Below are 48,676 nucleotides of genomic sequence, written 5' to 3'. Positions count from 1 at the left end.
GAAGGAGTTGCGCTGGCGCGGGGTGGAGCAGCCCGGTAGCTCGTCAGGCTCATAACCTGAAGGCCGCAGGTTCAAATCCTGCCCCCGCAACCAAATCTTTAAATGGCAACGATCCGACCATAATTCCTGCGCGCAAACGTCAAGGCGTTAAGAAGATGCGTTTGCCCAACTTGGCGAGTTCAAGGTGTCGATCTCTCCGGAATCGATCTTCGCCATCAGAAGCACCGGTCGGCGCTTGGCTTCTGAGGGCAACGGGTACGAAACGATGCCTATTGTAAACGTGTATGTCACCCGCGAACGAACTGTGGCACTGCACCGGACCGCCAGTCGGTTACGGCGGAAGAGAAGGCCCGCATCATTGCGGGCGTCAGCCAGGTGCTGCTCGAGGTCCTCAACACGTCGCTGACCTACAGGGTGATCGAGGAAGTGGACCTCGATAACTGGGGATGGGGCGGCTGCCGACCGCGGAATATCGGAAGTTCGCCGCCGCCAAGGCACCTAGTCCGTTGGGGCGGCGCGCAGTTGATCATGTCATTCCGGAAGATCGGCCCCTGCTTGCTCGGCAAGCATGTATGCGGCGTACCAATCGGGCCAGTCATGGTCATGCTTGCCCCCGTTTCGCTTCTCATGCTCGCCATGGGCAGCCGCAGCGCGCCGAAGGGCTGCTGCCAGATCGCTGCCGGAGGCTAACGTCGCGCCGTTGGCCTCTATCCGACCCGGTAGCCTCGTCGTAATCTCCTGGAGGAGCCATCCGTTGCCGTCCGGGTCGCTAAAGGATGCGAACGATCCATAGCTGGCGCGCGAAGGGTGTGGGCCGGGCAGCCGTCCATCGGTGTTTTTGTGGTGAAAGACGCCACCGACGTCGTGGAAGACGTTGCTCATTTCAGCACCATGTGAGGCCAGTGCCGCGTGAGCCATCTCAATGTCTGATACGACAAGATGCAGCCCCTGAGCGGAGCCCGGCGCCGCGGATGTGACGTTCGATCCGAAGATCACCGAGCAGGGCGATCCCGGCGGCGTGACTTGAACGACGCGGAAGCCGTCCTTGCCGGGCACGTCGGCGTCGAGACGCCATCCAAGTCCGGTATAGAATGCCTTGGCGCGGTCGACGTCCGAAACTGGGATCACGACGACCTCCAGTTTCATGTCGACATTCTTCACTGTCTTTGTCGCACTCGTGCTACGCTCCTGAATATTCATCTTGTCATCCCTCGGTAAAATTGCTGCGGGGAACTTCCCGCGACGAGGCACACGATGCGCTCGCCTCGGGGGGATCGTCCATTATCCAATGGTGTCGCCAGAAGGGCAGTTTGGTGGCTCGGGTAGCTGCCTCGGTTGGATATGGTTCCGAGGCGGCGTTTAGCACCGCTTTCACGCGCGTCATGGGCGTATCGCCTCGACGTGGAAGGTCGGCTTGATCCCGGCGAGCAATCGGTGCGCGCTTCCTAATCATGTTCGCCCTGCTTTGTGCGCGGTCATTTGAGGTGTCCCTACTACCAGCCAAGGCCTGTACGAACACACGCTACATCTATTTGTCTGCCAAGGTTCCCGTGTAGTGACCAAGTCTGGCCTCGATATCAGGATTGGTCTGCAGACCCATATCCATCAGCTTGCCGATGTTCTTTTGTGCGACCGGGCGCTGTACGGACGTGATGAACGCGTCCCACCCGGCGCCGATCTCGGGGTCGGACGGCAGGCTTGCATAATCGACGAGACGTTTGGTGTCGGCAATCGCCTGGCGGTCGAAGCCGGAGATGCGAGTGGCAAGCGCGTCTACGAAGGGGTCAAGCCTGTCGTCGGGGAACGACCGGTTGACGTAACCGTACTCCTCGGCGAGATCGCCACTAATGTCGTCGGAGCCGAGCAGAACCTCAAGCGCTCGGCCCCGGCCCATAAGACGGGGAAGCCGGGCCATAGGACCACCACCGGGTACGAAGCCTGCGCCGACCTCCCATTGGGAAAGGATTGCCTTCTCTCGGCTCGCAAAGCGCATGTCGCTCGCCAGCGCAAGTTCGCTACCGACTCCCGTTGCGCGTCCGCGGATCAGTGCGATGGAAACCACCGGCGCCTTGCTGATGCGAACCAACATGTCCGGAAGCGGATGAAGTCCCGTCGTCCCTGACGGCAGGCTGGTGGATTCGGAAAGTGGGGGCGTGAAGTTGTAGTGGGTCAGGAAAAAGCCCGGCACCGCACTGTCGAAGACAACGACGCGCAGGTCGGGATCCGACTCGATCTCGGCGACGACCTTCTCCATCTGCGGAATGGTCTCCGGCCCGAAGATGTTGAACGGCGGGTTGTCGAAAGTCACCCGCCAGTACGCCGGGGTTCTTTTGTCGACCTTGATCTGCGTATGCTCGCTTGCAGGCTGAGCTTGCTCGCCCGCCGGACGGGTGGTTTTTTCGGCGACCGCCTGGCCGGAAAGCGCGAGAGCGGGCAGCATCAGAAGGGCGGTGGCCGTCAGAAATTTCAACGAGACAATGACGACGTTGTTCGGATTCGTTGGCTTGATCTTCATGAGTTACTCCATCGTTCAGATTGAAAGAGAAAGGTTTAGCGCTCGATCTCGAAAACGAGTTCGACTTCGACCGGCATGCCGAGCGGTATGCTGGCGACGCCGAGGACGATACGTGGCGGGACCCGATCCGCACCGAACACATCGAGCAGCAGTTCCGAGGCGCCGTCGGCGACCTTCGGATGTTCACGGAAATCTCCCGGCGTACCGATGTAGACGCCGAGCTTGGCGATGCGACGAATGCGATCCAGCGATCCGAGCTGCGCCTTGGCAGCGGCAAGGCCGCTGAGGCAGGCCGTCCGCGCCGCGTCATAACCTTCGAGGACAGACAATTCCTCGCCGACGCGCCCATAATAAGCCGGATCATGTCCGACCACTGGCAACATGCCGCTGAGGAACAAAAGGGTGTCGCACTGGACAGCTTCTACGTAGGCGCCGAAAGGGGTGGGCGGAGGAGGCAAGGCAATTGCCAATTCCTCCAGTCGCGCTTCTGGGCCGCGGGCTACCATTTGCCGAGATGTGCGCCGTTGTCGACGTGCAGCACCTCCCCGGTGATATTTGCGGACTCCGTCAGATAGACGACGCCGTCGACGATCTCCTGCACCGCGGTGATCGTTCCCATCGGCGACAGCGATTTCAAGAAGTCCTTCGGGTTGGACGCGTGCAGCGGCGTGTCGACGACGCCTGGCGACACCGCGTTGACGCGAATGTTGTCGGCGGCGAATTCCAGCGCGAGGCTTTTGGTGATCGCGTTGAGTCCACCTTTCGTGATCATCGGCAACGACGCCTTCACGCCCGCGATCGGGTGATCCGTAAGGGACGACGTAATGGTGACGATGCTTCCGCCAGACTTCTGGCGAAGCATCTGTCTGATCGCATGATTGGTGAAAAGGATGAAGCCTTCCACGTTGGTCGCGGAGAGCTGCCGGAAATCGTCAACTGTGTATTCCAGGAAGGGCTTTGTGAAGAAGATTCCCGCATTATTGATCAGGGCGTCGATAGATCCGAACCGCTCGACTGCCCGCTGTGCGACCCGTTCGGCGGTGTCTGGATCGCTGACGTCGCCGTCAACGAGTTCCAAGCGTTCAGCACGGTCGAAGAGTGCGGTCTCCCTAATGCGTCTCGAGGTTCCGACGACATTGTAGCCCTTGTCGAGGAAGGTCTTCACGATACCGGCACCGATCCCCTGCGAGGCGCCGGTTACCACGACGGTCTTTTGCACACTCATACATGCCTCCATTTTGACGCAAAAGCCGTTCGCCCCACCTCGAGGGCAGGTCGGCCTGTTTGGTAATTGATGTGTGGTGCCGGCCACGCCGGGACCCAAGGGGCTTACGCCCTGCGTTCTCCACAACCATCGCGCCGATTTCCTCGAGGCGCTATTGTACCAAGGTGTCCCCGATACTTTGGGATCGATGGTGCGCGTAGACACCAAGGTGCAATGGACCGCAACGAGCACCAGAGCTATGAGGGTCGGGCCAAGAATTGACGTGGAGTCCGACATGACGCGCTGGCCTGATCGCCGAATTCTCGACTTGCTCGGGATTGAAATCCCTATCATTCAAGCGCCCATGGCTGGCTCGACCACGAATGAGATGGTGGTCGCGGCTGCGCAAGCAGGGGGCCTGGGGTCACTGCCGAGCGCGCTGCTGAGCGTTGATCAGCTAAAGGGGGCCTTGACGAGTATCCGGAACTCGACGAAGGCGCCTTTGAACGTGAACTTCTTTGCGCATCACACGCCGCCCTTCGATCCAGCCGCGCAGATGCGATGGAGGGCGCTACTCGCGCCATACTACGTCGAGAGCGGCCTCGACCCGGCAGCACCGGTGGCGGGAGCTGGACGTGCGCCCTTCGACTCCGCTTTTTGCGAGGTGGTGGAGGAGTTCAAGCCGGGGATCGTGAGCTTTCACTTCGGGTTGCCGGAGAAGTCGTTGGTGCGGCGAGTGAAGGCGACCGGCGCGAAGATCATCTCTTCGGCCACAACTGTCTCCGAGGCCGTTTGGTTAGAAGAAAACGGCGTCGACGCTGTCGTAGCAATGGGTTTTGAAGCCGGTGGCCATCGCGGAAACTTCCTGACGCATGACATGTTCACGCAGGTTGGAACGATGGCGCTGGTTCCGCAGGTTGTTGACGCCGTGAACATCCCTGTCATCGCGGCAGGAGGCATTGCTGACGGGCGAGGCGTAGCGGCCGCCTTGATGCTCGGTGCCTCCGCGGTTCAGATCGGAACCGCGTACCTCTTTTGCCCCGAAGCAAAGATCCCTGCCGTCCATGCGCAAGCGCTCGGTGATGCGCGCGACGACAACACCGCGATCACCAACGTCTTCACCGGCAGGCCCGCCAGAAGCGTGGTCAATCGCATAATGCACGAGCTCGGGCCGCTCTCCGAAAGCGTCCCACCGTTTCCAACCGCAGCAGCCGCTCTCGTCGCACTCAAGGTGAAAGCGGAGGAGGCGGCCAGGAGCGACTTCACGAATCTTTGGTCAGGGCAGGCGGCGAAGCTCGCACCGAGGCTGTCCGCCGGCGATCTGACGCGGCGCTTGTACCAGGATGCTCTCAAAGTCATCGAAGGACGGACGCAAGCCTGAGCCTGGGAGTGTGTCGGATCGCGCTTTTGATAAGCAAGCCACGATCGAAATAGCACGCAGAAGGTTGGTCAGGTTTCTATTTCCCAACGGCCGCCTTTGAAGAAACGAAAGGATTGGCGATGGAACGGCGTCTCATTGAAATCAGTGGAGGCGAAACGAAGGCCAGTGACGGTAGTCCTCTCGACGCTCTGATAGAGTTTTATAGAGCCTTCAACAGCTGCGATATGGCCGGGCTGGCGTCGGTCTGGTTCGACGGGGAGGCTCCAAGCATGGACAATCCCATCGGCGGCATCCGCCGAGGGTGGCCTTCGATCTCCGAAGGCTACTCCAGGCTTTTCGAGGGCCAGGCTGAGGTCCACGTCACCTTTCACGACTTCACGAGCCAGGGCGGAGCTGATTGGCATCTCTTCGTCGGTCGCGAGCGAGGCCAATGCAAGACACCGCGCGAGACGATCGACGTCGCCTTTCGGACGACGCGGTGGTTTGTCCGAAAGGACGTCGCCTGGCGGCTGCTTCACCATCACGGATCGATCGAAGACCCAAAGATGCTTGCCGATTACCAACGGCTAATCTTTGGCGAACGCAAATGACCAAGGGGGCAGAGCTGGCGGTTATCGGCGCTGTCCGCCAGCCTGATATGCCCAATATCACTCGCATGATCGATTCCATACGATCGGCGCCCCACGCTCCAACGCAGAGAACGCCGTCTCCAGGCGCAGTGGAGACGGCCTTGGCGGATCGTGGGAGGGGGATCCGCGAGCTCCAAACGGCGGGAGGAACACTGGAGCGCTGGTTGCGAAAGCTTATTTCTCGGTGTCTCATCGGAGCCGGTGCAAATGGCGCCCCGGCTTGACCCGCGTTTAGTGTAACGGTGCAGCGGCAAGTTCGAGTTTGGCAGCCATGTTTACGAGCTCTGGCAACGATCGTGCCCGCATCTTCCTCATCACCTGCCCGCGGTGGGCCTTGATCGTGATTTCGCTGAGGCTCAGTTCATAGGCGACCTGCTTGTTGAGTAGCCCAGCCACCACGAACTGCATAACCTGGCGCTCGCGCACCGAGAGCGACCGATAACGCCGGTCGAGTTCATTGACCTTGATGGTTGATGCAATGGCGGCCTGTATCTCTTCGACAAGAGCAACCGTGTTCACCGGCTTCGACATAATTGTAAAATTGAACCGAGATGCCGTCATGGTCATGCCGTGATGGTCGTGGCTCGTTAGTAGAATTACCGGGCAATGCATCGCGTAAAAGCAGATGATCCGGGTGAGAGTTTGGACATCCAGATCGGGCAGATCAGCATCGAGGACGATGCACCCGAAGCTCGATACGCGCCGGGCGGAGAGAAATTCATCCGCTGATCCGAAAATTTCAGGTCGCCAGCCGCGCGACCGCAACGGCTCGGGCAAGATCTCGCCGATCTCATCATTGTTGCTCACGACGGATACGGACGGCGCGTCGGATGCTGATGTCTTGTTACTTTGGGATGTCTGAAGCAGACCGCCATTGTACATGCCATTCTCCTCCGGTTCAAAGAGAAATTCTCGTGGAAGTAGTGCCTGTGCCTGCAATGCGCTGCGAGCGCGAACCTCGCCAGTAAGAATGGCTATTGTCTAAACCGATACCGCCTGTGAAGCGACTTAAGTGGCTTGAGAGAATCTGAAATATCCTGAAGTATCCGGTGCGGCGCCTCCGCCGTCACAAATCGCCGCGGCGGTTACAGATGCCGCTATGCTATCTGGCATTGGCAAGAGAGATCGGATCGCTTTGGGACAGATCGAACGGGGCCTTTTCGAATTCTGTGGTTGGGAGATGGATCTCGCAAAGCGGGAACTCCGGGCTCTCGGCGCACCCGTTCCGATCGGAAGCCGCGCATTCGACATCCTCGAGGTCCTTGTAGTGGCCGCCGGAGACGCCGTGTCAAAGGACGATCTGATGCGCCGCGTGTGGCCTGGGATCGTTGTTGAGGAAAATACACTCCAGGTCCACATATCGGCCATTCGAAAGGCTTTGGGAAAAGACCGGAATCTGCTTAAGACGATCTCAGGCCGTGGATATCGACTTCTTGGCAACTGGAAATCTGGCGCGCCATCGTTCAACGAAACGGCGCCGTCCGTTAGAACTCCTTCAGCCGACGCCCGCTACGTTTCCAAGATCCCGGCGTCGATATCTGATCTTATCGGTCGTGAGAGTGCCGTGGCTGAGCTTCTTACGCTCGCATCTGCTTATCGGGTCGTGACGCTGACAGGCCCCGGTGGGATCGGCAAGACGGTACTTGCATCCGAAATCGCCCGTAGTCTTTTGCCCAGCGTCGAAGGAGACGCCTTCTTCATCGAGCTCGTTTCGCTTCAGGACCCCAACCTTGTTCCGACAACTCTGGCTCAAACTCTCGACCTGCAACTTCAAGGTGATGAGATCTCGGCCGAGATCGTCGCGCGGTGCATTGGCGGGCGAACCATGCTGCTCGTTGTCGACAACTGCGAACACGTCATCGATGCTGCCGCAATGATGATCGAGGCACTCGTCCGCACGTGCCCAAATGTGACGGTCCTTGCGACAAGTCGAGAATTGCTGAGAATCGAGGGAGAGTTCGCTTATCGCGTCCCGCCGTTGGAGGTGCCAGCCAGGGAGGAGGCGACCGGCACTCTCGAACACAGTGCCATCCAGCTATTTGTGGCACGCGCTCGAGCGCTGCAGTGGGATTTCGCGGCCGACACGGAGAAGCTCTTGGCTATTGCCGGGATTTGCCGGCATCTCGACGGCATACCGCTGGCGATCGAATTTGCAGCGGCCCGCGCTGCGACGTTGGGAATACAGCAGATCGCCGGCCGGCTGGATGATCGTTTCGTACTGCTAACTGGCGGGCGCCGGACGGCATTGCCTCGTCATCAGACGCTCCGCGCTACCCTGGACTGGAGCTATCAACTTCTGCCGGACACCGAGCGGGAGTTGCTTTGTGGCCTGGCGACTTTTCCCGGCGGCTTTACTTTGGACGCGGCGGTAGCCGTCAGCGGCGACGGGGAAGCGGAAACGGCGCTGGCGATATCGAATCTTGTCTCAAAATCGTTGATCGCATTCGACGGTTTCGACGCTGCTCCGCGCTGGCGCCTTCTTGAGACTGTGCGGGTCTACTCGCTGGAAAAGCTCGGAGTTCGGGACGAATTTCGGCGAACAATGTGTCGAGTTGCAAAGTACTTCCTCAAGCTGTTCAAACCTTTTTCGGAGGAGCGCTCCCTTCAGACAGCACTCGACAATATTGGTCGCTACCGAAAGGAGACCGACAACGTACGTGCGGCCTTGAGATGGGCGTTCTCGGACAGCGGCAATGGCGTGCTCGGCGCGAAGCTTGCCGCCGCGTCAAGCGACTTTTGGACGGCAATATCGCTGGTCTCCGAAGCCGGCGACTGGGCTGAGCGCGCGCTGGAGAACATCGGAGAAGAAAGCGGCTCGCGCACCGAGATGGTCTTGCGATGTGCTCTAGGGTACGCACTCATCTACACTCAGGGAATGAACGAGCGCGGAAAGGAAGTGCTCACCGGCGCGCTGGCACTTGCCAGAGATCTGAACGACTACGACTATCGCCAGCGCCTAACCTGCGCCCTATGGCTCTTCTCCGCCCGCTCGGCGGAATTGAGCGACGCTCTAACCTATGCGCGCGAATATGAGGGGGCAGTTGACGAGCAGGACGTGCGTGGACGCGCAACGGCCGCATGGCTTGTCGGCATTCCCCAAACCTATCACGCGCTCCATCAGGAAGCTGGTGAGAGGCTGGAATGGGCGGCCACACACTATCCGCTGGAGAATCGCCGGACAGACTTGCTGCGATTGGAAGCGGACGTACGAACATCGTCCTTGGCTCACAACACAGTGAACCTGATCGCAGGTGGCCGACTGGACGCCGCAATTCTTACGGCAGAGGTCGCCATACAGGAGGCACGAGAGACACGGCAGCCATTCGTCCTATGCGTCGCGCTCGCATGGTCGGCTTCCTTCGTTTCGTTGACGCTTAACGATCTGGACCGCGCGCAGGAATGGGGTGAGGAGCTTTTGGTGGAGGCATCCAAGCATGGTCTTCAACCCTTCCATGCCGCCGGCTTGTGCATCAAGGGCAGTCTCGCCTATCGATTGGGTAGCCCGGCCGCTGGTATCGAGGCTCTTCGAACCGGACTCGCGGAACTGCGTAATGGGGCCTACCTGTTGTTTTATCCGTTCTACCTTTGTGAGTTAGCGGCTGCGCTACAGTCGATGGGGCGTTTCAACGAGGCCTTGAACGAGGTCGGCAACGCTTTGCTTTTCTCAGAAGAGAAAGGCTACCGTTGGATGGTGCCCGAAATTCTGAGGCGGAAAGCAGAAGTTCTTAGGGCGCAAGGCTTAAGCGAGACGTCCCTGATCGAAGGTCTCTTTCAGCAGGCGATGGCGGAAGCATCGAAGCAGGGAGCACTATATTGGGAATTGAGCGCGGGCGTCAGCCTTGGTGCCTTCCGCGAGGCAAGCGTTCCGACTGTTCTCCTTCCCATCTATCGGCGATTCACTGAAGGCTTCAGCAGCCCCAGGCTCCTCGAGGCGAAGGCATTGATCGAGGCATCAACGGCGTGAAGCTGCGATGGAACCAACCGACGTCGCCTATTGTCTCGTACGACGCACGAGTAGCGTTGATATTTTTGGGCAGCCGATATGACGGTTGTATTAGGCGGCGGGCGCCACCGGCTCCATGGACGTTAGCGCAGCGACAATCTGCTCAGTGGTTACGATCGCGCTCGCATAGTTCGGCATATTGATCACCAGCGCCGCGTGCATCATCTCGTCGGAGTAGTCGGCCACGGCGTCCTTCGCGACTGTCACGTCGTATCCAAGCTCTGCCGCGAAACGCACGGTCGCCTCGATGCAGGTGTGTGCGATCAGTCCGATGACAATGAGTTTGTGAATGCCCTGCCTCTTGAGCTGAAGGTCGAGATCGGTATTTGCAAAGCCGCTGGAGCACCAATGCTCCGAGGCGACAATCTCGCCGGACGCCGGTACAAACTCGGCCTTGAACTCGCCGCCCCAGGTGCCGTATTCGAAACTCCTACGGTTCCACGCCAGTCTTTGAATGGGCGCGATGTACTTCCAGTTCTCGTAGTCACCTTCGCGGTACCTGTGGTGCATGGCAAAGAAGACGGGAATCTTGACCTGTCGTGCCGTATTGAGGACTTGCTCCATGTGCGACACGCAATTGTTGGTTTCGGCGACTTCCTTGATGCGTGGCCAGATCTTGCCGCCTTCAGAGATGAAGTCGTTGTATGGGTCGACCACCAGAAGGCCGGTGGTAGCGCGCTCGTAGGACAGATGCATGATTATCGGCTCCTTTGAGCTTCAGGCTGCTTTCGAGGGCTGTTGGCTGCGAAGCGCGTGGCGTTCGATGCTGGCTGCGAACAGCGGCGTCTCGCCCTTGTTGTGGGCGATCGACATCGGCTGGCGCTGTGTGCGGAAGATTTCGAAAGGGATGCCCTGCCGATCGAGGGATGCGAGCATTTCCTGGGTCGCAAAGGACTGCACCCGGTTGGTGAATTCGCAGCGATTCTTGTCGATTGCCTTGACGCTTAGTTCCCAGGTCACGTGAATGGTTACGCGGCCCGTCGGCGTGAACACATCTGAGTCGGAATCAAGGATCAGATGATCCTTTTCGCCGAGCGTTTCGACGTAGTGCTGCACCATCAGGCTGCCGCCGATCGTTTCGACGTTGATCGACATGCGCGTTCCGTCCGGAGCGGTCGTGAAGCCGGCAGCGATATGGGCGGGCGAGCAGCCCTGGTATTCCTTTTCGGACAGCGTGAAGCACCACGTCGGGATGTCGATCTTCTCGATCGGTGCGTTGATGATGGCCGTGAAGCTGGAATCGACGATCTGGTTGTCTGACATTGTCTTTCTCCTTCATCCATTGGATGGGAATGGTGAATGAGCTGCGGCATCGGAGAACGCCGCAGCCGCCGTCAGATCGATTTGCGGAGCGGTTTGAAGGCGGCGCGCAGATCGCCCGTGAGAAGCATCGGCTGCTCCCAGGCTGCGAAGTGGCCACCCTTGGGAGGCCGGTTGTAGAAGATGAGCTTCGGGTATGCCTTCTCGGCCCAGCTCTGGGGAGCCTGGTAAATCTCGTCCGGGAAGGCACTGACGGCGACCGGTATCTTGGTGCCGCGCGGATCGAAGAAACCACCCGAAGGAAAGTGCGCGTTATCCCAGTAGAGGCGGGCGGAAGAGATCGCCGTGTTGGTCAGCCAGTAGAGCGTGATGTTGTCAAGGATATCGTCCTTTGTCAGGCCTTCCGTTTTGCCGTCGAAGACGCGAGCGATCATGTCATAGCTGCGGATGTCATGGTCGAGCATCCATGAGGCAAGCCCGATCGGTGAGTCGACGATGCCGTAAAGCGTCTGCGGCCGGTTGTTCATCTCGATGGCGTAACCAAGACCATTTTTGTAGAAATCGTCGAGCTGATCCCATGCTCGTTTTTCATCAGGCGAAAGGCCGGTGGGCTGGCTGCCGGCGGATAGTGCCTTGGATATGTCGGCGGGAACGGTTGCCGCCATGTTGGTATGGATGCCGAGCAATCCCGGAGGTTCCTGCACAGCCATCAGTTCGGTAATCGCATTGCCCCAGTCGCCGCCCTGCGCGACGTACTTTGCGTAGCCGAGGCGTTGCATCAGCACGGCCCAGGCCTTGGCGATGCGAGGAGGGTTCCATCCGGGCTCCGTCGGCTTGCCGGAGAAGCCGTAGCCGGGAAGCGATGGGATGACGACATGGAAGGCGTCTTCGGCACTGCCGCCGTGCGCGGTCGGATCGGTCAGGGGCTCGATGATTTTGAGCTGTTCGATGATGGAACCGGGCCATCCATGGGTGACAAGGATCGGCAGGGCGTTTGTGTGCTTAGATTTCACATGGATGAAGTGAATGTCCAACCCGTCGATCTTCGTGGTGAACTGTGGGTAGGAGTTCAGTTTCGTTTCGATTTTGCGCCAGTCGTAGTGCTTGGCCCAGTGATCGGCGAGCTTCTTGATGGTAGCGAGCTGGACGCCCTGCGAGTGATCCTTGACCGTTTCCCGGTCAGGCCACCTGGTCGCCGCGACCCGCCGGGCAAGGTCGGATAGCTCCGCATCCTTAGCCGAGAATCGGAATGGTTTGATCGCGTTTGGATCGCCGCTCGCGGCAAACGCTTCTGGAAGCACGCCCAATGCACTGATTGATGCTGCTACTGCAAGAAGTGTACGACGCGAAACCGCTGGCTGGTTCTGGGACATGAGAGCCTCCTGGTGTTAGCTTGCTGCCGAGTAACAAGTCACCAAAGAGGAAATACAGCCATTGCACTAAGGTATCGGCGAGACCTTCGTATAGTGGAATCGAGAGCACGTTCGGGACGCTCGCATTCAACTCGGTCTCCTATGGTTCAGGTCGATCCAGGCAACCTGAGAACATCATCAGTCCGATCTGGCCATTGGCCAATGGATCGCGATACCGTCTCACCAACACAGAGGAGGAGGTTCAACTGACTAAGGTCGTGCCCTTCCTGGTTGAGGACGAACTTAAACGGCTCGGCCGACTTTTCGAGAAGAAAGACAACTGGCAACCCTTTGCCATCACCGACGGTCGGCTCATCACCGGCCGTCCACAATGTGGCCGATGAACCGACGTTGAAGAAGCGTTATTTGGGTTTCTTTAGGCTGAAATAGACGTGAGGCACAGAGCGGCAGGAGAGTAAGATACCTCATCTTGGTGGTATCTTACGGTATTTTACCTTCGCAAGTACCCGTTGTTGAGCGAATATCGACTTCGCGATCATGTGGAATTGGCTGACCGGGAGAACCGGACTCGTGGCACGTGGGTAGCATGCTGAGTGGGTGCCACCGTGATTTGACCTGGCCGCCAGCGCAGCCCCATCGGCACACGCACGGGAGCTGCGGATAGCAGAGCAGCGAGACCGCAGTCGGACCCAAATATGGAGATCGGGATGCCAGTCAAGAGCGCACATATCGATCAATTCCTATTGATACATCAGGCGCGCGCCGACAACTGGCGTGCTGTGACCAGCCTAGCGGACGCGTGGGCAGCAAAGCGCGGCGACAGGGCAGTGTTGGAGGCAGCACTGGCGAACCTTGCCGCGGCAGAGGAGTACCACGCCTATCCCGGAGAGCGGTTGCTGACGGCGCTGCGCGAGCGCATTGCCACCGACGACGCGGGCGGGACCGCACGACTGGCGCGACGTATCTCCAACGGACTGCTGACGCACGCCTATCGCGGCCGTGCAGGCGAGTGGGACGCCCATGAAGAGATGTCCCCTGATGAAGTGGCGGACATCATGCCGCCTGCCACGGGCGAGGCGGGCGGACATCGGCCCTATTTCGAAGTGCTGTTCGTCAACAGCCAGCCGGCCGAGCGGTGGCCGGCTTTCGCCAAGGAAATCCGCCGGCTGCGTCGTCGGGAAGATGCTTTCGTCTACGAACCCGTCATCGTTGGTTCCTTCGAGGACGCCGTCTGTGCTGCGGTGCTGAACCCGGACATCGTTTCCGTCGTCCTGGCAGAAGGGTTCCCCTACCGTTCGCGGCACGATGTGTCAGTGCTTCGCTCGGTTCTGGATCCGCTCGGGGAAACCGACAGTCCCGACGCATCGGCGCTGCGCCTTGCCCGCGCGCTGAGGCGCATTCGTCCGGAACTCGACGTCTATCTGCTCTCCGACCGCGATGTCGAGTCAATCGCCGGCGATCCGGCAGCCGATGCCGTCCGCCGCATTTTCTATGCGGTCGAGGAACTGCTCGAATTGCACCTGGCGGTTCTGGAAGGCGTGCAGGCGCGCTTTGAAACGCCGTTCTTCGACAATCTGAAGAAATACGCACGCCGACCAATCGGTACGTTCCATGCATTGCCGATCGCGCGCGGCAAGTCGGTCTTCAAGTCCGACTGGATTCGCGACATGGGCGAATTTTACGGCCTCAACCTGTTCCTGGCGGAAAGCAGCGCCACCACAGGGGGCCTCGATAGCCTTCTGGAGCCGACGGGCAACATCAAGCGTTCGCAGGAGATGGCCGCGCGCGCCTTTGGCGCCGATCACGTGTTTTTCGTTACCAATGGTACGTCGACGTCCAACAAGATGGCCGTCCAGGCGCTGCTTGCGCCCGGCGACATCGCCGTGGTCGATCGCAACTGCCACAAGTCGCATCACTACGGAATGGTTCTCACTGGGGCGCAGCCCTACTACGTCGAAGCCTTTCCGATGACGGAATACTCGATGTATGGCGCCGTGCCGCTCGCTACGATCAAGCAGGCGTTGCTGGCGCTTCGCGCAGAGGGGCGGCTCGATCGGCTGAAGCTGCTTGACCTCACCAACTGCACCTTCGACGGGCATATGTACAACGTCAGGCGGGTGATGGAGGAGTGCCTTGCCATCAAGCCTGACCTCATTTTCCTGTGGGACGAGGCCTGGTCAGGGTTTGCCCGCTTCTCGCCATTCCTGCGTCCGCGCACGGCGATGGGCGCTGCAGCCGATATCGAGGAATGGCTGCGCGATCCCGCATCCGTCACGGCCTACGAAAAGCAGCACGCCGAGCTTGGCGACAGCCCGTCGGACGAGATGTTGCTTGCCACGCGACTGATCCCCGACCCGCGCCTCGTGCGTCTTCGGGTTTACCAGACCAACTCGACGCACAAGTCGATGTCGGCTATCCGCCAGGGGTCCATGCTGCTGGTCAAGGACGTCGATTTTCATACGGTCGAGGCCCAGTTCCATGAGGCGGTCTTCACGCACGCGTCGACGAGCCCGAACCAGCAGCTCATCGCCAGTCTCGATGTCGCCCGCCGACAGATGGAGCTCGAAGGGTACGGGCTGGTGATGAATGCGATCGAGATCGCGCTCAAGATCCGGCAGGCGGTGAACGAACACCCGTTGATTTCGAAATACTTCCGCGTCCTCGGTGCTGACCAAATGATCCCGGAGGCCTACCGGCAGTCCGGTTTCAAGGACTATCTTGCACCGGGTTCCAACTGGGCGACGGCCGTCAAGGCAATGCGAGAGGACGAGTTCTACCTCGATCCGACGCGCATGACGCTGGTTTGCGGCACCGCCGGCTTCGACGGAACGCAGTTCAAGGGGCTGTTGGCAAACCAGTACAGTATCCAGCTGAACAAGACCTCGCGTAACAGCGTGTTGCTGCAGTCGAACATCAACAATACGCGCAGTGATGTCGCCCACCTCATCCGGGTCCTTGTCGAGATTTGCCACGGGATAGAGAAGCGGCTGGCAGATGGTGGCGAAGCCGAGCGCGCCGCTTTCGAGGCGCGCGTCAAGTCGCTGATGACGGATGTGCCGGGCCTTCCGAATTTCAGCCATTTCCACGAGCTGTACCGCAGCGATGCGGGTCGCACGACGCCCGAAGGTGACATGCGAAGCGCGTTCTTCAACGCCTACGATGCATCGCTGTGCGAATACGTGCCGCTGAACGGTGCCGAATGCGATCGAAGACTGCGCGAGGGCCCGGAAATGGTCTCGGCCAATTTTGTCATTCCTTACCCGCCTGGATTTCCGATCATGGTGCCTGGCCAGGTGCTGACGCAGGAGACGATCGATTTCATGCGCAAGCTCGATGTGAAGGAGATCCATGGCTACGAAAAGGCGAGGGGACTGAAGCTGGTCAAGCCTGATGCGGTAGCCGCCAAGGCGAAACGCTGACCCGCGGCGGCGGCGTCTTTGTCAGCCAATTGGCGCCACCGCGGCCGGCGCACGGTGAACGTAGGTTGCCGGCGGCGCTGTAACTCGGACGCCGCCCAAGGCATCATTCGGGGGAATGGTCATGGCGTGGATCGAGCAAATTCTGGTCAGGTATCCTGAGCTTGCCGTGTTTCTTGCAATCAGCCTCGGATACCTGATCGGCGGGGTGAAAATCGGCGGGTTCAGTCTCGGTCCCGTCACCGGCTCCCTTTTTGCCGGCATCATTATCGGGCAGATCGCCGAGGTGCCGATCGCCGGAATGGCGAAATCCTTCCTGTTTCTCCTCTTCCTTTTCGGCATCGGCTATTCCGTCGGCCCGCAATTTCTACAGGCCCTCAAGCGGGACGGGATGAAGCCCGTGCTGCTTGCCGTTGTCGTCTGCGTGACCGGTCTGCTGACTGCCATAGTCGTCGCGACCATGCTGGGTCTCGACCCGGGCTTTGCCGCGGGGCTGGTATCGGGCGCACTTACGGAAAGCCCAGCGATGGGAACGGCAACCGAGGCGATCAATGCGTTGCCCTTGCCGGACGCAGATCGCGCCCGCTTCGTCGCTCACGTCGCTGTCGCCGACGCAGTCTGCTATGTCTTCGGTGCGGTGGGCGTCATCCTGTTCTGCAGTCTCGTCGGTCCGAAACTCTTGGGCGTGGATTTGCGCGCCGAAGCGCTCAAACTGGAGCGTGAGCTTGGGATGACGCGCACGGTGCCGGGCGTCGCTTCGGCCTGGCGAAGGTTTGAAGTTCGCGCGTATCGCATTGCCGAGGGTGCGCCGATTGTAGGCTTGTCGATGACGGCTGCAGAGGAGTCCTTTCCCTATCACCGGCTGTTCGTTCAGCGGTTGCGAAGACGAGGCGCGATCGTGGAAGACCCTTCGAAAATCGTCTTCGAAGCCGGTGACATCGTCGCCGTCTCAGGATCTCGCGAGGCGCTGATCAACGTGCTCGGACCGCGGGCGGAGGAGGTCGAGGATAGCGACCTGCTCGATATCCCGGTCTCGGTGGCCGACGTCCTGGTGACATCCCGGACCTTCGCCAACAAGACGATCGAGCATCTCTCGAAAGAGAGTTGGGCACGAAGTCTCTATCTGCGCGGCATCACGCGCGGTGGCCACGAAATTCCCTTGGCTCCGGGCGTTGCGGTCCAAAGGGGCGATATCCTCCGTTTGGTAGGCCCGGACAATGTCGTGTCGCAGGCGGCCAAGCAGATTGGCGTCATCGTCGCGCCGACAACGACCACCGACTTCTTTGTGCTCGGTCTGGCAATCTTCCTTGGTGGTCTGGTCGGCATTATCGTCACCGTTCCGATCGGTGACATGAAGATTTCCCTGAGCACCAGCGTGGGAACTCTGCTCGCCGGCTTGCTGGTCGGCCATCTGCGCACGCAGTTTCCGCTTTTCGGTCGGATACCGGACGCCGCCGTGTCCCTCATGACAGCGCTTGGTCTGGCGGCCTTCGTCGCCATGACCGGTCTGCATGCCGGGCCTGTCTTCGTCTCGGCCATCGCCGAAGCCGGGATCGGCCTGTTGCTGGGCGGCATGGTCGTCACCATTGTTCCCTTGCTGGCTGGCCTTTACTTCGGGCGCTACGTGTTGCGGATGAATCCCATCCTGTTGCTCGGAGGGCTGGCTGGTGCGCAGACGATGACAGCGGGCATGGCGGCCGTCCAGGACAGGTCGGAAAGCAGCGTTGCCGTCCTTGGCTACACGCCGACCGTTCCGATCGGCCATATCCTGCTCACAACCTGGGGAACTGTGATTGTCGGTATCGTGGCCGGATAGGAGGCCTGCGATCAGACGACACGCTGCCCAGGATTGCTTCCGGCTCAAACGCCCGGAAGCTCAGAATCTCACCACGAGCTTATCGCGTTGTCTGGATCGATGTTGCGCCGGTGGCCGGGGATGCCCTGTCGCTTGCCGCGAGATGCTAATCAAGTAGGTCGGGCGGTACCCTCCCGCCGTTTTCAGACAGCCTCTTCATCAGTGTCTTGTGCAGGAAGGTGTTCATCTTCGCGCTGTCGTTTGGGCCTCCGGCATAGCCAAGTTCCCTAGCCAGTTCCCTGCGCTCCTGTAGGCTTGCGTCCATCCCCACGGCCTTCATGAGGTCGACGATCGAATGGCGCCAATCGAGCTTCTGTCCCGAGTTTCTCACGGCTTCATCGAGTACGTCCTCAATATCCACTGCAGGAGTTGGGGCTGGCGGAGGTGCACCTGTCGCCGGATCGGTAATAATCGGCGGTCGCTCGGCAATCTGACCCGACTGCGGTGCGCCGGGTCTTGGCGGCGGAACGATATCGGCGGGTAAATCCGGTGATGGAGTCAAGGGAGAAGCAGGTCGGACAGGTGCCGCCGCCTGTGCGTCGCCCAAAATGGCGTTCCTAATGCGGTCAAAAATGCTCATCGCTTGCTTCCTCCATGGGATATTTGCGGTGAGACAACAACACCGGCGGAAGAATTCGGTTCCGTTGCTGGCGCACTAGAGGCGGTAGCGCGGGAGGCTCAGAGTTTTCGGCCCGGTGAAACACTGCGGTAAAAAGAGGGCCTCGGCTGGGTTCCGCAATAACTATCCGAGGCCTCCCACTACCCCTTGAGAAGCGAAGATGAAGTAGTGCAGATGCCAAGCGCGGGAAGGCGACAATTGGAAAAGCCAACACCAAGGCGCTGTCAGACGGCGGCCGTTCCGCTGCCCTCGAGAGGGCCAAAAAGCTGCCGCGGCGAAGACAAGCTGCGCGAGGCGAAGGAAAAGCACCATGTGCTGCCGAACCGCGTTCTTGAAAACCTCGTCAGCGCTTCGAGGACACGCGCAGCGAGATCGGGCTTGCCCCACAACGTGAAGCTCCACCAGGCAATCGCTTGTCGTGGTACGGGGCGTGCTCTACGGCTTTGAATTGTACCTTACGACGACGCAAACTCCTGGCTCTTTCGCCAGGCGATGACGTCGACTCGAAGGTCACATAGTGCTGGTAGACCATGCTCTTCAAAAGTTGTTCGGCGAGGCGTTATGCCCGGAGTTACCCACTGTTCCCAAGCGGCGTTCATCTCGGCAAAAGACCCGAGATCGCGAAGCCAGATGTTGGCTTGGATCAGTTCTGACTTGTCTGTACCCTCCATCGCGAGCAGGGCATCGATACGATCAAGGATCTCGGCAGCCTGTGCGCGTATGCTGCTTCCGGCGGCGAAATTGGCGGTCTGGCCGATGATATGGACTGTTTGAAGTGGCGACGCCTCGTCGACGGACGCGTGCTCGATAGCCATCGGCCGGTTTCCCTGTTTCAATTGGCGCGTCGGTTGCTGCCAAGGCCAAATTGCAGCCACCGCGCCAGTTGAACAGGCCGTTTTATTTTTCGCGGCTATAACGGAATGTTATGGGCGGTCCGTCATCGCGGTGTGTCGCGACACGAACTCGACAAGATAGCGGGCGCCCTCGGACGCCTCGGACTGAGCATAAAATCCAATCTCGATGCGGACGGCGCCGGGTAGGTCGGCGGCCTTGTCGAGCGCGCGACATCCCTCGGGAATCGTGGCTTCAAGCATGGGACCGACACCTATGCCAACCCTGACCGCCGTCGCCATGGCAACCAACGTGGACGCGACGCAGGCCGTCTTCCATTTTATGTTTCGCTGCGACAGCGTGGCGATCGTCTGGAGATTCCAGGGGCAACCCTCGTCAAACATGATGACCGGGAGCGGTCTGCTGGCGTCGACCACAAAATCCGATCTGACGACCCATGTCAGGTATTCGGTCCAGATCAGGATTGGTTTCCTGTTGAGAACGGTGATGTCGCACACGGCAAGATCGAGCTTCCCCTCTTCGAACATTTCCGCCAGACGCCGGTTGGGCTCGACGATTATGTCGATGTCCACCTTCGGGTTCTGGGCCCTGAAGTCACGAAGGATGTTTATCAGTCGACTGGCGGCGAAGTCTTCGACGACCCCGAGACGGATGCGTCCTTGGAGTACCTTTCCGGTGAGCCGACGGCCGACCTCATCGCTGAGCAGCACGATCTCCCGGGCATAGGCCACCATGACCTGGCCGTGAGCCGTGAGCTCAAGTCCCTTGGAGGATCGAGAAAAGAGCGTTACCCCCACGAGCTCTTCGAGCTTGCGGATTTGCATGCTGACCGCCGCTTGAGTTCGATGCAATTTGGCAGCGGCGCCGTTGACCGTTCCGATCTCGGCGACCGTCAGGAAAGCCCGTAGCAGATATGAATCGAGATCAAGCATTCGACAGCGTCTTCGGTTGCGTTAAAGGCGAGCTATCCGAATGTGCTCATGACAGCGAAATTCGACATTGAACGATCTGCATCCGCGAGGCAACGGGCCGGGGATCGCCCATGCCCTTATAAAGTTATCTGAACGGGCCTGTCGTCGAAAATGGCGGTCGAGGCTGCCAGACTATCAGAAATCGTTATAGGCCCTCACGAAATATCAAGGTTGTAAAGGATTCTGGCTGGGCGAATGATGCCATCTCGGACCGAGAACCGGGGAACTTATCTTGACGATTGACCAGGACTTTCTGGAGGACCTTCGCCGTCGCTTCGGCAATGCCGCCGGCGGCGAAATGCACGATCCACACTTTCGCGAAGTTGCGGCAAGTGTCTTCAAAGATGGCGACAGCCGCAAGTGGCCGTTTGCAGATCCGGCGACCTTCCTTGGCGCGTCTTTTATCGAGGGCGGCATCAGATCGGATGTGCTTGCAGCACTGGATGTGGCCTTGATCGGCGTGCCGATGGACCTTGGTGTCACCAATCGCGCCGGGTCGCGGTTGGGTCCGAGAGCCGTTCGGGCGATCGAACGCGTCGGGCCCTACGAGCATGTTCTCGGGGTTGCTCCAATGGGCACGCTCAAGGTCGCCGACGTCGGTGATGTTCCGATGAGAAGCCGCTTCGATCTCGCGGGATGCCATGCCGACATCGAAGCCAGCTACCGCATGATCGCCGATACTGGAGTGATCCCCCTGTCGGTTGGTGGAGATCATTCCATATCCGGTGCCATCCTCAAGGGGTTCGCGAGCCGCGCCCCTGTTGGCATGATTCACATCGATGCCCATTGCGATACGGCTGGCCCATACGAGGGTTCCAAGTTCCACCACGGCGCTCCGTTCCGAGAGGCCGTCCTTGCCGGCGTCCTTGACCCTCGAAGAACGATCCAGATAGGCATTCGAGGCGGAGCCGAGTATCTTTGGGAGTTCTCCTTTGCTTCGGGCATGACGGTAATACACGCCGAGGAAGTCGCGGAGATGGGTATCAAGGCCGTGATCGCACGTGCCCTCGAGGTCGTCGGCTCCGGTCCAACTTACATTAGCTTTGACGTCGACAGCCTTGATCCCGCCTTTGCGCCGGGAACCGGGACACCCGAGGTTGGAGGATTGCTTCCGAGAGAAGTTCTCGCCATCTTGCGAGGCCTCCGCGGAGTAAATCTTGTTGGCGGTGACGTGGTGGAAGTGGCGCCGCAGTATGACGCGACCACCAACACGGCCCAGATTGCCGCGCAGGTCCTATTCGAATTGCTTTGCCTCGCCATGCTCAGCCCCGCCGTGCGTAACGCCGCCTGAGAGGTTGGGATCGCCGTCTCCATCTAGAACCAAGAAAAAGGGAACATAAAATGAATATCAGCAAACTAGGAAGAACCATCGCAACTGCCGCGGCATTCGCTCTGGTCGGACTGTCGGCCCATGCCGACGACCTCGCCGACATCAAGGCTGCTGGCCAAATCAGCGTAGGCATTTTCTCCGACTTCCCGCCATTTTCATCGGCCAGCGCGGACATGAGCCTCAAGGGATACGATGTCGATGTCGCTCAGAACATTGCCGACAGTCTTGGCGTGAAGCTCAACCTCGTAGGCGTCACCGGACAAAACCGAATTGCCTATCTGAACGATAAGCGCGTCGACATTCTGATGAGCGTCGGCTATTCCAAGGAGCGTGCAGAAGTAATTGATTTCGCTGCCGCTTACGCACCGTACTACATCGCGGTCATAGGGCCGGCAGCCGTCGCCATCAGCGGCAAGGACGACCTCGCCGACAAAACGATTGCCGTGAACCGCGGCACGCTCGAAGACACCTCCCTGACGGCAGCCGCCCCCGCGTCGGCAACAATCCAGCGCTTCGAAAACTACAATTCCGTTATCCAGGCCTTCATCTCGGGTCAAACGCAATTGATGGTGGTTGGCAACGATGTTGGAGCGCAGGTTCTGGCACGTCAGGACGCCTTGAAACCGGAACAAAAGTTCCAGCTCTTGACGTCGCCTTCTCACATTGCTCTTCGCAAGAGCGAGGATGGCCTGAAGAACGCCGTCAATGACGTGGTTGCCAAGATGATCGCGGAGGGGAAACTCGACGCTAGTTCGAAGGCCTGGCTGAAGACGCCACTCAACCCTGAAAATCTCAAGGATTGATCGTATGACTGCTCCCCGCCGTGAAAGGAGTGGCGATGACCTATAGCCTTGGCTTCGATTGGCTTTGGGGCGGCGCGGGAGCGCTTGCATATGGCGCAAGCATGACGCTTTTGCTGATTGCCTGCACCACCGTCTTCGGGACGGTACTCAGTGTTTTCGGCGCTGCGGCGCGAAGAAGCCGGTTCGGCTGGTTGCGCCGGGCTGTTGGCATCTACGTTGAAGTCATCCGTAACACGCCGTTTCTGGTCCAGTTGTTCTTCATTTTCTTTGGCCTCCCAAGCCTCGGAATCCGTCTCAATCCGGTGACCGCGGCAATACTCGCCATGACCCTCAACATGGCGGCCTACACGACCGAGGTGGTAGGCGCTGGGCTTGATGCTATCCCCAAGGGGCAAGGCGAGGCCGCACGGGCGCTTGGACTGAAGCCCAGGCACGTATTTTTCAAAGTCGTCTTGCCCCAGGCGCTCAAGATTATCTTTCCGGCCCTCACAAGTCAGATTGTCATCATGATGCTGGAATCGGCTGTGGTCTCACAGATTTCCGTTCGCGAACTGGCGCAAGAGGCCGATCTATTGCAAGCCCGCACCTTTCGTTCATTCGAGACCTATCTTGTCGTGACGATGATCTATCTTGCCATGTCAGCAAGCCTCAGGCGTTTGCTGATTGCTGGTGGTCGCCGGTTCCTTGGAGCGGGGATATCATGATCGAGTTCACGTTCTGGGATATTTTGCGCAATCTTGTCTTCGCGACGCGTTGGACGCTTCTTCTGTCGATTGCTGCGTTTGTTGGCGGGGCGAGCGTCGGCATGGCAATCCTCTTTGCTCGTATATCGAAGGCCTCTTGGCCACGGCGCCTGGCGTCAGGTTACATCGCGCTGTTCCAGGGGACGCCGCTCCTCATGCAGCTTTTCCTGATGTTTTTTGGCTTGCCCATGTTGGGATTCCGCATCGAGCCCTGGACTGCTGCCGTATGTGGGCTGACATTTTATGCAAGCGCGTATCTCGCGGAGATCTGGCGGAGCGGCGTCGAGGCGCTCCCGCGCGGTCAGTGGGACGCTGGCGCAAGTCTCGGTCTGCACCGCCTGCAAGAGCTTCGGCTCATTATCCTCCCACAGGCTTTCAGGATAACCCGGGCACCGACCGTCGGGTTTCTCGTGCAGCTCATCAAGAGCACAGCCTTGACGTCCATTCTTGGCTTTGAGGAACTGATGAGGACCGCAAACGCGATCAACAACGCGACGTTCGAACCTTTCAAGGTTTACGGGCTAGTCGCTGTCATCTTCTTTGTGCTTTGCTACCCACTTACCGAGTATGCGCGAAAGCTTGAACGGGAAGCCGCGGTTTGTTCAAACTAGCCAGCAAATGACGGGGGCGGCTCTCCTCCGCCATGCTGAGCTAGTGCTGCGATTACTGTTACGCCTTCCAACCCAAGCGCCGGCAGAACCGGCGGCTTGGTGGAATCGGGAATCGGAACTAACGATCTCGTAGGCACTTGGAAGCGCTGCATGCCCTGTATCAAAGTGCCAGAAGTGGGCCCTTTCTTAGCTCTCGCTCGACAAGACACGGGCTGCCCTGACCGACGCCTAACCCTGAAATGCACGCGTAGTGGTGGTATGCTGTTTTGGGTACCGATCCTGTCGCTTATGGACGCTTATAACCAGCGTTCGAGCGGACGCTTCCAGTCGCTGGGGATTCCACTCCTGGGCCAGTCTGGATGTTTTGCCGGTCGCTCGGGCAAAACGCATGCATACTTCATGATCCCGTCACGTTCTAGGCCGTGCCGTGCTCCATCGCCAGTTCTGCTCGGAGGCTTTCGACATCGCGGAAGATCGTGGCAACTGCCTGGACCTGCCCACCACGCTTGTAGCGCACGAGGCAGTCCCTAGCGGCAATATCGCCCTCCACTTCGATTTTGTCCCATCCCTCGGCATGGCCGACATAATTGATCGGAATGTCGTAATGCTGACTCCAGAAGAACGGTACATCCGTGAATTTCTTCCGGTGTCCGAGCATGTTGAGCGCCGCGGTAGCACCCTGCCGCTGCGCCACCACCCAATGCTCCACCCTGATGTTTTCGCCGCTGTGGGTGTCAGGCCACCGCGCGATGTCGCCGGCTGCATATATGCCGGAGACGCTGGTTTCGAGATAGGAACTGACCAGGACGCCTCGATCAGTGGCGAGACCGGCTGTTTCGGCAAGATCGACCCGCGGCCGCACACCGATGCCGGCAACGACGATGTCGGCGCCCAGGGTGCTGCCGCTGCTCAGCAGGACCTCGCTCGCACTAATACTCGCCGCCCGATCTCCCAGGTGGAAGACGACGCCATTTTCCTCATGCAGAGCGCGAATGAAGTCGCCCATCTGTGGTCCCAGCACTCGTTCCATGGGCCGTTCACCGGGCGCCACCACATGCACTTCGAGGCTCCGGGTTCGAAGAGCGGCGGCAACCTCGAGACCGATGAAACTGGCGCCGAGTACCACAGCGCGTCGCGCGGCGCCGGCTTGTGCGATGATCCTGCGGCTGTCGGCCAGCGAACGCAACGTATGGACATGAGGCATGTCGGCGCCGGGGATGGTCAGTCGCACCGGTTCGGCACCGGTCGCGAGCAGCAATTTGTCGAATGCTACCCGTGCTCCGTTGGCGAGCGCGACCTCGCTGGCACCGATATCGATACTGGTGACCTTGGTGCCGAGGCGTAGATCGATGCCATTCTTGGCATAGAAGTTTTCGTTGCGCAGCGGAATCCAGTCTTCGGGAGCCTTGCCTGCGAGATAGTCCTTTGAGAGGTTGGGGCGGTCGACGGGCGCTGCCTCATCGTCGCTGATCATGACAATGTCGCCCTGATATTGCTCCCGCCGCAGCCTCTCCGCTGCGGCAAAACCGGCCGCCCCACCGCCGACGATTGCGATCCGCTCTGGTGGAGCACCTGTCTTGCTTTCGCGCGCGGTGGGGGACAGCTTCTTGCGCTTCTCGCCGACGAAGATCCTTTCGTCGCGCTGCTCGACCGACCAACAAGCGAGTGGCGATAGGGCCGGCGCCCGCAGCGCGTCTCCGGTGAGAAGGTCAAAGCAGGCGTGATGCCAAGGACAGCGAACGGTATCGTCGACGACGAGACCGTCTACCAGTGGTCCGCCATAGTGGGAGCAACTGGCAGAAACCGCAAATATCTCTGCTCCGCGGCGCACCAAGAGCACCGGTTCGCCGTCGCAATGACCGACCAGCTTGCCTCCGTCTGCCAGTTCGGCGAGTGCAATACCGAGGGCCAGATCGGGTCCCTTGAGCTTTGAATGGTCGGCCATTTTCTCCTCCCTGGAGGACGTTCCCGTCATCATGCCGTTGCCACACTTGGTTGCTCAGCAGACAACCCCAGTCAATTTCCCGCCATTCCGCCTCTTAGGCAAATGAATTCGGCTCGGCTCGTGGAAGTCTAGCGGGCGAATAGGGGACTATAGGGTCGCAATTTGGGAGGAGCGATTCGTCCAGGACGTCGGTTCGTTGCCGGCACCTCCTGCAACGAAGAGAAGAGGTCACTACGAACCTCAAAGTCCGACCTCATTCGTGTTGCCGTCATCGGAAAAGCAGGGTGCGATTGGCAGCCAACCCTATGCGACGGCCAACGGGCGCCGGGCGGAGAGGGCGCGAACGCATATCAGTGCGCCCAGGATCACGGGCAAACATACCAAGTATGCTGTCCGTATACCAAAATGCTCCGCTACAAAACCGAGGAGTGGCGGAGCGAGGAAAAACACGACAAACGACATTTGACCGAGCGCTGCGACATTGAGATGAGAGGCTCGGTCCGACCGCTGGGCCGCCGCGGAAACCGCAAGCGGATAAACCACGCTGCAGCCGCCGCCCATGAGGGCAAACCCGAAAAGGGCGATCAATTGATGCGGCGCAAGCCAAACTGCGCTCAGACCGGCTGCCGACACCAACAGCAGAGTGAATGCTACCGCCCGCGAGCCAAAGCGATCGACGAACGGATCTGCGAAAATCCTCGTCATAGCCATGAAGAAGGTGAAAAGCGTGAGACCCAGGCCGCCCACAAAGGGCTCAGACTGGAATACGTCGCGCATATAGATTGCAGACCAATCGATGCCTGCACCCTCAACCAGGAAAGCAGCGATACCGATCACACACAGAGGAAGAAGCGCAATGGTCGGTAGCGCGATGCGCCCCGTGTCGGAATGCTCCTGCGTGGGTCTGGCTGGAGCATTGCGCATGCCTGCGATTGCCAGAGTGCCAACGACCAAGACGAAGCCAAACGTCAAAGCCAAATGGAGCTGCATTGACACTCCAGCCTGACGGACCGCGGCCGATATCAGCGCGGTGACGAAGAAGCCGAGGCTCCAGAAACCGTGCGCCCGGTTCATGACGCCGCGCCCCAGTTGCGCCTCGATCCGATCGATCTCGACGTTGAGATTGATTTCCAGCGCCCCCGCCAGAAGTCCTTCGCAAAGAAGAATACCGAATACCAGGGGAGCGGCGCTCATCCATGGCACGAGGGCAAGGCAAGCGGAGGTACCCAAGACGGTCAGGAAGGCGGTCGTTCGAGCTCCAAGGCGGGCGACGATCGGTGACGAGAACGTCAAAGAAATCAGGGCGCCAATGGCGGCTCCGATCAGAGTCAGGCCAAGCTCGGACTTATCGATCTGCAGCGCATCTTGAATGTCCGGAAGGCGCGAAAGCATGGCGCCCATGGAGACGGCGAACAGGAAGAAACAGACGTAAATCCGCTGTTGCGGTCCGATATGCACGGGAGCTCCGGGGTGAACTTGATGGGAGCCCTCTTCTACGTGAATCGCGGCTCACTAACAACATGCCCCCAACTGATAAGCCGTGTAGACCATCAATTGATCGCTGACTTCGGAGGGGAGGTCGGCCCGTCTCAGGATCAGGCAGGGTTTGGATCGCCCTTTGGTCCGCAGGGACCCAACCCGGGCCATCATTGCCTTCTGCCCGTGATGCAAACCGGCGATTCCCACGGTGCCTGCTGCCTCCATATCGCGTAAGATCGTCCGGCAACCTTTCTCTTCGGAGGGCGTCATGAGGAAGCTGGCTATTGTCCTGGGCATTGCGGTCTCGACGATCCCGACCGCCCTGCTGGCTGCAGCGCAACAGACGAGGCAAGAACACCGGAGAATGAACTGGAGCGAAAATCTCCCTGCGTATGTGCGGACTTATCACGGGAAGCGACTCTCAGTCGTAAGCTACCGTACGGCGCATGAAACAGGTGCGCATCCATCGCCGGGTGACGCGCAGCATGTGAACGCGATCCGAAACGCAGCACGCCAGAACAAATGGCTTGTTGATCAACTGAAGGCCAAGAAGCTAACGCCCAATGACATTGAATGGGTGATGAGAGCGCGAAACGGCAACATGGTCTTCTATGTGGAATGAGGCGGAGGGCTTCCTGGCGATCAGTCGAAACCGGCGGCAGGAGGGAGGACGATGAAGCGTTCTCCCAAGTTTGCCCGGCGCAGTCTGCCTGCTTTCTGTCAGAACCACAACAAACCCAATTCACAGAAGGTGTACAGACGGCGCTGATTGGCCAAATACTCAGCCGTCCAACCAAGCTGCGAGGCCATCCAGCGTCTGTAGCCCATACTCAACCGCGCCGAAGCCGATGACGACCTGACGTCGCTGGCGGGTGGGGTGGAGTTGGCGCATGGTGAGCACGGTCTTCCCGTCGGCCTGCTCATCGAAGGTCACCGTGGCGCGGAAGCGGTCGGGGTCGTTGGGATCAGGCGTGCCATAGTCCATCACGATCCGCTCGTTTGGCACGATCTCCAGAAAGCGCATGAGGTTCGGGAAACGCTGTTCTTTGCCCTCGAACAGGCCAACCATGTCGAACCGCCAGAGTCCGCCCTCGCGTATGTCGGCCTCGCAGCTCTCGATCTTCAGGCCGGCCGGACCGTACCATTCGGCTAGCGCCCCGGGGTCCATCCACGCCGCAAAAACCTTGTCGCGTCGATGGTTCAGAACTTTCACCAGTACGATCTCTCGATCAAGCGACCATGTATCAAACGGGTTTGCCATTGCCTTCACCATCCTCTTTCGTCTTGTCCAAATAGACTTCCAGCCGATCCAACCGGTCGGTCCAGCGCCGGCGCTCTGCCTCCATCCAGTCCGCCGCCTCGTCGAACCGCGCCTGTACCAACCGGCACCAGCGGCTGCGCCCGCGCTTCTCGCTGGCAATCAGCCCGCAATCTTCCAAAACCTTGAGATGCTGGACGAACGAAGGCAGGGCCATGTCGAACGGCTCGGCCAGGAGGCTCACCGGTACCTCGCCCTCAGACAGTCGCGAAACCACCGCGCGGCGGGTCGGGTCGCTTAAGGCGTGAAAGGCGAGATCCAGGGGTGCGGAATGATAAGGCATGTGCCTTACTATAACGAGCAGGACCACCTGTCAATAATATTAAGGCGTTTGCCTAAGTGTTGAGGGACTGGGGCGGCATGACGTGAAACCTCAAGTCGCCAAGGGCGCAGCGCGCGCCATTACCTCGATTGGCATTGACCGGGAGGTGCGCATTAAACGACGGCGGTTCACGGAGCGCCTACAGCCCTGAATTTGCTGACACGTCGCTTCGAGGCGTGGGACGCGCCTATTCCATGGAGTCAAAGCGCCGAGCCGTCATTCTGGAACTCGTTCGCCCGTACGATTCGCCAAGATTACGCCGAATGTCATCAGGGCGACGGCGATGGCGGTCGCGACGGCGAGCGACTCTCCCAATAGGGGTATAGCTAAAAGGGACGTTAGCGCCGGAGACAGGGACCCGATCGTGGCGCTTCGGGACGCGCCGAGCCGCGAGATCGCGAACGCGTAGCCCAAGGTCGAGACCAGCCCCGTCCCGATACCCTGGACGAGTGCGTAAGGCAGCGCCTCGCCGAGGCTGAAGTGGCCGAAATTGCTTCCGACCAGCCCGACGAGCATCATAGGTACGATAGCCACCAGGGAACCGATCGAAAGTAGGAGGCCGTTTGAGATCGCGTCCAACCCGGTATGCCGCAGCCCGATCGTGTATCCGGCCCAGATGAGGCTCGCGAGCAGAAGCAGTCCGACGCCCCGCAGTGTCTCCGCGGTGACAGCGTGGCGTTGTCCAGCGATCATGAGTACGACGCCACCCACGATAAGTCCGATCGGAAGAGCTTGTCTTGTAGAGAGTCTCCGACCCATGAACAAGCGCGAGATCAGGGCCATTGCGAGCGGGGTCGTACCGGGGATCAATGCGCCAACATAGGCCGCTGAGGTCAGCTTGGCTCCCGCAGACGCGATGAAATAGAAAGGCACGCCACCTGCCAGCACCAACAGGACGGCCTTGCGGTCGACTTGCCGCAGCAGATGCAGGCGGCCGAACAGCAAGGGCAGGAGCGCCACCACAGGCACGGCGAAGCGGATCAGGGCGACATCCGCAGTAGCGAGCGGTGACTTGCCCATGGCTCGCATGGTGAGCGCGAACCCAGCCCAGATGAGGACGACGAGCGCCAACACAACATAACCTGCAGCGGCAGTCTCATTCCACTTGATCGTCGGTCTGGGGAAAGTCGTAGTAATGTCGGCCATGAGAAACCTCGATGTCAAATTGAGTGACATGATATGCTTCTTCCTCAGGCAGTTTCTTGCTATGTTGATCCCATCAGGAACGATATTTGGCAGATTCTGCCAATGAGGGAGGGCCATGGACGAGAAGGACCGACAGATCATCTCTACGCTGCAGCGGGACGGCCGCCTATCGAACCAAGAGCTTTCCGAGAAAGTGGCGCTTTCGCCGTCTCCATGTCTTCGCCGTCTCAGGCTCCTGGAAGAGAACGGTGTCATCAAGGGGTACACCGCTATCGTGGATGAGGAGGCCTACGGGCTTCCAATCACCGCGTTCGTCCGCATCAGGCTCGAGCGCCACTCGGAGGCGGCGATCGCGGCCTTCGAGCGAAAGGTCCGCTCCATCGACAATATACAGGACTGCTACGTCATGACGGGGGAGGCCGACTATCTCCTGCGCGTCCTCGTTCAAAGTCTGAAGGACTACGAGCAGTTCGTCAGGCAACAGCTTCACAACATCGAAGGGATCGCGGGGATCGACACAAGTTTCGCCTATGCAACCGTCAAGAAGACGACGGTGTTCCCGCGTATCTGATGGAAGGGTCGGACTATCTGTGCCGCCTCCAGCTAAAGAGGCGCCGATTATCGTCCGCTCTCGGCAGGCCATAAGCGGACCATGACTTTGCGCCGCCGGTAGTCTCTTTTTCTGCTGCCTGTCGAGCATTTGTCTCGGCGATCCCGATGCGGGTCGGGCATCCGATGATGCCCTTCCGCTCATGGCAGACTTGGAAACCAGCAGTACCCGGTCAACGCCTTCGGCTCTGGTTAATCTGACCTCACCCCTCGAAGGCTTCCTTGAGACCGACGCTCTTGCGTTCGCGAAGATCAAGATCGGCCTCGATATGCGCGATGTGGTGCAGCATCAGCCTGCATGCCTCGTCGAGATCGTTCCTCTCGATCGCGGCGACGATATCGCCATGCTCGGAATGACCGCAACTCGATATGGTCGATTGACCATAAAGGGCGATCACCAGCGACGAGCGGGCTACGAGTTCATCCATAAAACGTTGCATGATCGCATTGCCGGATATGGCGGCAAGCGTCAGGTGAAAGTCGCCCGATGCCTTGATCTCGGCACGTCGTGCCATCTGGCCGCGCTCGCTCATCAGGCGGCCTTCCGCGATGAGCAATTGCTTCAGATGCTGGATTTGCGAAGGCGTGATTCTGGCTGCAGCCTCCCGCAAGATCCCGGGCTCGACCAGGCGGCGGGCAGCGAAAATCTGGCGAGCCTCATCGGGCGAGGGGTAGGCGACGAACGCGCCACGGTTCTTTTCGACGCTGACCAGGCCCTCATAGGAAAGAGCCTGCAGGGCGGCGCGCGCAAGCGTACGGCTGACGTTGAACAGGTTGCCGACATCGCTTTCCGATAGCTTTGTTCCCGGCGACAGCCGCCGCTCGACGATCGCATCGCGGATCGCGTCGCGGATCTGTTGTGCGCCCGTATCGGTTGAATCCTCTGTGGTATGCACGGCGGTTGCGGTGGGCTTCATGAACACAAATACCTTTTGACCGGGAAATGATATCTGCGTTTCCCGTAAAAGTTAAACGGAATTTGCGCTCAAAGAGATGGCTAAATTGTATACGATCGTTTGCACGAAGTGCGAACGATAGCCTATTTTCTGGGCAGGTGATGTTGGTGCCGCAATTTTGATGTGTGACCCTTCTGCAAAGCGAAGTGTTTGATTTTTCGACGCTTGATGCACCGCAATAGGAACTGGCACGGCGGATGCATTGTCCTTCTCGAACAGGGGAAGACCAATGTCGAAGGCCGCAGAGATCGATATCGTATCAGTTTCCAAGGTGTATGGCGCCACCACGGCGGTCCATTCCATCAGCCTGAAGATACCGGCCGGTTCCTATTGCTGCTTTCTCGGCCCCTCCGGCTGCGGCAAGACCTCAACGCTGCGCATGATCGCCGGGCACGAAAGCATTTCGTCCGGTGATATCAGGCTTGGCAATACAGTCGTCACCGACTTTCCGCCGGCCAAGCGCGGCACGGCGATGATGTTCCAGTCTTATGCGCTCTTCCCGCATCTCGACCTCGTCGACAACGTCGCTTTCAGCCTGAAGATGAAGGGTGTCGAGAAGGACGAACGGCGGACCAAGGCGCTCGAGTTGCTGAAACTGATGCAGATGGACGCCTATGCGACGCGGCGGCCAGCACAGTTATCAGGCGGGCAGCAGCAGCGTGTGGCGCTGGCACGCGCGCTGATTACCGATCCGGAAGCGCTGCTGCTCGACGAGCCGTTGTCGGCGCTCGATCCGTTCCTGAAGATCCGCATGCGTGCCGAACTGAAAAAGCTGCAGAAGAGCCTCGGCATCACCTTCGTGCATGTGACGCACAGCCAGGAAGAGGCGATGGCGCTCGCCGATATCATTGTCATCATGAACGACGGCAAGATCGAGCAGGCGGCAACGCCGCGCAAGGTCTTCGAGGAGCCGGCCACCGCCTTCGTCGCTCGCTTCATGGGGGATCACAATGTTCTCTCCGGCCGCGTCGTTTCCTCGAAAGACGGTGTTACGACGCTCGAGGTTCCGGAAGGTCAGACATTCTCGGTGCGCGGCAACGGCAAGCACGCCGGCGAGAGTGTCGACATCGGTATCCGCACAGATCGGGTGCGGCTCGATACCGCTTCCGACAAGACGCTCGGTTTCAACGGCGTCGTCTCCAACATCGAATATCGCGGCGCCTCGGTGAAGCTCACCGTGGCCGGCGCGGGCAGCGATGACTTCACCGTCATTGCGTCCGATGGCGATTATTTCGCCAACCCCGCATCGGTCGGCGATGCGGTGTCCCTGAGTTGGGCCTTGGAGGACGCCGTTCTCCTGGGCCGCGTTTCGGCATGAATCTTCATTACCACAAAAACCAGAGGGAACTGACATGACTGATACAACGAAAACCACCAAGAAGGGTCTGATGGGCAAGGGCGTGTCGCGCCGCAGCCTGCTGAAGACGGGTGCTGCCGCCCTCGGCGCTGCCGCCGGCTCCGGCCTGATCACCGGCTTCCCGACCATCTGGGCGCAGTCCAACATCACGCTTCGCCAGTTCGGCACCGGCGTCTCCAACATCAACGCCATCGCCGAGCAGTGCAAGAAGGACCTCGGCATCACGCTCGAGATGACGGCGACGGATTCCGACGCCGCCGCGCAGCGCGCCGTGACGCAGCCTGACAGCTACGACATCGCCGACATCGAATACTGGATCCTGAAGAAGGTCTATCCGACCGGCGTCATCCAGCCGATGGATGTGAAGAAGCTGAAGTACTACGACAAGGTCGTTCCGCTGTTCAAGAACGGCAAGCTGAAGCCGGATAGCGTGATTGCGCAGGGCACCGCGCCGCACACGGTCGGTTACGTCGAAAAAGCCGACGCCAAGACCTTCGCCAAGGGCGAGACCGAGCTCTTCACCATGATGCCGACGATCTACAACGCCGACACGCTCGGCATTCGCCCTGATCTCGTCGGCCGCGAGATCTCGACCTGGGCCGATATCATGGACCCGAAGTTCAAGGGCAAGACCTCAATCCTCAACATCCCGTCGATCGGCATCATGGATGCCGCGATGATCATGGAAGCGCTCGGCAACATCAAGTACGCCGACAAGGGCAACATGACCAAGGAAGAGATCGACAAGACGATCGACTTCCTGATCAAGGCAAAGCAGGACGGTCAGTTCCGCGCCTTCTGGAAGTCGTTCGACGAGTCGGTCAACCTGATGGCTTCGGGCGAAGTCATCATCCAGTCCATGTGGTCGCCGGCTGTCGCCGCTGTTCGCTCCAAGGGCATCGCCTGCAAATACCAGCCGCTCAAGGAAGGCTATCGCTCGTGGGGCGGCGGTCTCGGCCTCGCTTCGCACCTCAAGGGTGCCGAGCTCGATGCGGCCTACGAGTACATCAACTGGTACACATCCGGCTGGGTCGGCGGCTACCTCAACCGCCAGGGCTACTACTCTGCCTGCATGGACACCGCCAAGGGCTTCATGACGGCTGACGAGTGGGGCTACTGGATCGAAGGCAAGGCAGCCCAGGGCGATATCCTCTCGCCGGAAGGCAAGGTCATGGAGAAGGCCGGCGCCGTTCGCGACGGTGGTTCGTTCGAAGAGCGCATGGGTCATGTCGCGTGCTGGAACTCCGTCATGGACGAAGACCGCTACATGGTTCGCCGCTGGAACGAGTTCATCGCGGCTTAAGGCGGCCATCATCCGCCACAGCGGGTGCCGCTTTCCCCTCCCCAAACCCTCCCCACAAGGGGGAGGGAGCGTGGGCGCTGCGGCAAGGAGCCGGTTCCTCCCGAGGAGCGTGGCGGCAGAAAACGCCCTCGCTCTTGTGGGGAGGGTGCAACAGAAGAACTCCCTCCCCCCTGTGGGGAGGGTTGGGGAGGGGTCTTCGATCCCTCTCTCAATTCCGTTTCAAGGCAAATCCGAGAGGATGGCAGATGGCGACGATCGCTTCAGCAGAGACAAACGAGACGACTGACCGGGTCCGCAGTGCTGGCTTTCGGCTTGCGCCGTGGGCCGCCTCCTATCTCCAGGCGACGCCGCTCATCCTGATCCTCGGTTTCTTCTTCATCCTGCCGATCGCGATGATCGCGGTGGTGAGCTTCTGGGATTACGACTTCGCCGGTCTCTATCCCGATTTCCTGACGATGAACTACACCGAGACGCTCGGCTCGTGGGTGACGTGGAAGACCTATCTCAATACGCTGAAATTCACCGTCATCGTCTGGGCGCTGACCGTCTTCATCGGTTTCTGGGTCGCCTATTTCCTTGCCTTTCATATCCGCCGCACGTCGACGCAGATGATCCTGTTTCTGGTCTGCACCGTGCCGTTCATGACGTCGAACATCATCCGCATGATCTCGTGGATCCCGGTGCTCGGCCGCAATGGCCTCGTCAACTCTGCGCTGATCAAGGCGGGCATCATCCCGCAGCCGATCGAGTGGCTGCTCTATTCCGATTTCGCCGTGGTTCTCGCCATGGTGCATCTCTACACGCTGTTCATGGTGACACCGATCTTCAACACGCTGATGCGCATCGACCGCTCGCTGTTCGAGGCAGCGCGCGATGCCGGCGCCAGCGGCTGGCAGATCCTCTGGAACGTCGTCATCCCGCTCGCCAAGCCCGGCATCGCCATCGGCTCGATCTTCGTTGTGACGCTTGTGATGGCTGACTTCTCCACCGTGCAGGTGATGTCCGGCGGGCAGAGCGCTTCAGTGGCGCTGATGATGAAGAACCAGATGTCGCTGCTGCAATATCCTGCCGCCGCCGCCAATGCCGTCGTGCTTCTGGTCGTCGTCCTGATGATGGTCGCGGCCATCCTGCGCGTCGTCGATATCCGCAAGGAGCTTTGAGATGAACCACGAGAGGCGCACCTTCGAATTCTACGTGCTCGCAGCCTTCTTCCTTGTCTTCGTGCTGTTCCTCTACGGACCGCTCTCGGCGATCCTGATCCTGTCCTTTCAGGGGCCGGATGGCGGCCTCACCTTTCCGCTGAACGGCATTTCCGTTCACTGGTTCTACAATCTGTTCGAGAAACAGGCGGTGGGCGATTTCGGCGCCTCGTTCCGTCGGTCGTCTACGCTCGGCCTGATGGTGATGGTTGTCACGGTCGTCGTATCGCTGCTCGCGGGCCTTGCCTTCCGCCGCCGGTTCCGTGGCGCGACTTTTCTGTTTTACGCGACTGTCGCCAGCCTCGTGGTGCCGTCGATCATCATCTCGCTCGGAATCGGCGTGGTGTTCCAGCAGGGCGGGCTGAAGCCTGCCTGGTATTCGTCGGCCTTCGGCGCGCATCTGACATGGACGTTGCCGTTCGGCGTGCTCATCATGTTCGCCGTGTTCAACCGTTTCTCGCCCGCCTACGAGGAAGCTGCCCGCGATCTTGGCGCGAGTTCTTGGCAGACCTTCCGCCACGTCGTGCTGCCGATGATTGCGCCGAGCCTGATCGGTGTCGGGCTGTTCGGCTTCACGCTCTCTTACGACGAATTCGCCCGGACGCTGATGACATCAGGCAGCTACAACACGCTGCCGCTCGAAATCTACGGTATGACCACCAACGTCACGACGCCGGTGCTATACGCGCTCGGCACGGTAACGACGCTGTTTTCCTTCACTATCATCCTCGTCGCGCTCGGCATCATGCTCATGCTGCGTCGGCGTCAGGCAAAGGTAAGCTGACCCCCAATGCGCATTCTTCTGGTCAATCCCAATACGACTGAAACCATGACCGAGAAGGCAGCCCTTGCTGCCCGCGCGGTCATGGCGTCTGGCACCGTCATCATTGCCGCCACCTCGCGAATGGGGCCGGTATCGATTGAAGGGCATTATGACGGGGCGCTCGCAATCCCGGGACTTCTCAGCGAACTCAAGGAGCGGGCTGGCGAATACGATGCCGCGATCATCGCCTGCTTCGACGATACGGGACTTGACGCGGCGCGCAGCTTTGCCGACGTGCCGGTGCTTGGACTCTGTGAATCTGCGGTCGCCACCGCAGGCTTCCTGGCGCAGCGATTTACCGTCGTGACGACGCTGGAGCGTTCGCGTGTCTTGATTGACAATCTTGTACGACGCTACGGCATGGGCGGACGCGCCAGGGTGCGCGCCTCCGATATTCCGGTTCTTCAGCTCGAAGATCCCACTTCGGGCGCTATCGGCAAGCTCCGGGCCGAGATCGAGCGTGCTCTTGCTGAGGATGGCGCCGAAGCGATCGTGCTTGGCTGCGCTGGGATGACTGATCTGGCGCGCGAGCTGCAGGATATCTACGGCGTGCCCGTGGTCGATGGGGTCGCCGTAGCGGTGAAGCAGGCCGAGGCGCTGGTTTCGCTCGGATTGTCGACGAGCAAGCGCGGTTCTTACGCATCGCCTCTGGCAAAACCCTTTACCGGCGCTATGAGCGCTTTCGCGCCGATGCGAGCAGCAGGCTGACCGATGACAATATCCTTCGATTTCGAAGCACTCTCGGAGCGTGAGCGTTACAAGCTGATGATTGGCACGATCATTCCGCGACCGATCGCGCTGGTGACTACGGTCGACGAACATGGCCGTATCAATGCCGCCCCGTTTAGCTTCTTCAATTGCCTCTCCGCCGATCCGCCCATCCTGGCGCTCGGCGTCGAGAACAATCCGGACATGTCTTTCAAGGACACGGGCTATAACATCCGCATGACGGAAGTCTTCACAGTCAACATTGTGTCGTTTTCCATTGCCGAAGCGATGCATGTCTGCGGGTCAAAATATCCGCGTGGTGTCGACGAGCTCAAGGAGGCGGGACTGACGGCGATGGCGGGTCAGAAAGTCGCTTCGCCATGGATCGCGGAAGCACCCGCAGCATTCGAGTGCAGGCGTCATGTCACGCTTGAGCTCGGGAAATCCCGTCAGATCATCATGGGCGAGATCGTCTATGCTCATTATCGCGACGGTGTCGTCGATCCTGAAGGTCTGCGCGTCGATCCCAGGCAAGTCGATGCCATCGCGCGCCTTGGCGGCGATACCTGCTCGACGATCCGTGACCGTTTCGAGATGCTGACGCCGAAATTATAAGATTTTCCAACCTTTGGGTCCGACGAGTTGCAGGCCGCTGCGCTGAGGTCGCCACGACAGACCCATCCCTAGCAGCCCCAGCGCAAGGCAGCCGTGGCGACAGGCGAATCCCATAGAGCGAACTCTTCGTCACGAAGCAGAGCGAGCGAGATCGAAAGGCCCTGCATGTCAAGTGAGCTTGCGTAAGTACCAACCAGTGAGCGCGCGATCTGCAGACCATGACCCTGCATGAAGCGATGCGCGACGTTGTAAGCGAGATAAAGTTCCGCCGGCGGCGTGCCGCCAAGGCCGTTCACGAAAAGCAATGCCTTGTCAGAAACCCGAGCGACTTCGTTGAAAACCACCTCGCTTAGATGCCTCACGATGGTGTCCGCGTTGGAGAAGGGCTCTCTTGAACGGCCCGGCTCTCCATGAATGCCAACACCCATTTCTATTTCTTCGGGGCCGAGTGAAAAGGTCGATCGCCGCGTGTGCGGCACCGTGACACCGGTCAGTGCGACACCCATCGATCTGACGCGGGACGCGAGGCCGGCAGCAAGGGTTTTCAATTCAGCGAGTGCCATGCCGTTTTCCGCGGCGGCGCCGAGAAGCCTTTCCATGATTACCGTACCGGCAATGCCTCGTCGACCGCGGCCGTCGTTCGTGCTTGCCGTTTCGATGTCGTCGCTTACGATCACCATCTCAATTCGGTGGCGGCTCGATGCCATCTCTGCCGCCATTTCGAAATTCATGAGGTCGCCGTCATAATTCTTTACCACCAGCAGGCAGCCGGCACCGGTGTCCACGTCCTCTATCGCGCTGAGGATTTGGCCTGGAGTAGGGGACGTGAAAATATGCCCGACGCATGCTGCATCCAGCATGCCGCGACCGACGAAGCCGACATGCATCGGCTCGTGGCCCGCTCCACCCCCGGAGATGACTGCTACCTTACCTGGAACGAGGTGGCGACGACGGACAAATTGACGGTCTGCGCCGAATACAAGGAACTCCTCATGGGCGCGCACGAAGCCTTCGACGCTTTCGGCGACCATTGTGTCCGCTGCATTCATGAATTTCTTCATCAAACCCCTCCCAAGGCGATGATCATCTAGCGCTCGTTCCGCGCGAACCGTCCGTTCAATCAGGCGGCCCCGAAATCTCGGCGATCTTTTGGACCAGGTCCGTGATCGCCTCTTCCAGAAGCCGGTTGCGGCGTTCATCGCCGAAGTCAGGCACCATTATCGAAAGATGCCGCAGTTTTTCCGTGGCGCCAAACTCCGGCAGCTTGCCGGGATGGGCGACCTGATAGGCGTCCAAAAAACGGTCCTGTTCGGCGGGGCTAAAATGGCACACCCTGAAGATGGTCGCGAGGTGACGCGCCGGAAGAGGCGTCGCATAAGTGGGGCTGGTTATCTGGGTGACGAAGCTGCGATGCTTGCCGAGTTCCGTCGCCAGCCTCTGACGTGTTCCTGACGGTCGGTTGTCGATAATCTGCGCCAGAATGTCCTTGTAGGCGATAATGGCGTCTTCGGTGTCTTCGCGCGCCATCCCTAGTCCCCGGCTGCTTTTGTCCCATCGGCGTTCAGGCCGACGAGTGCCGATCTTATCGCGCCAAGTCGAGCTGGCGCCACCGAAAAATGGCGTATGCCTGCCGCGAGGAGACCGGGCGTGCGCAGCGGGTCGCCGGCCATGTCACCGCAAATGCTGACCGGTCGGCCGCCGGCGAGCTTCACCGCCTGGGTCAGCAGGCGCAGCACGGCCGGTACGACTCGCTCTCGCTCCAGGCTGAAGCCGACCTCGTCACGTGCGGAGGCCACGAGGTATTGCGTCAGGTCGTTCGTGCCGAACGAAAAGAAGTCAGCGCCATCAAAGTCGTCGAGCATGAGCGCGGCTGCCGGTACCTCCACCATCATGCCGATCGGCGGAGTGCGGTGCGGCACGCCGCGGCGGCGAAGTTCGCCGGCTTCTTCGCGACAGATTTGCCGCATGTCATCAACTTCGGAAGGGAATGTCACCATTGGCAACATGATACGCAGGTTGCCAAAGACTGCTGCTCGAAGGAGCGCACGCGCCTGAACCCGCGCAATCTGCGGCCGGGCAAGAAGCAGACGGATACCGCGCAGCGAGCAGGTCTCGGTAATGCCCGGAAGCGGCTTGTCGCCCCCGACATCCAACATGCGGATTGTTACAGGACGTCCATCTGCCCATTCCAGGAGGCGTCGGTAGATTGCAAGCTGCTTTTCTTCGTTTGCTGCATCACCGAGCGACATCACCGCGAATTCAGACCGCATCAACCCTATGCCCGCGGTCACCTCGGCGGGAACCGCGTCCACTTCTGTCGGAGCGTTGACATTGACGGACAGGAGTACTTGCGTTCCGTCCGACGTGTACACAATTCCGTTGTCGAGTGGCAGAGCAGTGCTTTTTGACGGATCGCCGTGTCCCGCCGAGGTCGCGTTCGACTTGGCTGCCTGAAGAATGACAATACCAGTGTCACCATCAACTCCGATATGTTGCCCCCCTGCTGTTACGAAGCGGCCGGCGCCGATCACCATCGGTATCGACCGGGATCTGGCAAGCAGGGCGACATGACCGACCGCGCTGCCTGCGTAAAGAGCGATACCACCGCCGGCCGACCAGTCGTGGGCTAGGAAACGGCTGGGTTCCATATCCTTTCCAACATAGATCGATCCGGATGGAAAGTCGTCGACAGTCGTTCCCGTGAGCACCGACAAGACGCGGTTCTTGATATCGAGGATGTCAACGGCGCGCGCCCGCAATTGGGCTTCTTCCGAGCACTCCAGTTCCCGGATGTATCCATCGAGTGTTCCGACCCAGGCGAATGCCGCGTTTTCGCCAGCCTCGATGCGCGCGCCAGTCGCCTCGGTCAGCGTCGGATCGCGAAGTACCTCAATCTGAAACTCGACGATATCGCCGCCCTCCGGGTCCGTCCCGGTGGCCAGTTCCTGCAGTTCGAGAATAGCTTTCTCGATCGCACTTGCGAGCTCGACCTGGCCGGATAAGCTTGACGGGATTGACGCGGCGGGTTCGACCGGTTCGGCTACGAAGGCCGGGCCGCTCGCACTACCTGGCGAGGCGCTGGTGGCTTTCAGTCTAAGCGGTTCGGCCATGCTTCTTTTCCTCGTCGAAATTGCGCTCGATGAGGTCCTTCAATGCCCGGATGGCTTCTTCCGCGAGAATGCCGTTTGCACGGATCTTGAGCACCGAACCCTTGCGGATCTTGGCGCCCATGATCTTGATGATGCTCTTGCCGTTCAACCAGACGTCGTTGCCGTTGACCGCGACTTCGATCGAGCACGGAAACGACTTTGCCAGCCGCGTGAACGTCACTGACGGTCGAGCATGCAGTCCAACGCCATGCTTCACCTCGACTTCGGTCTGGCAACTGGCATGGATCTGCCCGGCCTCGTGGGCCCCAATACGAAAACCGCCGTTCATCAGGGTGATAGCTCCTCTGCCGTCGCGACCACCTTGGCCAACGACGCCCCACCGGAGGCCTCGGCAGCGGCAATAACGGCTCCTTCGACAACAGGGGCGTTGCAGATCGAAACCTTTTGGGAGCGGGGAGAACCGAGCATCTCGATCGCCATTTCGCTGTTGGTTTCGGCCCCCCCAAGGTCGACGAAGACGGCGACGCCAGCTTCCGACCATGCCTCGTCAATTGCCTTGAGAATTCCCCCGGCATCGGTGCCAAGCTCGCCTCGACTGTTGCCGCCCGACCAGGCAAGCGGCACGCTGTCACCCACCATCTGCCGCACCATCTCGGCGGTGCCTTTCGCGACCAGCGGCGAGTGGGAGACGATCACGATCCCGACGTTTGGGGTCTTCGCATTCATTCCGGGCGGTGCTCCTCAAGGTAGCGACAGATGGCGGTTGTCAGAAGGGCGCAACTCGAAGCGCCGGGATCGACATGTCCGATCGAACGGTCTCCAAGGTAGGCCGCGCGGCCGCGCATGGCCTTCATGGCGCCGGTCAGTCGGGCGGAAAGCTCTGCACGGCGCACGATATCCGTCAGGGGGGAATGTTGTGCGAGTGCATCCTGCACCGGATACAGGACGTCGAGCAGCGTCTTGTCGCCAGCGTTCGAGCGCCCACGGCGGGCCACGGCATCGATGGCCTGCTTGAGGGCAAGCGAAAAATCCTGTTCCCGGCCCGATTTGCGAAGCTCGCGCCCCATCTCAATCAGTAGTGTCCCGTAAAGTGGGCCGGCGGCGCCGCCGATGCTCATCACCAGGGTTAGGCCGATCCGTTCCAGCGCCTCGGGCAAGGGAAGGCCTGAGACCGTCGCTTCCTCGGCGCTGACCGCCTCGCAGCCGCGCTGCATATTGGTCCCATGATCGCCGTCACCGATCGCGCGATCGAGTGCGCAGAGGTGATCGCTATTTGCCGTGATCGCGGCCCGGCAAGCCTCAATCAATCCCGCGAGAAGAACCGGTTCTGCCTGCACCTGATAGCCTCCCAACCGCAGCACCAGCTCATGTCAGCCGTGCCGCGACCTCGAATACACCTGCCACCGCGACGGCTCCCGGATCCGGCACTCCCTCCAGATCCTTTTCTCCGATATAAGACGCGCGTCCGGCCCTTGCTTTCCGCATCGCTTTTGTCGACTCGGCGCCTGCCGCCGCCGCGCTTGCCGCAGCCGCTACGCCACCCGATCTCAAGGCCGCGAGCGCCGGCGCCAGCGCATCGACCATCGTGCGGTCGCCGACTGCGGCACCCCCATAGAACGTCATCCGATCAAGTCCGGCAAGCAGGGCAGCCGCAAGATCCGCCTTTTCCGCCATGGCTTTCGATGCGGCGGTAAAGAAGATCGAGAGCAGTACGCCGCTCGAGCCACCCATGCTCGTACCGAGAACCTCGCCGATTGCGGCCATAGTGGCGGCGGGGTCATTCAGCGGTAGCGCGTCGATCCGGGAAAGGATGCTGCGCGCACCCGTTGCCATGGTGGAGCCGGTGTCGCCATCGCCGACGCGGCTATCCAGGTGGTTCAATTCGCGTTCGAGGGAAATCAGATGCTCGCAAACTGCGGCAAGGAGCCGGCGGTTCCCGCCATGGTCGCTGACCGAAGTGACCTCGGCGAGGGTGGAGGTGCTTGCTGGTGCAGGAATGACTGTGATCTCGTGCCGTTCGACGACGGGTGCCCATGCGTGCGGTTCGACCGCAGCCTTCAGTGCGGCCTCGCGGGTGGCATCCAGACGGATCAGCGAAAGCGAAAAGCCGTTCATGTTGAGCGCGGTCATCATCGGAGCCGGCCCGACGATCAGCCGGACGCGGCGGGCAAGAGAAGAGGACAACACGGCGTTGGCAATGACGCCCATTTCAAGCGGCGGTACCGCGCCGAGGTTGTTGATCAGCAGCCCATAGTCGCCCGCGCCATCAATCCTTGCAGCCAACCGCTCGCTCATGGTTGCCACGAGATCTGCAACCGGCTGCAACGCGATGCGCTCGACGCCGGGCTCTCCGTGGATTCCAAGGCCGAGCTCTCCCTCGTCGGCCCCCATCCGATCCTCATGTGCTTGGCCTGGTACACTGCAGGTCGAAAGTGACATGCCGAGGGATACGATGTCGCGCGCTGCCGCAGCTGCCTGTGCCGTGACCGTCTTCAGGTCAGCACCGGATTCGGCGTGGTAGCCGGCGATCTTGTGCACGAACAGTGTGCCGGCAACGCCGCGGGGCTGGTTGATGCCGGGGATGGCAATGTCGTCGGCAACGATCACCATCTCGACTGCGAACCCCTCGGCACGCGCCTTTTCGGCGGCCAGGCCGAAGTTCAGGCGGTCGCCGGTATAGTTTTTGACAATGAGCAATGCACCCTTGGGGCCGGTGACGGCTCGGATTGCGGTCAGCACCGCATCGACGCTGGGCGAAGCAAAAATCTCGCCGGATACCGCGGCCGTCAGCATTCCCTTGCCGACGAAGCCGGCATGCGAAGGCTCATGGCCCGCGCCGCCGCCGGAGATGATCGCGACCTTCGACCGGTCCCAGCCGGCGCGGAGGATCACCTTGATCTCAGGGAAGCTGTCCAGACGGGCAAGGCGCCCGGGGCTGCTCGTCAGAAGCACGCCGTCGAGGGCTTCGGTTACGATCGTTTCCCGGCGATTGAAGAAGTGTTTCATGGAGAGAGACCCGTCTGTTCATGCGAGTGTTTTGTTTCGTTCGGTGTCACAGCCGCTGGCCGCTGGCGTCGAAATAAAGCGGATCGCGTAGTGTCAGGCTGATTCGATCACCTGGCCGAATTGCAAGATATGGATCGGCAAGTGTGACGAGCTTGTGGTTGCGCACCCGGATGTGCAGGTGGTTCTGGTCTCCCAGGTGCTCGATCCAGTCGATTTCCGCATTGGCATTCTTGTCAACGATGATTTCAAGATGTTCGGTTCGCGCCCCGACCGTCCTGGTCCCGGGTGGTGGATTGGCTCCGGGAAGGAGATCGGCGGGCAGCAGGTTGATGTGCGGCTGGCCGAGACGGGCAGCGACATGAAGGCTGGCGGGATTGCCGTAGATTTCACGCGGCGTTCCGACCTGCAGCAGTCGGCCTCCCGCGACGATGCCGATGCGGTCTGCCATCGTCATCGCCTCGACCTGGTCATGGGTCACATAGAGCAGTGTCGAGCCGAGCTCCTTCTGGATGCGCTTCAGTTCCAGGCGCAGTTCCGCCCGCAGCTTCGCATCGAGCGAGGAGAGCGGTTCGTCCATCAGGTAGATGGCGGGCCGCCGCACCAGCGCCCTGCCGATCGCAACGCGCTGCATTTCGCCGCCCGAAAGGCGTGTCGAACGGTTCTCCAGCTTATGGTCGATCCTGACCATCCGTGCAATCTCCCGGACGCGGCGGTCGATCTCCTCGGCCCCGAGCTTGCGCACCGGCGCTCGCAGCGGAAAGGCGAGGTTGTCGTAAACCGTCATGTGCGGGTAGAGCGAGTATTGCTGGAAGACGAAGGCGACATCCCTTTCAGCCGGTGCCTCGCCGGCAACGCTGCGACCGCCGATTTCGATCCGGCCGCTGTCGGGGCGCTCCAGGCCTGCAATAAGGCGCAGCGTCGTCGTTTTGCCGGCGCCCGTCGGCCCAAGCAGGACGACGAACTCGCCGTCACGGATCGACAGGTCCAGATCAGCGAGTGCCTGTGTGTCGCCGAAACGCTTGTTGAGACCCTTGAGCGCGACGTCAGCCATGACGTTCCTCCGAATACAGCGCCGAGGCAATGGCGCGGCCCGACTTGCAATCGAACAGCGCCAGCTTGGCCGGGTTGAACTCAAGGCCAACCGTCTCGCCGATATGGAAATTACGGTTTGCCGGTACGCGCGCCTTGATGACGCCGCTCGAGGTCTCGACCGCCACCACCTGATTGGTCCCGAGATATTCGCTGCCATAGACGGCGCCACGCAACGGAGAGGCGTCGCTGAAGCGGATATGCTCCGGCCTGACGCCGAGCGCCAATTCGGCTTCCGCTAGATCTTGATGCACCTCGGGAATACTGACGTTGACGCCATGCAGCGAGATCGATTGTGCGCCCGTCTGAAGGCCTGAGGTGAAGCGCATGAAATTCATCGGCGGCGAGCCGATGAAATCGGCGACATACATGGTCGCTGGTTTGCTGTAGATTTCCTGCGGCGTGCCGAACTGCTCGATGACGCCGTGGTTCATCACGGCGATCTTGTCGGCCATCGCCATCGCCTCATGCTGGTCATGCGTCACGTAGACCGTCGTCGCATGGATGCGGTTGTGGAGTTCGCGCAGTTCATGGACCATGACCTCGCGGAACTCGGCGTCGAGCGTCCCGAGCGGCTCATCCATCAGGAAGCACTTCGGGCGGCGCACGATTGCTCGTCCGAGCGCCACGCGCTGGCGGTCGCCGCCGGCAAGCCCGGAGACGGATCGGTCAAGGATATGATCGATCTGCAGCAGCCGCGCGGTTTCCTCGACACGCTGACGGATCTCCGCCTTCGGCATGCCTTGCGACAGCAGCGGGAAGGCGATGTTCTTGCGCACGTTCATATGCGGATAGAGCGCAAAAAGCTGGAAGACGAAGGCAATGTCGCGGGCGCTGGCGCGGTTGAAGGTGACGTCTTCGCCGTCGAGGTAGATCTTGCCGCTCGTCGGCAGTTCGAGGCCGGCGATCATGCGAAGCGTCGTCGTCTTGCCGCAGCCAGACGGTCCGAGTAGCGCCAGGAACTCGCCATCATGGATGACGAAGCTCGAATCCTGCACGGCGACGAAGCTGCCGAACTGCTTGCGGAGGTTTTCGATCCTGATATCGGCCATGGCTCACTCCGGGAACTTCGAGACGATGATGAACATGGCCGTGCCGGCCAGCAGTGTCACCAGCGAATAGGTGTAGAGGACCAGCAGGAATGGCTGGAAGAGCATCAGGAAGCCGATGGCGATCAGCGCGGTTGCGATGTTCTCCATCGGGCCGCGACGCAGGAAGAAGGGGCGCTTCGGGCGGGATGGGCGCGGTGTTTCTATCAGATGCGTCATTTGCGGACCGCTCCGAAGGTGATGCCACGCAAGAGCTGCTTGCGTAGGAGAATAGTGAAGACAAGGATGGGGATGAGGAAGATCGTCGTTCCCGCCGCGACCGCTGGCCAGTCCTGACCACCTTCGCCGATGATGGTCGGGATGAAGGGCGGCGCCGTTTGGGCCTCGCCGGAGGTCAGCAGTGCCGCAAAGGCATACTCATTCCAGGCGAAGATCAGGCAGAAGATCGCGGTGGCAGCAATGCCTGTCGTTGCCTGCGGCAGGACGACCTTCCAGAAGGCCTGCAGCCGCGTATAGCCGTCGATCATCGCGGCTTCCTCATATTCGCGGGGGATCTCGTCGATGAAGCCCTTGAGCAGCCAGACGGCGAGCGAGACGTTGACCGCAGTGTAAAGCAGGATCATGCCCAGCGCCGTGTCGGAAAGCCCGAGCTCGCGGTACATCAGATAGATCGGGATGGCGACAGCAATCGGCGGCATCATGCGGGTCGACAGGATGAAGAACAGCAGGTCATCGGCGAGCGGTACCCTGAAGCGGGAGAAACCGTAGGCGGCCAGCGTCCCCAACGAGACGGCCAGGAAGGTCGAGCCAAAAGCGATCACCAGCGAGTTGGCAAAACGCGGCAGGAAGTTCGACGGGCCGGCGATCACCATGTTGCGCTTGCGGGTCACCTCGTCGCAGGTGCCGGTCGGGGCGGGCAGGGAGGCGATGTATTCCGGCGTCTGGCGCGTTCTCGTCGTCAGAAGGTTGCAGTACCCCTCCAGCGTCGGCGTAAAGACGATCTTCGGAGGATAGCTGATCGAGTCGGGCGGCGATTTGATGCTGGTCAGGAAGATCCAGACGAGCGGGATCAGCGTGATCAGGGCGTAGACGATAACGATGGCGCCGGCGATGCGCTTGCTGGTCGAGCTCGGTTCGACGACCGAATGGGCTGAGGTGGCGGAACTCATCGTTGCTTCACCCTGTTAAGTGCCTTGACGTAGATGTTGGCGAGGCCGAACACGGCGACGAAGAGGACAATGGCGAAGGCCGAGGCCCGCCCGGTTGCCCAGCTCTCGAAGGCCGCGCGCTTCAAGGTGATCGAGGCGACTTCGGTGGTCGAACCCGGACCGCCGCCGGTCAAAAGCGTGACCATGTCGAACATCTTGAAGTTCTCGATGCCGCGAAACAGCACGGCGAGCATGATGAAGGGCAGGGCCATCGGTACGGTGATCGACCAGAACTGGCGCCATGCGGAGGCGCGGTCGACCTCCGCCGCCTCGTAAATATAGTCGGGAATGGAGCGCAGGCCCGCCAGGCAGATCAGCATAACGTAGGGTGTCCACATCCAGGTATCGACAATGATGATCGCCCAAGGCGCAAGCGTGACGCTGCCGAGCATCTGGATATCAGCGGTCGGAATGCCGGTGACCAGAGAAACAGCATAGGCAAAGAGCCCGATCTGCGGCTCGTACAGGAAACGCCAGAAGTTGCCGACGACCGCGGGGGACAGCATCATCGGGATCAGGATCAGGGTCGTCCAGAAGGCGTGGCCGCGAAACTTCCGGTCGATCAGGTAGGCGAGCGTAAAGCCGATGATCGTCTGCAGCAGGATCGTCCAGAACACGAAATGGGCTGTCGTCTGCATCGCCTGCCAGATATCGGGGTCGGTCAGCACGCGCTCGTAGTTGTTCAAGCCGACGTTCTGAACCGGCGCATTTGGGCGATTGGCGCGATAATTCGTGAACGACAGATAGATTGCCCAGATGAGCGGGAAGATGTTGATGGCGAGAAGCAGGATGATGGTGGGGGCGATAAACACCCAGGCGATCGCCCGGTCGGACAGACCGCGGACCCGGCGAGCGACCGATACCGGTGTTGCTCTCGCAGTCGCATCCGCTGCCTGCTCGACCATGGAGGAAGAGGAAATGTTCAAGGTGTCACCTGGTCTTTGCGTATGTGAGACACGTGGCGGCCCGGCCGTCTTGGCAATCCGGGCCGCCATTCTGGCAAGAATGTTGTGCGTCCTGCCGGACACTAGATCTTGCCGTCGTCCTTGAAGACTTCGGTCCAGTCCTTCACCAGGCCGTCAAGCGCCTCCTGGGCGGTGCCGTTGCCGGCCACGACATAGTTATGAACGCGTTTCTGCATGTCCTGGAGTAGGGTTGCATAGCTCGGCTCGGCCCAGAAATCCTTGACGATCGCCATCGAGTCCAGGAATGCCTGGGCGTAGGGCTGGCTGGAGGCGAAGTCCGGGGCGTTGACGACCGACTTCAGGCACGAGTAGCCGCCGAGCTGCCACCATTTGGCCTGCACCTCAGGCTGCGCGAACCACTTGATGTACTGCAGAGCGGCGTCCTTCTTGTCGGAATAGGAAACCACCGAGATGCCCTGTCCGCCAAGCTGGGCGAAATGCTTTTTTTCGGCCGGGTTGGGGAAGAAGCCGATCTTGTCGCCGCCGACCTTTTCGTCCTTGTAGAGGCCGGGCCACGTGAAGGCGAAGTTCATCTGCATCGCCACCTGGCCCGACTTGAAGGCGTCGGCGGATTCGACCATGTAGACGTTGGAGCTGCCGGGCGGTGTGCAGCAGTCATAGAGCGCCTTGTAGAATTCGAGGCCCTTGACGGCGTCAGGTGAGTTGACAAAGCCTTCCATCTCGTAGGGCTTGTCGGGGTTGTCGTACTGGAAGCCCCAGTCATAGAGGACGTTGGTCACGCCCATCGTGATGCCTTCGGAGCCGCGCTCCGTATAGATCGAGGCTCCGTAAACGGTCTTGCCGTCGATCTCGCGCTTCTGGAAGAACTCGGCGATCTGCTTCAGCTCGTCATAGGTCTTCGGCGCTGCGAGATCTCGGCCATATTTTTCCTTGAATTCCTTTT

47 protein-coding genes, 1 tRNA gene and 1 pseudogene (1 of these 49 cut by a window edge) are annotated in these 48,676 nt (G+C 60.2%); 19 read left to right on the top strand and 30 right to left on the bottom strand.

The features are described from left to right. Window positions 1-16 precede the first annotated feature (16 nt). Both FHX16_RS10660 and FHX16_RS10655 read left to right on the top strand, forming a co-directional pair. A tRNA-Met gene (locus FHX16_RS10660) sits at window positions 17-93 on the top strand. A 172-nt stretch (window positions 94-265) separates the two neighbouring features. After that, window positions 266-479: pseudogene (locus FHX16_RS10655) on the top strand (4-oxalocrotonate tautomerase family protein); the annotation flags it as partial. Window positions 480-531: 52 nt separating this feature from the next. Here FHX16_RS10655 and FHX16_RS10650 read toward each other — a convergent pair. The 4 genes from FHX16_RS10650 to FHX16_RS10630 form a co-directional block, all read right to left on the bottom strand. Then, window positions 532-1,200 (bottom strand): VOC family protein, encoded by a 669-nt coding sequence (locus FHX16_RS10650; RefSeq protein WP_183861991.1) that lies wholly within the window; start codon window positions 1,198-1,200, stop codon window positions 532-534. Between the two features lie 328 nt (window positions 1,201-1,528). Further along, a complete protein-coding gene (locus FHX16_RS10640; protein ID WP_183861989.1) occupies window positions 1,529-2,515 on the bottom strand; it encodes an enoyl-CoA hydratase/isomerase family protein in 987 nt (328 codons plus the stop codon). Between the two features lie 35 nt (window positions 2,516-2,550). Continuing rightward, entirely contained in the window at window positions 2,551-3,021 is a 471-nt protein-coding gene (locus FHX16_RS10635) for a RidA family protein (RefSeq protein WP_183861987.1), read from the bottom strand. After that, window positions 3,015-3,740: an SDR family NAD(P)-dependent oxidoreductase gene (locus tag FHX16_RS10630; protein WP_183861985.1), complete on the bottom strand. Its 726-nt coding sequence runs from the start codon at window positions 3,738-3,740 to the stop codon at window positions 3,015-3,017. Before FHX16_RS10630 ends, FHX16_RS10635 begins: the two co-directional genes overlap by 7 nt. Before the next feature lie 274 nt (window positions 3,741-4,014). On the opposite strand from FHX16_RS10630, the gene FHX16_RS10625 reads away from it, so the two are divergent. Both FHX16_RS10625 and FHX16_RS10620 read left to right on the top strand, forming a co-directional pair. Beyond that, window positions 4,015-5,100, top strand: a complete 1,086-nt coding sequence (locus FHX16_RS10625; protein WP_183861984.1) for a nitronate monooxygenase family protein — start codon at window positions 4,015-4,017, stop codon at window positions 5,098-5,100. Window positions 5,101-5,219: 119 nt separating this feature from the next. Then, on the top strand, window positions 5,220-5,690 hold the full coding sequence (locus tag FHX16_RS10620; protein WP_259127654.1) for a nuclear transport factor 2 family protein: 471 nt from the start codon (window positions 5,220-5,222) through the stop codon (window positions 5,688-5,690). A 270-nt stretch (window positions 5,691-5,960) separates the two neighbouring features. Here the strand turns inward: FHX16_RS10620 and FHX16_RS10615 are convergent, their stop codons facing one another. Then, the gene (locus FHX16_RS10615) at window positions 5,961-6,611 is read right to left on the bottom strand and encodes a response regulator transcription factor (RefSeq protein WP_183755355.1); all 651 of its coding nucleotides are present in this window, start codon (window positions 6,609-6,611) and stop codon (window positions 5,961-5,963) included. Window positions 6,612-6,864: 253 nt separating this feature from the next. Here FHX16_RS10615 and FHX16_RS10610 point away from each other — a divergent pair, with 253 nt between their 5' ends. Then, window positions 6,865-9,693 carry a helix-turn-helix transcriptional regulator gene (locus FHX16_RS10610; protein WP_259127755.1) on the top strand — a complete coding sequence of 943 codons (2,829 nt, stop codon included), beginning with the start codon at window positions 6,865-6,867 and terminating at the stop codon, window positions 9,691-9,693. A 90-nt stretch (window positions 9,694-9,783) separates the two neighbouring features. On the opposite strand, the gene FHX16_RS10605 is transcribed toward FHX16_RS10610, so the two are convergent. The 3 genes from FHX16_RS10605 to FHX16_RS10595 all read right to left on the bottom strand — a co-directional run bounded on the left by FHX16_RS10605 (window position 9,784) and on the right by FHX16_RS10595 (window position 12,365). After that, on the bottom strand, window positions 9,784-10,428 hold the full coding sequence (locus FHX16_RS10605) for an isochorismatase family cysteine hydrolase (protein ID WP_210296668.1): 645 nt from the start codon (window positions 10,426-10,428) through the stop codon (window positions 9,784-9,786). A gap of 21 nt (window positions 10,429-10,449) precedes the next feature. After that, complete coding sequence (locus FHX16_RS10600) at window positions 10,450-10,995, bottom strand: hypothetical protein (RefSeq protein WP_183861980.1); 546 nt, start codon at window positions 10,993-10,995, stop codon at window positions 10,450-10,452. A gap of 71 nt (window positions 10,996-11,066) precedes the next feature. Continuing rightward, window positions 11,067-12,365: an epoxide hydrolase family protein gene (locus FHX16_RS10595; protein WP_259127651.1), complete on the bottom strand. Its 1,299-nt coding sequence runs from the start codon at window positions 12,363-12,365 to the stop codon at window positions 11,067-11,069. A gap of 707 nt (window positions 12,366-13,072) precedes the next feature. Between FHX16_RS10595 and FHX16_RS10585 the strand changes: the two genes are divergently transcribed. Further along, window positions 13,073-15,784, top strand: a complete 2,712-nt coding sequence (locus tag FHX16_RS10585) for a decarboxylase (RefSeq protein WP_259127648.1) — start codon at window positions 13,073-13,075, stop codon at window positions 15,782-15,784. Window positions 15,785-15,905: 121 nt separating this feature from the next. Then, the gene (gene aspT / locus FHX16_RS10580) at window positions 15,906-17,597 is read left to right on the top strand and encodes an aspartate-alanine antiporter (RefSeq protein ID WP_183861974.1); all 1,692 of its coding nucleotides are present in this window, start codon (window positions 15,906-15,908) and stop codon (window positions 17,595-17,597) included. Between the two features lie 145 nt (window positions 17,598-17,742). On the opposite strand, the gene FHX16_RS10575 is transcribed toward aspT, so the two are convergent. The 3 genes from FHX16_RS10575 to FHX16_RS10565 form a co-directional block, all read right to left on the bottom strand. Next, a complete protein-coding gene (locus tag FHX16_RS10575; RefSeq protein ID WP_183861972.1) occupies window positions 17,743-18,216 on the bottom strand; it encodes a DUF3597 domain-containing protein in 474 nt (157 codons plus the stop codon). A 494-nt stretch (window positions 18,217-18,710) separates the two neighbouring features. Continuing rightward, entirely contained in the window at window positions 18,711-19,070 is a 360-nt protein-coding gene (locus FHX16_RS10570) for a Rid family hydrolase (protein ID WP_183861970.1), read from the bottom strand. A 108-nt stretch (window positions 19,071-19,178) separates the two neighbouring features. After that, window positions 19,179-20,039 carry a LysR substrate-binding domain-containing protein gene (locus FHX16_RS10565; protein ID WP_016555213.1) on the bottom strand — a complete coding sequence of 287 codons (861 nt, stop codon included), beginning with the start codon at window positions 20,037-20,039 and terminating at the stop codon, window positions 19,179-19,181. 271 nt (window positions 20,040-20,310) lie between these two features. On the opposite strand from FHX16_RS10565, the gene speB reads away from it, so the two are divergent. The 4 genes from speB to FHX16_RS10545 are packed head-to-tail and all read left to right on the top strand — an operon-like array spanning window position 20,311 to window position 23,565. After that, the gene (gene speB / locus FHX16_RS10560) at window positions 20,311-21,369 is read left to right on the top strand and encodes an agmatinase (protein WP_183861968.1); all 1,059 of its coding nucleotides are present in this window, start codon (window positions 20,311-20,313) and stop codon (window positions 21,367-21,369) included. A 50-nt stretch (window positions 21,370-21,419) separates the two neighbouring features. Then, on the top strand, window positions 21,420-22,211 hold the full coding sequence (locus FHX16_RS10555; protein ID WP_016555211.1) for a transporter substrate-binding domain-containing protein: 792 nt from the start codon (window positions 21,420-21,422) through the stop codon (window positions 22,209-22,211). Between the two features lie 35 nt (window positions 22,212-22,246). Beyond that, window positions 22,247-22,915: an amino acid ABC transporter permease gene (locus FHX16_RS10550; RefSeq protein ID WP_183861966.1), complete on the top strand. Its 669-nt coding sequence runs from the start codon at window positions 22,247-22,249 to the stop codon at window positions 22,913-22,915. Continuing rightward, window positions 22,912-23,565, top strand: coding sequence for an amino acid ABC transporter permease (locus FHX16_RS10545; protein ID WP_183861964.1), 654 nt, complete (start codon window positions 22,912-22,914; stop codon window positions 23,563-23,565). Before FHX16_RS10550 ends, FHX16_RS10545 begins: the two co-directional genes overlap by 4 nt. 415 nt (window positions 23,566-23,980) lie before the next feature. Here FHX16_RS10545 and FHX16_RS10540 read toward each other — a convergent pair whose 3' ends face one another. Together FHX16_RS10540 and FHX16_RS10535 are read right to left on the bottom strand one after the other, a co-directional pair. Next, on the bottom strand, window positions 23,981-25,510 hold the full coding sequence (locus FHX16_RS10540) for an FAD-dependent oxidoreductase (RefSeq protein ID WP_183861962.1): 1,530 nt from the start codon (window positions 25,508-25,510) through the stop codon (window positions 23,981-23,983). A gap of 303 nt (window positions 25,511-25,813) precedes the next feature. Next, entirely contained in the window at window positions 25,814-26,968 is a 1,155-nt protein-coding gene (locus FHX16_RS10535; RefSeq protein WP_183755366.1) for an MFS transporter, read from the bottom strand. Window positions 26,969-27,257: 289 nt separating this feature from the next. Between FHX16_RS10535 and FHX16_RS10530 the strand changes: the two genes are divergently transcribed. Next, a complete protein-coding gene (locus tag FHX16_RS10530) occupies window positions 27,258-27,611 on the top strand; it encodes a hypothetical protein (RefSeq protein ID WP_183861960.1) in 354 nt (117 codons plus the stop codon). A gap of 159 nt (window positions 27,612-27,770) precedes the next feature. Here the strand turns inward: FHX16_RS10530 and FHX16_RS10525 are convergent, their stop codons facing one another. The 3 genes from FHX16_RS10525 to FHX16_RS10515 all read right to left on the bottom strand — a co-directional run bounded on the left by FHX16_RS10525 (window position 27,771) and on the right by FHX16_RS10515 (window position 29,775). After that, window positions 27,771-28,250: an SRPBCC family protein gene (locus tag FHX16_RS10525; protein ID WP_259127594.1), complete on the bottom strand. Its 480-nt coding sequence runs from the start codon at window positions 28,248-28,250 to the stop codon at window positions 27,771-27,773. Further along, the gene (locus tag FHX16_RS10520; RefSeq protein ID WP_183861956.1) at window positions 28,234-28,590 is read right to left on the bottom strand and encodes a helix-turn-helix transcriptional regulator; all 357 of its coding nucleotides are present in this window, start codon (window positions 28,588-28,590) and stop codon (window positions 28,234-28,236) included. Before FHX16_RS10520 ends, FHX16_RS10525 begins: the two co-directional genes overlap by 17 nt. A gap of 255 nt (window positions 28,591-28,845) precedes the next feature. Beyond that, the gene (locus tag FHX16_RS10515; protein WP_183861954.1) at window positions 28,846-29,775 is read right to left on the bottom strand and encodes a DMT family transporter; all 930 of its coding nucleotides are present in this window, start codon (window positions 29,773-29,775) and stop codon (window positions 28,846-28,848) included. A gap of 115 nt (window positions 29,776-29,890) precedes the next feature. Between FHX16_RS10515 and FHX16_RS10510 the strand changes: the two genes are divergently transcribed. Next, complete coding sequence (locus FHX16_RS10510) at window positions 29,891-30,346, top strand: Lrp/AsnC family transcriptional regulator (RefSeq protein ID WP_016555203.1); 456 nt, start codon at window positions 29,891-29,893, stop codon at window positions 30,344-30,346. A gap of 241 nt (window positions 30,347-30,587) precedes the next feature. On the opposite strand, the gene FHX16_RS10505 is transcribed toward FHX16_RS10510, so the two are convergent. Next, on the bottom strand, window positions 30,588-31,301 hold the full coding sequence (locus FHX16_RS10505) for a GntR family transcriptional regulator (RefSeq protein WP_210296667.1): 714 nt from the start codon (window positions 31,299-31,301) through the stop codon (window positions 30,588-30,590). 268 nt (window positions 31,302-31,569) lie between these two features. Between FHX16_RS10505 and FHX16_RS10500 the strand changes: the two genes are divergently transcribed. From FHX16_RS10500 to FHX16_RS10475, 6 genes are all read left to right on the top strand, one after another. Beyond that, window positions 31,570-32,658 (top strand): ABC transporter ATP-binding protein, encoded by a 1,089-nt coding sequence (locus FHX16_RS10500; RefSeq protein ID WP_183861952.1) that lies wholly within the window; start codon window positions 31,570-31,572, stop codon window positions 32,656-32,658. Between the two features lie 34 nt (window positions 32,659-32,692). After that, the gene (locus FHX16_RS10495) at window positions 32,693-34,000 is read left to right on the top strand and encodes a PotD/PotF family extracellular solute-binding protein (RefSeq protein WP_183861950.1); all 1,308 of its coding nucleotides are present in this window, start codon (window positions 32,693-32,695) and stop codon (window positions 33,998-34,000) included. Window positions 34,001-34,245: 245 nt separating this feature from the next. Further along, entirely contained in the window at window positions 34,246-35,160 is a 915-nt protein-coding gene (locus tag FHX16_RS10490; RefSeq protein WP_183861948.1) for an ABC transporter permease, read from the top strand. A 1-nt stretch (window position 35,161) separates the two neighbouring features. Continuing rightward, on the top strand, window positions 35,162-35,983 hold the full coding sequence (locus FHX16_RS10485; RefSeq protein WP_183861946.1) for an ABC transporter permease: 822 nt from the start codon (window positions 35,162-35,164) through the stop codon (window positions 35,981-35,983). A 6-nt stretch (window positions 35,984-35,989) separates the two neighbouring features. Further along, window positions 35,990-36,730: an aspartate/glutamate racemase family protein gene (locus FHX16_RS10480; RefSeq protein WP_183861944.1), complete on the top strand. Its 741-nt coding sequence runs from the start codon at window positions 35,990-35,992 to the stop codon at window positions 36,728-36,730. A gap of 3 nt (window positions 36,731-36,733) precedes the next feature. Beyond that, window positions 36,734-37,345, top strand: a complete 612-nt coding sequence (locus FHX16_RS10475) for a flavin reductase family protein (RefSeq protein ID WP_259127567.1) — start codon at window positions 36,734-36,736, stop codon at window positions 37,343-37,345. Window positions 37,346-37,413: 68 nt separating this feature from the next. Here the strand turns inward: FHX16_RS10475 and FHX16_RS10470 are convergent, their stop codons facing one another. From FHX16_RS10470 to FHX16_RS10410, 13 genes are all read right to left on the bottom strand, one after another. Further along, window positions 37,414-38,406: a dihydroxyacetone kinase subunit DhaK gene (locus FHX16_RS10470; RefSeq protein ID WP_183861942.1), complete on the bottom strand. Its 993-nt coding sequence runs from the start codon at window positions 38,404-38,406 to the stop codon at window positions 37,414-37,416. Between the two features lie 55 nt (window positions 38,407-38,461). Further along, window positions 38,462-38,872 (bottom strand): hypothetical protein, encoded by a 411-nt coding sequence (locus tag FHX16_RS10465; protein WP_114713755.1) that lies wholly within the window; start codon window positions 38,870-38,872, stop codon window positions 38,462-38,464. Window positions 38,873-38,874: 2 nt separating this feature from the next. Next, complete coding sequence (locus tag FHX16_RS10460; RefSeq protein WP_183861940.1) at window positions 38,875-40,455, bottom strand: putative PEP-binding protein; 1,581 nt, start codon at window positions 40,453-40,455, stop codon at window positions 38,875-38,877. Beyond that, window positions 40,439-40,783 (bottom strand): HPr family phosphocarrier protein, encoded by a 345-nt coding sequence (locus FHX16_RS10455; RefSeq protein WP_114713753.1) that lies wholly within the window; start codon window positions 40,781-40,783, stop codon window positions 40,439-40,441. Before FHX16_RS10455 ends, FHX16_RS10460 begins: the two co-directional genes overlap by 17 nt. Further along, window positions 40,783-41,181 carry a dihydroxyacetone kinase phosphoryl donor subunit DhaM gene (dhaM, locus tag FHX16_RS10450; RefSeq protein ID WP_183861938.1) on the bottom strand — a complete coding sequence of 133 codons (399 nt, stop codon included), beginning with the start codon at window positions 41,179-41,181 and terminating at the stop codon, window positions 40,783-40,785. The genes FHX16_RS10455 and dhaM overlap by 1 nt, the downstream gene beginning before the upstream one ends. After that, window positions 41,178-41,792 (bottom strand): dihydroxyacetone kinase subunit DhaL, encoded by a 615-nt coding sequence (dhaL, locus tag FHX16_RS10445; RefSeq protein WP_183861936.1) that lies wholly within the window; start codon window positions 41,790-41,792, stop codon window positions 41,178-41,180. The genes dhaM and dhaL overlap by 4 nt, the downstream gene beginning before the upstream one ends. Before the next feature lie 28 nt (window positions 41,793-41,820). Further along, window positions 41,821-43,461, bottom strand: a complete 1,641-nt coding sequence (locus FHX16_RS10440) for a dihydroxyacetone kinase subunit DhaK (protein ID WP_183861934.1) — start codon at window positions 43,459-43,461, stop codon at window positions 41,821-41,823. A 46-nt stretch (window positions 43,462-43,507) separates the two neighbouring features. After that, on the bottom strand, window positions 43,508-44,512 hold the full coding sequence (locus FHX16_RS10435) for an ABC transporter ATP-binding protein (protein ID WP_183861932.1): 1,005 nt from the start codon (window positions 44,510-44,512) through the stop codon (window positions 43,508-43,510). After that, window positions 44,505-45,602, bottom strand: coding sequence for an ABC transporter ATP-binding protein (locus FHX16_RS10430; RefSeq protein WP_183861930.1), 1,098 nt, complete (start codon window positions 45,600-45,602; stop codon window positions 44,505-44,507). Before FHX16_RS10430 ends, FHX16_RS10435 begins: the two co-directional genes overlap by 8 nt. A gap of 3 nt (window positions 45,603-45,605) precedes the next feature. Then, entirely contained in the window at window positions 45,606-45,818 is a 213-nt protein-coding gene (locus FHX16_RS10425) for a hypothetical protein (RefSeq protein WP_007814759.1), read from the bottom strand. Beyond that, window positions 45,815-46,768 carry a carbohydrate ABC transporter permease gene (locus FHX16_RS10420; protein ID WP_016555185.1) on the bottom strand — a complete coding sequence of 318 codons (954 nt, stop codon included), beginning with the start codon at window positions 46,766-46,768 and terminating at the stop codon, window positions 45,815-45,817. The genes FHX16_RS10425 and FHX16_RS10420 overlap by 4 nt, the downstream gene beginning before the upstream one ends. Beyond that, entirely contained in the window at window positions 46,765-47,733 is a 969-nt protein-coding gene (locus FHX16_RS10415) for a carbohydrate ABC transporter permease (protein WP_183861928.1), read from the bottom strand. The genes FHX16_RS10420 and FHX16_RS10415 overlap by 4 nt, the downstream gene beginning before the upstream one ends. A gap of 101 nt (window positions 47,734-47,834) precedes the next feature. Beyond that, window positions 47,835-48,676, bottom strand: partial view of an ABC transporter substrate-binding protein gene (locus FHX16_RS10410; RefSeq protein WP_114713745.1) — the 3' portion only. 484 nt of this gene lie beyond the right edge of the window; only the last 842 of its 1,326 coding nucleotides appear in the window; its start codon lies off the right edge, out of view — the gene reads right to left on this strand; its stop codon occupies window positions 47,835-47,837.

Source organism: Rhizobium sp. BK661 (assembly GCF_024808825.1).
Taxonomy (GTDB): Bacteria; Pseudomonadota; Alphaproteobacteria; order Rhizobiales; family Rhizobiaceae; genus Rhizobium.
The sequence above is the reverse complement of the archived record's forward strand: the minus strand, read 5'-3'. Positions and strand labels throughout refer to the sequence as shown.

Excerpts from the sequence above, each read along its gene's own strand:
- FHX16_RS10620 (WP_259127654.1), top strand. The coding sequence starts at position 5,220 with ATGGAACGGCGTCTCATTGAAATCAGTGGAGGCGAAACGAAGGCCAGT.
- aspT (WP_183861974.1), top strand. The coding sequence starts at position 15,906 with ATGGCGTGGATCGAGCAAATTCTGGTCAGGTATCCTGAGCTTGCCGTG.
- FHX16_RS10585 (WP_259127648.1), top strand. The coding sequence starts at position 13,073 with ATGCCAGTCAAGAGCGCACATATCGATCAATTCCTATTGATACATCAG.
- FHX16_RS10520 (WP_183861956.1), bottom strand. The coding sequence starts at position 28,590 with ATGCCTTATCATTCCGCACCCCTGGATCTCGCCTTTCACGCCTTAAGC.
- FHX16_RS10595 (WP_259127651.1), bottom strand. The coding sequence starts at position 12,365 with ATGTCCCAGAACCAGCCAGCGGTTTCGCGTCGTACACTTCTTGCAGTA.
- FHX16_RS10565 (WP_016555213.1), bottom strand. The coding sequence starts at position 20,039 with ATGCTTGATCTCGATTCATATCTGCTACGGGCTTTCCTGACGGTCGCC.
- FHX16_RS10490 (WP_183861948.1), top strand. The coding sequence starts at position 34,246 with ATGGCGACGATCGCTTCAGCAGAGACAAACGAGACGACTGACCGGGTC.
- FHX16_RS10495 (WP_183861950.1), top strand. The coding sequence starts at position 32,693 with ATGACTGATACAACGAAAACCACCAAGAAGGGTCTGATGGGCAAGGGC.
- FHX16_RS10525 (WP_259127594.1), bottom strand. The coding sequence starts at position 28,250 with ATGGCAAACCCGTTTGATACATGGTCGCTTGATCGAGAGATCGTACTG.
- FHX16_RS10635 (WP_183861987.1), bottom strand. The coding sequence starts at position 3,021 with ATGGTAGCCCGCGGCCCAGAAGCGCGACTGGAGGAATTGGCAATTGCC.
- FHX16_RS10505 (WP_210296667.1), bottom strand. The coding sequence starts at position 31,301 with ATGAAGCCCACCGCAACCGCCGTGCATACCACAGAGGATTCAACCGAT.
- FHX16_RS10435 (WP_183861932.1), bottom strand. The coding sequence starts at position 44,512 with ATGGCTGACGTCGCGCTCAAGGGTCTCAACAAGCGTTTCGGCGACACA.
- FHX16_RS10540 (WP_183861962.1), bottom strand. The coding sequence starts at position 25,510 with ATGGCCGACCATTCAAAGCTCAAGGGACCCGATCTGGCCCTCGGTATT.
- FHX16_RS10570 (WP_183861970.1), bottom strand. The coding sequence starts at position 19,070 with ATGGCTATCGAGCACGCGTCCGTCGACGAGGCGTCGCCACTTCAAACA.
- FHX16_RS10630 (WP_183861985.1), bottom strand. The coding sequence starts at position 3,740 with ATGAGTGTGCAAAAGACCGTCGTGGTAACCGGCGCCTCGCAGGGGATC.
- FHX16_RS10530 (WP_183861960.1), top strand. The coding sequence starts at position 27,258 with ATGAGGAAGCTGGCTATTGTCCTGGGCATTGCGGTCTCGACGATCCCG.
- FHX16_RS10515 (WP_183861954.1), bottom strand. The coding sequence starts at position 29,775 with ATGGCCGACATTACTACGACTTTCCCCAGACCGACGATCAAGTGGAAT.
- FHX16_RS10455 (WP_114713753.1), bottom strand. The coding sequence starts at position 40,783 with ATGAACGGCGGTTTTCGTATTGGGGCCCACGAGGCCGGGCAGATCCAT.
- FHX16_RS10615 (WP_183755355.1), bottom strand. The coding sequence starts at position 6,611 with ATGTACAATGGCGGTCTGCTTCAGACATCCCAAAGTAACAAGACATCA.
- FHX16_RS10420 (WP_016555185.1), bottom strand. The coding sequence starts at position 46,768 with ATGAGTTCCGCCACCTCAGCCCATTCGGTCGTCGAACCGAGCTCGACC.
- FHX16_RS10545 (WP_183861964.1), top strand. The coding sequence starts at position 22,912 with ATGATCGAGTTCACGTTCTGGGATATTTTGCGCAATCTTGTCTTCGCG.
- FHX16_RS10650 (WP_183861991.1), bottom strand. The coding sequence starts at position 1,200 with ATGAATATTCAGGAGCGTAGCACGAGTGCGACAAAGACAGTGAAGAAT.
- FHX16_RS10430 (WP_183861930.1), bottom strand. The coding sequence starts at position 45,602 with ATGGCCGATATCAGGATCGAAAACCTCCGCAAGCAGTTCGGCAGCTTC.
- FHX16_RS10640 (WP_183861989.1), bottom strand. The coding sequence starts at position 2,515 with ATGAAGATCAAGCCAACGAATCCGAACAACGTCGTCATTGTCTCGTTG.
- dhaM (WP_183861938.1), bottom strand. The coding sequence starts at position 41,181 with ATGAATGCGAAGACCCCAAACGTCGGGATCGTGATCGTCTCCCACTCG.
- FHX16_RS10470 (WP_183861942.1), bottom strand. The coding sequence starts at position 38,406 with ATGAAGAAATTCATGAATGCAGCGGACACAATGGTCGCCGAAAGCGTC.
- FHX16_RS10555 (WP_016555211.1), top strand. The coding sequence starts at position 21,420 with ATGAATATCAGCAAACTAGGAAGAACCATCGCAACTGCCGCGGCATTC.
- FHX16_RS10625 (WP_183861984.1), top strand. The coding sequence starts at position 4,015 with ATGACGCGCTGGCCTGATCGCCGAATTCTCGACTTGCTCGGGATTGAA.
- FHX16_RS10500 (WP_183861952.1), top strand. The coding sequence starts at position 31,570 with ATGTCGAAGGCCGCAGAGATCGATATCGTATCAGTTTCCAAGGTGTAT.
- FHX16_RS10550 (WP_183861966.1), top strand. The coding sequence starts at position 22,247 with ATGACCTATAGCCTTGGCTTCGATTGGCTTTGGGGCGGCGCGGGAGCG.
- FHX16_RS10475 (WP_259127567.1), top strand. The coding sequence starts at position 36,734 with ATGACAATATCCTTCGATTTCGAAGCACTCTCGGAGCGTGAGCGTTAC.
- FHX16_RS10600 (WP_183861980.1), bottom strand. The coding sequence starts at position 10,995 with ATGTCAGACAACCAGATCGTCGATTCCAGCTTCACGGCCATCATCAAC.
- FHX16_RS10425 (WP_007814759.1), bottom strand. The coding sequence starts at position 45,818 with ATGACGCATCTGATAGAAACACCGCGCCCATCCCGCCCGAAGCGCCCC.
- FHX16_RS10460 (WP_183861940.1), bottom strand. The coding sequence starts at position 40,455 with ATGGCCGAACCGCTTAGACTGAAAGCCACCAGCGCCTCGCCAGGTAGT.
- FHX16_RS10480 (WP_183861944.1), top strand. The coding sequence starts at position 35,990 with ATGCGCATTCTTCTGGTCAATCCCAATACGACTGAAACCATGACCGAG.
- FHX16_RS10510 (WP_016555203.1), top strand. The coding sequence starts at position 29,891 with ATGGACGAGAAGGACCGACAGATCATCTCTACGCTGCAGCGGGACGGC.
- FHX16_RS10575 (WP_183861972.1), bottom strand. The coding sequence starts at position 18,216 with ATGAGCATTTTTGACCGCATTAGGAACGCCATTTTGGGCGACGCACAG.
- FHX16_RS10440 (WP_183861934.1), bottom strand. The coding sequence starts at position 43,461 with ATGAAACACTTCTTCAATCGCCGGGAAACGATCGTAACCGAAGCCCTC.
- FHX16_RS10465 (WP_114713755.1), bottom strand. The coding sequence starts at position 38,872 with ATGGCGCGCGAAGACACCGAAGACGCCATTATCGCCTACAAGGACATT.
- FHX16_RS10605 (WP_210296668.1), bottom strand. The coding sequence starts at position 10,428 with ATGCATCTGTCCTACGAGCGCGCTACCACCGGCCTTCTGGTGGTCGAC.
- FHX16_RS10485 (WP_183861946.1), top strand. The coding sequence starts at position 35,162 with ATGAACCACGAGAGGCGCACCTTCGAATTCTACGTGCTCGCAGCCTTC.